General features: G+C 66.4%; 39 protein-coding genes (2 of these 39 running past the window's edge). 17 read left to right on the top strand and 22 right to left on the bottom strand.

Annotated features, from left to right (window positions below; all coding sequences use genetic code 11):
- The 5 genes in view from AC56LW_RS20930 to AC56LW_RS20910 are tightly spaced (at most 55 nt apart) and all read left to right on the top strand, a layout consistent with a single transcriptional unit that may run on beyond the window.
- Positions 1-833, top strand: partial view of an ABC transporter permease gene (locus tag AC56LW_RS20930; protein WP_499637281.1) — the 3' portion only. 478 nt of this gene lie to the left of the window's left edge; only the last 833 of its 1,311 coding nucleotides appear in the window; its start codon lies beyond the left edge, outside the window; the stop codon is at positions 831-833.
- 15 nt (positions 834-848) lie between these two features.
- On the top strand, positions 849-2,078 hold the full coding sequence (locus AC56LW_RS20925; RefSeq protein ID WP_499637279.1) for an ABC transporter permease: 1,230 nt from the start codon (positions 849-851) through the stop codon (positions 2,076-2,078).
- A gap of 29 nt (positions 2,079-2,107) precedes the next feature.
- Positions 2,108-3,451 carry a sigma-54-dependent transcriptional regulator gene (locus tag AC56LW_RS20920; RefSeq protein WP_499637277.1) on the top strand — a complete coding sequence of 448 codons (1,344 nt, stop codon included), beginning with the start codon at positions 2,108-2,110 and terminating at the stop codon, positions 3,449-3,451.
- Positions 3,448-4,797: a sensor histidine kinase gene (locus tag AC56LW_RS20915; RefSeq protein ID WP_499637275.1), complete on the top strand. Its 1,350-nt coding sequence runs from the start codon at positions 3,448-3,450 to the stop codon at positions 4,795-4,797. Before AC56LW_RS20920 ends, AC56LW_RS20915 begins: the two co-directional genes overlap by 4 nt.
- A 55-nt stretch (positions 4,798-4,852) precedes the next feature.
- A complete protein-coding gene (locus AC56LW_RS20910; protein ID WP_183554344.1) occupies positions 4,853-5,635 on the top strand; it encodes a spermine/spermidine synthase domain-containing protein in 783 nt (260 codons plus the stop codon).
- Here AC56LW_RS20910 and AC56LW_RS20905 read toward each other — a convergent pair.
- The gene (locus AC56LW_RS20905) at positions 5,604-6,104 is read right to left on the bottom strand and encodes a hypothetical protein (protein WP_332533285.1); all 501 of its coding nucleotides are present in this window, start codon (positions 6,102-6,104) and stop codon (positions 5,604-5,606) included. The two genes, AC56LW_RS20910 and AC56LW_RS20905, sit on opposite strands and share 32 nt — an antisense overlap.
- 1 nt (position 6,105) lies before the next feature.
- Positions 6,106-6,303, bottom strand: coding sequence for a hypothetical protein (locus tag AC56LW_RS20900; RefSeq protein ID WP_482896984.1), 198 nt, complete (start codon positions 6,301-6,303; stop codon positions 6,106-6,108).
- A gap of 418 nt (positions 6,304-6,721) precedes the next feature.
- Here AC56LW_RS20900 and AC56LW_RS20895 point away from each other — a divergent pair, with 418 nt between their 5' ends.
- Positions 6,722-9,145 (top strand): TonB-dependent receptor plug domain-containing protein, encoded by a 2,424-nt coding sequence (locus AC56LW_RS20895; RefSeq protein ID WP_332533287.1) that lies wholly within the window; start codon positions 6,722-6,724, stop codon positions 9,143-9,145.
- A gap of 235 nt (positions 9,146-9,380) precedes the next feature.
- Here AC56LW_RS20895 and AC56LW_RS20890 read toward each other — a convergent pair whose 3' ends face one another.
- The 10 genes from AC56LW_RS20890 to AC56LW_RS20845 all read right to left on the bottom strand — a co-directional run bounded on the left by AC56LW_RS20890 (position 9,381) and on the right by AC56LW_RS20845 (position 22,557).
- Positions 9,381-10,916 carry a hypothetical protein gene (locus tag AC56LW_RS20890; protein ID WP_499637273.1) on the bottom strand — a complete coding sequence of 512 codons (1,536 nt, stop codon included), beginning with the start codon at positions 10,914-10,916 and terminating at the stop codon, positions 9,381-9,383.
- Positions 10,913-13,000 carry a hypothetical protein gene (locus AC56LW_RS20885; protein WP_499637271.1) on the bottom strand — a complete coding sequence of 696 codons (2,088 nt, stop codon included), beginning with the start codon at positions 12,998-13,000 and terminating at the stop codon, positions 10,913-10,915. Before AC56LW_RS20885 ends, AC56LW_RS20890 begins: the two co-directional genes overlap by 4 nt.
- Entirely contained in the window at positions 12,984-13,967 is a 984-nt protein-coding gene (locus AC56LW_RS20880) for a BatA domain-containing protein (RefSeq protein ID WP_499637270.1), read from the bottom strand. Before AC56LW_RS20880 ends, AC56LW_RS20885 begins: the two co-directional genes overlap by 17 nt.
- A gap of 6 nt (positions 13,968-13,973) precedes the next feature.
- On the bottom strand, positions 13,974-14,858 hold the full coding sequence (locus tag AC56LW_RS20875; protein WP_499637269.1) for a DUF58 domain-containing protein: 885 nt from the start codon (positions 14,856-14,858) through the stop codon (positions 13,974-13,976).
- Positions 14,859-14,872: 14 nt separating this feature from the next.
- Positions 14,873-15,877: an AAA family ATPase gene (locus AC56LW_RS20870; RefSeq protein ID WP_332533292.1), complete on the bottom strand. Its 1,005-nt coding sequence runs from the start codon at positions 15,875-15,877 to the stop codon at positions 14,873-14,875.
- Between the two features lie 3 nt (positions 15,878-15,880).
- Positions 15,881-16,504, bottom strand: a complete 624-nt coding sequence (locus AC56LW_RS20865) for a DUF4159 domain-containing protein (protein WP_183554362.1) — start codon at positions 16,502-16,504, stop codon at positions 15,881-15,883.
- 15 nt (positions 16,505-16,519) lie between these two features.
- Entirely contained in the window at positions 16,520-17,857 is a 1,338-nt protein-coding gene (locus tag AC56LW_RS20860) for a TldD/PmbA family protein (protein WP_332533293.1), read from the bottom strand.
- A gap of 10 nt (positions 17,858-17,867) precedes the next feature.
- Positions 17,868-19,505, bottom strand: a complete 1,638-nt coding sequence (locus tag AC56LW_RS20855) for a TldD/PmbA family protein (protein WP_332533294.1) — start codon at positions 19,503-19,505, stop codon at positions 17,868-17,870.
- A gap of 70 nt (positions 19,506-19,575) precedes the next feature.
- Positions 19,576-20,910 (bottom strand): TldD/PmbA family protein, encoded by a 1,335-nt coding sequence (locus AC56LW_RS20850; RefSeq protein WP_499637267.1) that lies wholly within the window; start codon positions 20,908-20,910, stop codon positions 19,576-19,578.
- 12 nt (positions 20,911-20,922) lie between these two features.
- A complete protein-coding gene (locus AC56LW_RS20845) occupies positions 20,923-22,557 on the bottom strand; it encodes a TldD/PmbA family protein (protein WP_183554370.1) in 1,635 nt (544 codons plus the stop codon).
- A gap of 351 nt (positions 22,558-22,908) precedes the next feature.
- Between AC56LW_RS20845 and AC56LW_RS20840 the strand changes: the two genes are divergently transcribed.
- Both AC56LW_RS20840 and AC56LW_RS20835 read left to right on the top strand, forming a co-directional pair.
- Positions 22,909-23,694: a class I SAM-dependent methyltransferase gene (locus tag AC56LW_RS20840; protein ID WP_332533296.1), complete on the top strand. Its 786-nt coding sequence runs from the start codon at positions 22,909-22,911 to the stop codon at positions 23,692-23,694.
- A 107-nt stretch (positions 23,695-23,801) separates the two neighbouring features.
- Positions 23,802-25,382, top strand: a complete 1,581-nt coding sequence (locus AC56LW_RS20835; RefSeq protein ID WP_499637265.1) for a S1C family serine protease — start codon at positions 23,802-23,804, stop codon at positions 25,380-25,382.
- A 54-nt stretch (positions 25,383-25,436) separates the two neighbouring features.
- Here the strand turns inward: AC56LW_RS20835 and AC56LW_RS20830 are convergent, their stop codons facing one another.
- The 3 genes from AC56LW_RS20830 to AC56LW_RS20820 form a co-directional block, all read right to left on the bottom strand.
- Positions 25,437-27,065, bottom strand: a complete 1,629-nt coding sequence (locus AC56LW_RS20830) for a serine hydrolase (RefSeq protein ID WP_499637263.1) — start codon at positions 27,063-27,065, stop codon at positions 25,437-25,439.
- Positions 27,062-28,918 carry a M1 family metallopeptidase gene (locus tag AC56LW_RS20825; protein ID WP_499637261.1) on the bottom strand — a complete coding sequence of 619 codons (1,857 nt, stop codon included), beginning with the start codon at positions 28,916-28,918 and terminating at the stop codon, positions 27,062-27,064. The genes AC56LW_RS20830 and AC56LW_RS20825 overlap by 4 nt, the downstream gene beginning before the upstream one ends.
- Positions 28,919-29,020: 102 nt before the next feature.
- Entirely contained in the window at positions 29,021-30,637 is a 1,617-nt protein-coding gene (locus tag AC56LW_RS20820) for a CehA/McbA family metallohydrolase (RefSeq protein ID WP_499637259.1), read from the bottom strand.
- Between the two features lie 281 nt (positions 30,638-30,918).
- Between AC56LW_RS20820 and AC56LW_RS20815 the strand changes: the two genes are divergently transcribed.
- The 5 genes from AC56LW_RS20815 to AC56LW_RS20795 all read left to right on the top strand — a co-directional run bounded on the left by AC56LW_RS20815 (position 30,919) and on the right by AC56LW_RS20795 (position 36,745).
- Positions 30,919-31,812 (top strand): LysR family transcriptional regulator, encoded by an 894-nt coding sequence (locus AC56LW_RS20815; RefSeq protein WP_332533301.1) that lies wholly within the window; start codon positions 30,919-30,921, stop codon positions 31,810-31,812.
- Positions 31,813-31,906: 94 nt separating this feature from the next.
- Entirely contained in the window at positions 31,907-32,311 is a 405-nt protein-coding gene (locus tag AC56LW_RS20810; RefSeq protein ID WP_499637256.1) for a RidA family protein, read from the top strand.
- A 202-nt stretch (positions 32,312-32,513) separates the two neighbouring features.
- Entirely contained in the window at positions 32,514-34,850 is a 2,337-nt protein-coding gene (locus tag AC56LW_RS20805) for a GH92 family glycosyl hydrolase (RefSeq protein WP_499637254.1), read from the top strand.
- A 12-nt stretch (positions 34,851-34,862) separates the two neighbouring features.
- Positions 34,863-35,852 carry a LacI family DNA-binding transcriptional regulator gene (locus AC56LW_RS20800; RefSeq protein ID WP_499637253.1) on the top strand — a complete coding sequence of 330 codons (990 nt, stop codon included), beginning with the start codon at positions 34,863-34,865 and terminating at the stop codon, positions 35,850-35,852.
- Positions 35,849-36,745, top strand: a complete 897-nt coding sequence (locus AC56LW_RS20795) for a PfkB family carbohydrate kinase (RefSeq protein WP_499637251.1) — start codon at positions 35,849-35,851, stop codon at positions 36,743-36,745. The genes AC56LW_RS20800 and AC56LW_RS20795 overlap by 4 nt, the downstream gene beginning before the upstream one ends.
- Positions 36,746-36,763: 18 nt before the next feature.
- On the opposite strand, the gene AC56LW_RS20790 is transcribed toward AC56LW_RS20795, so the two are convergent.
- The 3 genes from AC56LW_RS20790 to AC56LW_RS20780 all read right to left on the bottom strand — a co-directional run bounded on the left by AC56LW_RS20790 (position 36,764) and on the right by AC56LW_RS20780 (position 48,084).
- A complete protein-coding gene (locus AC56LW_RS20790) occupies positions 36,764-37,918 on the bottom strand; it encodes a sensor histidine kinase (RefSeq protein WP_499637250.1) in 1,155 nt (384 codons plus the stop codon).
- 185 nt (positions 37,919-38,103) lie between these two features.
- On the bottom strand, positions 38,104-46,368 hold the full coding sequence (locus tag AC56LW_RS20785) for a GH36-type glycosyl hydrolase domain-containing protein (protein ID WP_499637248.1): 8,265 nt from the start codon (positions 46,366-46,368) through the stop codon (positions 38,104-38,106).
- Positions 46,369-46,551: 183 nt separating this feature from the next.
- Positions 46,552-48,084, bottom strand: coding sequence for an aminotransferase class V-fold PLP-dependent enzyme (locus tag AC56LW_RS20780; RefSeq protein WP_499637246.1), 1,533 nt, complete (start codon positions 48,082-48,084; stop codon positions 46,552-46,554).
- Positions 48,085-48,233: 149 nt separating this feature from the next.
- Here AC56LW_RS20780 and AC56LW_RS20775 point away from each other — a divergent pair, with 149 nt between their 5' ends.
- From AC56LW_RS20775 to AC56LW_RS20765, 3 genes are all read left to right on the top strand, one after another.
- Positions 48,234-48,719: an Lrp/AsnC family transcriptional regulator gene (locus AC56LW_RS20775; RefSeq protein WP_183554394.1), complete on the top strand. Its 486-nt coding sequence runs from the start codon at positions 48,234-48,236 to the stop codon at positions 48,717-48,719.
- Positions 48,720-48,803: 84 nt separating this feature from the next.
- Positions 48,804-49,940, top strand: coding sequence for a branched-chain amino acid ABC transporter substrate-binding protein (locus AC56LW_RS20770; protein WP_332533309.1), 1,137 nt, complete (start codon positions 48,804-48,806; stop codon positions 49,938-49,940).
- 25 nt (positions 49,941-49,965) lie between these two features.
- Complete coding sequence (locus tag AC56LW_RS20765) at positions 49,966-51,777, top strand: DUF885 domain-containing protein (RefSeq protein ID WP_499637244.1); 1,812 nt, start codon at positions 49,966-49,968, stop codon at positions 51,775-51,777.
- Positions 51,778-51,828: 51 nt separating this feature from the next.
- Here the strand turns inward: AC56LW_RS20765 and AC56LW_RS20760 are convergent, their stop codons facing one another.
- The 4 genes from AC56LW_RS20760 to AC56LW_RS20745 are packed head-to-tail and all read right to left on the bottom strand — an operon-like array spanning position 51,829 to position 56,717.
- Positions 51,829-53,520 (bottom strand): M14 family zinc carboxypeptidase, encoded by a 1,692-nt coding sequence (locus AC56LW_RS20760; RefSeq protein ID WP_499637243.1) that lies wholly within the window; start codon positions 53,518-53,520, stop codon positions 51,829-51,831.
- A 27-nt stretch (positions 53,521-53,547) separates the two neighbouring features.
- Positions 53,548-55,104, bottom strand: a complete 1,557-nt coding sequence (locus tag AC56LW_RS20755; protein WP_499637241.1) for a sensor histidine kinase — start codon at positions 55,102-55,104, stop codon at positions 53,548-53,550.
- Positions 55,101-56,063 (bottom strand): hypothetical protein, encoded by a 963-nt coding sequence (locus AC56LW_RS20750; RefSeq protein WP_499637239.1) that lies wholly within the window; start codon positions 56,061-56,063, stop codon positions 55,101-55,103. Before AC56LW_RS20750 ends, AC56LW_RS20755 begins: the two co-directional genes overlap by 4 nt.
- Before the next feature lie 3 nt (positions 56,064-56,066).
- Positions 56,067-56,717: a response regulator gene (locus tag AC56LW_RS20745; RefSeq protein ID WP_183554407.1), complete on the bottom strand. Its 651-nt coding sequence runs from the start codon at positions 56,715-56,717 to the stop codon at positions 56,067-56,069.
- Between the two features lie 507 nt (positions 56,718-57,224).
- Here AC56LW_RS20745 and AC56LW_RS20740 point away from each other — a divergent pair.
- Positions 57,225-57,671, top strand: the 5' end (the start) of a protein-coding gene (locus AC56LW_RS20740) for a M28 family peptidase (RefSeq protein WP_499637237.1). 1,806 nt of this gene lie beyond the right edge of the window; only the first 447 of its 2,253 coding nucleotides appear in the window; its start codon is at positions 57,225-57,227; its stop codon lies off the right edge, out of view.

Here is a 57,671-nt window from a genome sequence, read left to right as displayed (position 1 = left end):
TGGCAGAGAAGCTGTTTGGCCAAACCAATCCGGTCGGCCAGCGCCTGGTGCTGACAGGGCATCAATACACCGTGGTGGGGGTCATCGGCCCGTGGGCGCCATTGCCCCGCTATTACAAGCTGATCGGCGCAAGTCGCTTCGGCCAGGGCGAGGATTTCCTGATCCCGTTCGCCAGCGCCATCGGCCACGAAGTACCGCATGCAGGCAGCATGAGTTGCAGCGGCAAGCGCGATAGCGGCTATGCTGCCCTTCTTGCGTCCGAGTGCACCTGGATCCAGTTCTGGTTCGAGACCCGGTCGCAGGCCGAGCGCACCGACCTGCAGGCGTTCATCGATAGCTACGCCAGCGAACAACGCAAGCTGGGTCGCCTGAAGCGGGCCGCGCCGAACATGCTGTACGACGTGATGGCGTGGATGGACAAGCTCAAGGTCGTGGCCAACGACAGCAAGCTGTCGGCGTGGCTGGCATTCGGGTTCCTGGCCCTGTGCCTGGTCAACACGATCGGCCTGCTGCTGGCCAAGTTCTCGGTGCGCGCGAGCGAAGTCGGCATCCGCCGCGCGCTGGGCGCGTCGCGCGGCGACATCTTCCGGCAATTCATGATTGAAACGGGCGTGATCGGACTGGCCGGCGGTGTACTTGGCCTGATCCTGGCGTTCTGCGCGCTGGCGCTGATCGGCATGCAGAGCAAGGGCATGGCGAACATCGCGCACATGGATTGGAAGATGCTGATCGTGACCTTCGTGATCTCGATCGCCTCCGCACTGCTTGCCGGCTTCCTGCCGACCTGGCGCGCCTGCCAGGTCACGCCTGCCATCCAGCTCAAATCACAGTAAACCCGGGAGAACTGCATGGAAATCCGTCCTATCCTGTCGGCCCTGTTGCGCAACAAGACCGGCCCCGTGCTGGTTGCGCTGCAGGTCGCGCTCAGCCTTGCCCTCCTGGCCAACGCGCTGCACATCGTCAGCGAACGACGGGCGGTCGCTGCCCGTCCGTCGGGCCTGCTCGACGAGGCTGCCACCTTCTACTTCGAGGCGCACAACCTGGACAAGGACACACCGGAGCAGATGCTGGCAACCATCAAACGCCAGAGCGAACTGCTGCGCGCGGTGCCCGGCGTGGCGTCGGTGGCGTACGTGTCGCAGATGCCGATGTCGAACAAAGGCAGCACCAGCAGTTTTTCGGTCGACCGCAATCCGCAGGGCCAGAACACATCGCTGGGCATGTATGTATCGGGCGACTCACTGGTAAAGACCTTGGGCCTGCAAGTGGTTGCGGGGCGTGACTTCCTCCCTGGCGAACTGGTTGACATCAATGAGCAGGCGTTGCGTATCCCGCCCGACACCATGATCATTACCAGGGCGGTGGCCGACAAATTGTGGCCGGGCACGTCCGCAGTTGGCAAGATGCTGTATTTCGGTAGCGGCGAAGTGCCGGGCGCCCGCATCGTGGGGGTCGTCGAGCGCCTGCAAACGGCGCATGCCCAGGTCGGCGACCTCGGAGAATACGCGATGATCATGCCGGCCCGCCTGTATGGCGGGGAGAGCGCGCTGTACGCGATACGCGCCGAACCAGGCCAGCGCCACCGCGTGATGAAAGAGGCAGAACAGGCGCTGCGCGCGGCGTCTAGCCGCCCGATGATCCTGAACGCGAGAACGGTCGAGGAAGACCGCAAGAACCGCTACCGCGCCGACCTTGCACTGTCGTGGATGCTGGTGACGGTCAGCGTGCTGCTGCTCCTGGTGACCTGCAGCGGCATTGTCGGCATGGCCAGTCTGTGGGTGACCCAACGCCGCAAGCAGATCGGCGTGCGGCGCGCGCTTGGTGCGCGCAAGATCGACATCCTGCGCTACTTCATCGTCGAGAACGTGATGATCACGAGCGCCGGCGTGGCGGGCGGCGTGCTGCTGGGCGTTGGTCTGAACCAGCTTTTGGTGACGAAGCTCGAGATGGCGCGCCTGCCGGTGGCCTACCTGATCGGCGGCGCGCTGATGTTCTGGGTGATCGGCATCCTGGCGGCGTATGGCCCGGCCTGGCGCGCGGCCAGCACCTCGCCGGCGCTGGCCACCCGCAGCCTGTGAGCACGCGCGCGGATGCTATGCTGGCGGCCATGCCCACAGTTCTCATCATTGACGACAATGCCGCCGTCGCCATGGCGCTCGACGTGCTGTTTTCGCTGCACGATATCGCCACGCTGCGCGCGCTTTCGCCCGCAGAAGGCCTGGATGTGCTGGCGCGCGAACCAATTGACCTGGTGATCCAGGACATGAACTTCACGGCCGACACCACATCGGGCGAAGAAGGCGTGGCGCTGTTTCGCGCAATCCGCGCGCGCCATCCCGACCTGCCGGTAATCCTGCTGACCGCCTGGACGCACCTGGACGCGGCGGTCGACCTGGTCAAGGCCGGCGCCGCCGACTACCTGCCCAAGCCGTGGAACGACGAGCGCCTGCTGGCCAGCGTCAGCAACCTGATCGAACTGGGGCAAGCCAACCGCGCGCTGGGCAGCCGCCTGCAGCACGAACGCAAGGCGCGGCTGGCGCTCGAGCAGAACTTCGACCTGCGCGGCCTGGTCTGGCAAGACCCGGCCACCGAACGCGTGTTGCACCTGGCTTGCCAGGTCGCGCGCGCCGACGTGCCGGTGCTGATTACCGGCCCGAATGGCGCCGGCAAGGAGCGCATCGCCGACATCATCAAGGCCAACTCGCAGGTGGCCGAGGGTCCGTTCGTGGTGCTCAATTGTGGCGCCCTGCCGTCCGAACTGATCGAAGCCGAATTGTTCGGCGCCGACGCCGGCGCCTACACGGGCGCGTCGAAAGCGCGCGAAGGCAAGTTCGAAGCGGCCGACGGCGGCACGCTGTTCCTCGACGAAATTGGCAACCTGCCGCTGGCCGGCCAGATGAAACTGCTGCGGGTGCTGGAAACGGGCCGCTTCGAGCGTCTTGGCTCCAATCGCGAGCGCCAGGTGCGCGTGCGCGTGATCAGCGCCACCAATGCCGACCTGGGCGCGATGATCCGCGCCGGCACCTTTCGCGAAGACCTGTTCTACCGCCTCAACGTGATCGAGCTGCGCCTGCCGCCACTGGGCGCGCGCCCCGGCGACATCCTCCCGCTGGCGCGTTCGTTCCTGGCTGCCGGCAAGGCGCTGCACCCGGCCAGCGAAGCGGCGCTGATGGCCTATCCGTGGCCCGGCAACGTACGTGAGCTGAAAAACGTGATGGCGCGCGCCAGCCTGCTGTCGCATGGCGATACCGTCATGGTGGCTGACCTGGGACTGCCGGCAGCGAGCACGCCGGCATCGGTATCAGGCCAGGAAGCGGAGCCGGACCGCGCCGCGCTGGTGGCGGCCCTGGCGCGTGCCGGCGGCGTGGTGGCGCAGGCGGCGGCCGATCTTGGCCTGTCGCGCCAGGCGCTGTACCGCCGCATGGAGCGGCTGGGCATCGCGCGGCCATGACCGACAGCGCGCGCCAGCCCAGGTTTTCACTGGTCACGCGGCTGTCGGCGCTGGTGGGCACGCTGCTCACACTGGCGGTGCTTGCCGCACTGCTGCTGGATCACCTGCTGCCCGCCCGGCCGCTGCTGGTGCTGGCCATCTGCCTGCTTGGGCTGGTGCCGCTGGCCGTCATCACGCTGCGCGCACAGCTGCAGCCGGTGCTGTCGCTGTTCCGGGCGCTGGAAGGCACGGTCGACAATTATCGCGACGGCGACTTTTCGTGCAGCCTGCACTGGCCGCACAACGATGAACTGCGTGACCTGATCGCGGCCCACAACAACCTGGGCAACGTGCTGCGCGAGCAGCGCCTGGGGCTGGCGCAGCGCGAACTGCTACTCGACTCGATGGTGCAGAACACGCCGGTCGCGATGCTGCTGGTGGCCGATTCGACGACGCCCGGCGGCGCCATCGTGTTCGCCAACATCGCCGCGCGCCAGTTGCTGGCGCAGGGGCGCAAGCTTGAAGGCCACAGCCTGCGGGCGGTGCTCGATGATGCTTCGGCCGCTTTGCGCGACGCGCTGGCGCGCGGTGGCGACGGCCTGTTTACCGCTGGCGAAGGCGAGGCCGAAGAGGTCTATCACCTGGCGCGCAGCACCTTCACGCTCAATGGCCGGCGCCACGAGCTGCTGCTGCTGCGCCACCTGACGGTCGAACTGCGGCGCCAGGAAGTCCAGACCTGGAAAAAAGTCATCCGCGTGATCAGCCACGAATTGAACAACTCGCTGGCGCCACTGGCGTCGCTCGCGCACTCCGGGGCCGAGCTGGTACGGCGCGGCCAGCTCGAACGCCTGCCGCAGATCCTGGAAACGATCGGCGAACGCACGCGCCACCTGGAGAGCTTCATTTCGGGTTACGCACGCTTTGCCAAGCTGCCGACGCCGCGCCTGGAAGCCTGCAGCTGGCCAGCCCTGGTCACGCGTCTGGCTGGCCAGGTACCGTTCGCCGTCGCGGACGAGCTGCCGCAGGATGCGGCCTGGATCGACGCCGCGCAGCTCGAACAGGCGCTGCTCAATCTCCTGAAGAACGCGCACGAATCTGGTTCCCGGCCAGAGGCCGTGCAGTTGCAGATACGGCGCGTGCAGGACCAGGTGCGCATCGATGTGACGGACCGCGGCAGCGGCATGAGCGAAGCGGTGCTCACGCACGCGCTGGTGCCGTTCTATTCGACCAAGCGCGCCGGCACCGGCCTGGGGCTGGCGCTCGCGCGCGAGATCGCCGAGGCGCACGGCGGGCGCATCCTGCTGGCCAACCGCGACGGCGGCGGCCTGGCCGTGACGCTGTTCCTGCCGGCGCTGGCGGCGACCTGAGAGCCTGCAGGGGCGGCTCTGGTAACATCGGCTTTGCCCTCCACCGCTTCGTGCCATGTCTGCCAAGTCACCCACCGTCATCGATCCGCGCTTCGCCCAGCCCGGCCATCCACCTGCCACCATCGACGAATTCGAGGGCGTGCGCTTCCTGCACCTTGGCACCTCGTGGGTACAGGGCGCGATGCGGCTGGCCAAGCCGGATACGATCGAGCTCGAATACGTGCAGATGATGATGATGTGGACGCTGTTCCAGAGCGCGCCGCGCCACGTCGTGCAGCTCGGCCTGGGCAGCGCCGCGCTGACCAAGTTCACGTATGCCCGCTTTCCCGATGCGCGCGTGACGGCCGTCGAACTGAACCCCAACGTGATCGCGATCTGCCGCGCCCTGTTCGGCCTGCCGGAAAACGATGCGCGCCTGGACGTGCGCGAGCAGGACGCGATGGACTTCGTGCTCGATCCGGCCAACCATGGCAAGGCCGACGTGCTGCAGGTGGACTTGTACGACCAGGACGCGCGCGGCCCGGTGCTCGATTCGGAAGCGTTCTACCAGGGCTGCCTGGATTGCCTGGCGCCGGGCGGCGTCATGACCGCCAACGTGTTCGGCGACTTCAGCAACTACGACAAGAATTTCCTGAACATGGAGCAGGTCTTCGACGCCGTCGTCTGGCTGCCCGAGGTGCACGATGCCAATGTGGTGGTGGTGGCGTTCAGGGACGCCCCGCAGCTGGACTTCTCAGTGCTCTACGAGCGCGCCGGCGAAATCAAGCGGCGCCTGAATCTGCCGGCCAAGAACTGGGTGAACGGCCTCAAGGAATGGATGCGCGACCATCAAGGCTGACATGGCGCGCCGTGCCCGCCCGATGCCCCGGCTCGGGCGACGCCACGCCCAGTTCGGACGCCGGCACCGGTGCGCCCAGCACCGCAAAAACGGTGCCGCATGACTCGCGCTCGAGCGCCAGCACGGGGAACACGCGTTCCAGGTTGGCGTACTTGGCCCAGGCCCCGGCGCCGCGCGACTGCGTGGGCGGAATCGACATCGCGGCATAGCCACGCGCGCCTCCCTCCACTGCTTCGATGCTGCGCCCACGCGCTGCCCGCGCGTCGTCCAGCGGCATCGGGATATCCGACGCGTCGAGACAGCGCACGCGCAACTGCGCACCCGGGAGTGGGTGGTCGCTGATCTTCTGATTGGGCGCGTGCCAGAGCTGCATCAGCACGATGCCGGTTGCGCTGTGGGCGTCCCAGGCGCTTTCGAGACTGCCGTAATGCTCGAGGCCATAGCGTTTGCAAAGCTGGGTGATATTCATGCTAATCGTTCCGTTGCCGTTGGCGCCGTTCCCGGACACGCCGGGCGGCGGGATCCTGCATGGCGCGCAGCAGGATCTCTCGTGAGACGTTGCAGCTTTCGAGGTACACCAGCCCTGCGTTGACGCCGCGCGTCTCGGCCAGGAATAACGCATATTCGGTGGCAAGCGCGGTTCGCTCGTCGGTTCGTCGCTGGATCATGGTGTGCTGCCTGAGGTGGTCGGCGGATTTCGCCCGCGCGGCGCACGGGCATGGTGAAATCCAGTCGGCGGAATGAACCGCCTGCCGCCGTGCCTGTTTGGCATGGTTAACGGCTATCGTAGCTTGTCGCGAGCCGCGCACATTTGAAAAACTTGTTAAATAACGTAACAATAAAACAATACTTTTCGAACATTATTTCTTTTGGAAAAGTGCTTAATACTCAAAGCATTACTCGCTACTCATGAAAGTATTGTTTAACGAGTAAACCTGTCTCTTTTGTACGACGTATTTGCTCCCGAGACACGATCGTACTTACTTATTTCACATGCTCGTTCGTCGGCACCCCCACCCCGTTGCTAAGATTAAATAATGCTCTGATAACAGGGCGACATAAAAATCGATGAAAAGGGGACAGAGGATGATGAAGCAAACACTGCCACGCCGCGCTCTGCTGGCGTCAGCCCTGTTGGCGGCGCTCGCACCAGCCAGCGCACAGGAAGCCGACAGCAATATGTCGCAAGTCGTGGTGCTTGGCTCGCGCACCCAGGCCAAGACGGCGCTCGATACCGCCGTGCCCGTGGGCCTGATCAGCACGAAAGACATCCAGTCAGCCGGTACGCTCGAACTGGGCAAGGTGCTGCAAGACCTCGACCCGTCGTTCAACTTCACGTCGACGTTCGTCAGCGACGGCACCGACATCATCCGCCCTGCCACGCTGCGCGGCCTCGGCCCCGACCAGCTGCTCGTGCTGATCAACGGCAAACGCCGCCACCAGCAGGCGCTGGTCAATGTGCAGCAGACGATCGGCCGCGGCTCGGCCGGCACCGACATCAACGCGATCCCGCTGTCGGCGATCCAGTCGATCGAAGTGCTGCGCGACGGCGCCGCCGCCCAGTACGGGTCGGACGCCATTGCGGGCGTCATCAACATCATCCTCAAGAAGGGTGTCGGTAACGGCATCGTCAGCGCCAGCGCCGGCACCACCGACGAAGGCGATGGCGACACCTACTCGGCCAGCGCCAGCCGCGGCTTCGCACTGGGCAGCGATGGCGGCTACCTGAACCTGTCGGTCGAAGCGCGCAAGCGCGACGAAACCAACCGCGCCGGCCTGGACACCGCGCGCGTGAATCCGCCGCGCGTCACGCAGCGCCTGGGCGACAGCAACGCCAAGGATTACTACCTGTGGATGAATTCGGCCCTGCCGATGGGCGGCGGCGAGCTGTATGCGTTCGGCGGCGCCTCGAAACGCAAGGGCGATTCGGGCGGCTTCTTCCGCCCGAAAGAAGATGGGCGCAACGTCCCGGCGGTGTACCCGGAAGGCTTCCTGCCGAACATCGTCACCACTGTGCAGGATGCGTCGCTCGCCGTCGGCTATCGCCACGACCTGGGCAAGGACTGGTCGATGGACGCGAGCGTGAACCATGGCCGCAGCCAGCTCCAGTTCCATGAACGGAACTCGATCAACGTCAGCTACTGGTACGAGAACGGCGAATCGCCGCGCGAAGCCGACACCGGCACGCTCAAGTTCGAGCAGACCACATTCAACCTCGACTTCAAGGGTCCGGTGAATCTAATGGGCGGCGAGCTGTTCGTCGCTGCCGGCGTCGAGTGGCGCCGCGATAACTACGAGATCGAGGCGGGCGACCCGGTCTCGTACCAGTACGGCCGCACCAACAACCCCGCCATCATCATCCGCGACCAGAACGGCGGCATCGCGGCCTCGGGCATCCAGGGCTTCCCGGGCTATACGCCATCGACGGCGGTCGACCAGGGCCGCCACAACACGTCCTTCTACGTCGACCTGGAGCGCAAGTTTGGCCCGGATGTCTCGGTCGGCGCGGCAGTGCGGCACGAGCGCTATTCGGACTTCGGCAACACGACGATCGGCAAGCTCAATGCGCGCTGGGACCCGAGCCGCTCGTTGGGCGTGCGCGGCAGTGTGTCGACGGGCTTCCGGGCGCCAGGCGTGCAGCAGAAGTTCTACAGCTCGGTCTCGACCAACCTGAATTCGGCCGGCGTGCTGACCGAAACGCTGACGGCGCGCGAAGACAGCGCCGTCACGCGCGCCTTCGGCATCGCACCGCTGAAGGAAGAAACGTCGAAGAGCGCCAGCATCGGCGTGATTCTGCGGCCGACCACCACGTTCTCGCTGACCGCCGACGTGTACCGCACCAAGATCGACGACCGCATCGTGTTCTCGAGCACGATCTCGCCAGAGTCGGGCGCCTGCGCGACACCGGCCGCATGCCCGATCCGCGCAATCCTCGATCCGCTGCGCGTGGGCCAGGCGCAGTTCTTCACCAATGCGATCGACACGTCGACGACGGGCCTGGACCTGGTAGCGCAGCAGACCATCCGCGGCCAGGGCTCGACCCTGGTGCTGTCCGGTCAGCTGGGCTTCAACAAGACCGAGGTCAAGGCGCGCAATTCGCAATCGCCCGTGCTGACCGGCGCGCAGCTGTTCGACGATGCGCAGGTGACGCTGATCGAACGCGGCCAGCCGCGCAAGCACCACGTGGTTTCGGCCGACTACACGGCCGGCGCCTGGAACGTGACGGGCCGCGCAAACTACTTCGGCGAAGTGCAGGGCCAGGGCTTCACGGCACCGTTCGTGCAGACGTGGGAAGCCAAATGGATCGTCGACCTGACGGGCCGCTACACATTCAACAAGAGCCTGAGCCTGTCGGCGGGGATCAACAACCTGTTCGACACCTACCCGACCAAATGGGACCCGGTACGCGCAGCCCCCTTCCCGCAACTGGGCTTCACCTACTGCTGGGAAACCTGCCCATTCGGGATGAACGGCCGCACGGCATACGTCAAGGCTGACTACACCTTCTAATGAAAACAGCGGGGGTCAGGTCTGACATTCGGACACGACCTCTGCAGGAACAGCCGGGGTCAGGTCTGACATTCGGACACGACCTCTTCATTAGTAGCTCGATCCGAGTTCAGAAGAGTAAGGAAAGTGCGTCTTTGCGATCAATTTCGGCACAGTTGTTGCATAGCCGTTCTGAATACGCATTGCTACAGCTGGGGCCGTGTCCGAATGTCAGACCTGACCCCGGCTTTTTTTTTCAGCGCCGCTCGCGCCACCATAGCAGCAGCATGGCCGCTGCGAAAGCGAGTGCGAATGGCCAGGATGGTGCCGGTCGTGTTGGTCCGTTCATCGTCTGGATCTGCGAACGGGCGGCGTAGTGCGCCGTTGCATCGCGCCGCTCGGCTGCCTGCCATTCGGGCCAGTCGTTCGTCGCGTACACATAGATTGCATGCGGGCCGGCGTTCTGGTCCTGCAATTGCAACCAGCCTGCTTTTTGCGGCCACAGCGCTGCGCATGATGCATCGGCGCGATCTGCGCGACGTTGCCAGCCAAGCGACTGATTCAGATCGGGAAGTGTCACCTGGCCACTGACGCCGCGCGCGCAGAGTTCCAGGCGCTGGCCTGCCAGCGGCATGTCGCCTGGGGCCAGCCATTCGGTCTTGTGCCGTTCTTCGACACCCACGCGGTCCAGCACGCCTTGCCACCACAGCGCCAGCGCGCGCGGCTCGGCGATCGCGTGGCGGTGCCATTCGGTGACGCCCAGCCAGGCGATGCGGCCCTGTTGCCAGTCGCGGGTCCAGACCATATTGTCAGTGCCGCGCCATGGACCGGCGTCGCGCGATGCGGGAAGCAGCGAGGCCACTGGCATTTCTAACGGCGCGTCGATCTTTGCGCCCAGTGGCTGTGCGCGCAGCGGCAGTTGCAGCGTGCGTGACCAGACGCCGGGATCGTTCGCGTTGCCGCCCAGGACCAGCAGCGGCATGCCCTTGGCCACGCGGTCCAGCAGCGCGCTGCGTTCGCCGGTCGCCATCCGCTCGAAGCGTGCAGCATCGATTACCATCAGGTTGGGCGAAGCCATCTCGGTGCGCGGCGCTTCGGTGCGCGTGATTGCGCGGCCCAGCGTGACTTGCCAGTCGAGCAGCGCGCCGCTAGCGGTCAGCAGGTCGTTCAGCACGCGAAGGTCGAACGATGGCGCGCCGAAGCGGCCGACGACCTGCAGCGGCGCTGGCGCATGCACGATGAACGGGACCGGTCCCTCGGCAATCACCTTGTCTTTGGCGTCAAGCAGCCGCGCCTTGAGCACGACGCGCTCGGCCACCGGCGGCATCCAGTCGACGCGCAGGTCGCCGGTGCCCCGCGCTTCTGCAAGCGGCTGGCCATTCTCGGCCAGCAGCTGCAGCCGCGCGTCGGTCTTGTCTTCGCGCTCCATCGTCAGCGTGAACTGGCGACCCAGCGCTACCTGGCTTGGAAACGCAAGCCGCAGCGTGCCGCCGCGTGGCGCTTCCCAAGCCAACGGCCGTGCCGGCAAATCATTCCATTCGGCGGTGCGCAGGCCATCGCCCTTCAGCGTCAGGCTGTTCACACCTTCGAGTGATGACGGTGGCGCGGCCGGATCGATGGCCAGCGTGCGGCCGCCCTCGCCCGGCATGCGCAAGTCCAGCGCGAACAGGCCCAGGCTCGCGGCGGCGACGATGACCAGCAGCGCATCGAGCCACTGGCGGCGGCGCAGATACAGGCCGGCGCTGACGATGCCTGCGACTACGATGCCGGCGATGAGCCACTGCTGGTTCATGGCCTGGCCGCTCCATCAGCCGACTCGCGCCAGCGGCGCGCGAACGCCGTATCGACACTGGTCTTCGCCTGCAACAGCACCTGCCCCTGCCCCGCGCCGGAGCGCAACCACGCGCGCAGCACCGGGCGGCAGGCGAGGCAGCCGTCGGCCACGTCCTGGATCGCGCGCTGCGCTGCCAGGCGCTGCTCATCCTCGACCAGGCGCGTGCGCACCCAGTCGTTCGCGGTGCGCATCCACAGCGCCGGCAGCGCGGCCTCACCCGATAAGGCCTGCACCAGCTCGCGCAGTTCTTCCGGCAGCGCCGCAGCCTGCTCCGCCTGCGTGCGGCGGTAGCTCGCGGCGCCGTCCATCTCGCCCGTCATGCGCTTTTCTTCCTTGATCGGTGGCGGCGTGAAGGCGGTCTTGTGCAGGTAGATGCGCTCGGCCTGCTGCAATTCCTTGATCGCTTCCAGAGCTTTGTGTTCGGGGGCCAGCGCGCTTTTCGGCGTGATCGCGCGCAGCGATTTTTCGGCTTCCCACATCGCGACCAGCGCACGCCGCAGCACCTTCTTGGTGCCTTCGTCGTACATCGTCGCGTTCTCGGCTTCGTCGTGCGCGTGGCCGTAGGTTGCCAGGATCTGCTGCGTCTCATTGACGATGCCGCCCTTGCGCTGATTCGGCTCGTCGTGATCGTGGTCATGGCCACCGGGTGCATGATCGTGGCCCTCGTGGCCTTCTTCTTCGTCAGGCTTCTCGGCGGCGCGTGGTGCCTTGGCCGCTTCCTCGCCGAACAGCGTCGACTCTTCGCCCAGGAACTGGCCATAACGGCGGCGCAGCTGCGCCTGGTCGTCGCCGATCCGCTCGCTGCGGTCACGCACGTCGGCGGCTGCCAGCTTCGTGCTGCGCATGTCGGCGATCAGCTGTTCGGTGTCGATGATGATCTGGCGCTGGCTGCGCAGCGACGCCGGCTTCACGAGCGACGGCATCGCCGCGCTCTCTTCTTCGGCCTCCTGTTCCGGCGCCGGACGCCGCACGGTGTACGTCGGCGACTGCACGGTCTGCGCGCGGCCCGCGTTGTCGGTCGCGCGGACGAAAAAATACAGCTCGTCGCCCGGCTCCATCGCCAGCTCGCTCAGGGCCCATGTCCTGGACCAGTTGCGCAACTTCGGATTGCTCGACGCCGGCAGCGGCATCTCGCGGTCCGTAAAGCGCACGTTCTCGCCGCTGCCCTGCGCAAGCGTCATGTGCAGCGTCGCACGGGTGATCCGGTAGTCGTCCTTGACCTGGACCGTCATCGTGGTGCCGGTCGCGTTGTCGCGCAGGTCCTGGATCATCTGCGCCGGGGCGCTGATCGTGATCTCGGGCGGCGCATCGGGAATCACGCGCAGCGTGTGGCGCGCGCCGCGCCAGCGCCAGACGACCGATTCGGTCGCCGTCCAGCGCGCGCACTGTTCACCGGGTTCGAGTGTTTCACCGTTACCCAGCTCGATTTTATTGTTGCCGCCCGTGCCACCGGTCAGGCACCACGTCACGACCGTCTGCTCCGGCACCTGCAGATCGCGCGGCGCCGACGTGGATGCCGCCACGCCCGTGTAGGCCGGCGGCGCGAGCTTGAGCGTCAGGCCGGCCAGCGTGGCGGCGGTCGCGCTGCTGACGGGGCTCGGCGGCGAGACTGCGCCCTCCTGCACCGGCCGCGTGGTCGCGTACCACACCATCCCCGCAAGCACCGCGCTGACCAGCAGAATCGGCAGACCGCTCGATACATGCTGGCGCGCGATCTGGCGCAGCTGCTGGCGCGAGACGGCCGCATCGAGCCGCGCGAACAGGCGCTGCTGCTGCAGGCGCGCGATCGGCGTGTCGGCCGCGTCGAGCAGGGCCGCGCTGTCTTCCATCTCGGGCACCGCGCCATCGAGCCACGCCGGCCATTCGTACGCCACGCGGCGGCGCAGCTTGACCCAGTCCAGCGCGCACCAGCCGGCCCAGGCCAGCAAACCCGGACCCGAAGGAATGACCAGCCAGGGCAAGGCCCCGCCGATCCAGAGCGGCATGCGGCGCAGCTGGGCTGCGCGCCATACTCGTTTGGTGATCTCAACGCCTCCGTGCATGCGCGAGACTCCTTTCAAGGACGAACAAGCCGACCAGGATGGCCAGCAGGATGTCGCGCAGTGCGCCGCTCGGCGCCGGTGCGTTGGCGCCTTTCGAGGCGGCGAACGTTTGCGACGGCAAGGTGTAGGGACGCGGCCCGATGTGCAGCTGCTGCCAGGTGTCGAGCAGCCCGCGCGCGGCGTCGACATCCTGCGGCGGCCATGCGGGGTGGTGCCACAGGCGGCCACGCGCGCTGTCGGCGTACTGCAAACCGTTCAGCGTGCGCGCCTTGGCCAGCTCGGGGAACGCCGCCGGGTTGGTCACCCACCACAGCGAGGCACGCAGCGTGGCAGGCGGCGCCTCGGCGCGGTCCCAGATGATCAGGTCCGTCCTGGCGCCCGGCGCATCATCCACGACGATCTTCTCGACACCATCCTGCGCCGCGAACAGGCGGCGCCAGGCTTGTGGGCGCTCGCTGGCAATAACCACGTGCCGCTCGACGTTGGCCGGCACGGTCGGCTGCGTACGCACCGTCACAGCGCGGCCAAACACCGGCTTCGAGGCCGGCATCGGCACGTCACCCAGCACCAGCAGGCGCGCGTCGCCAGTCCATTCGCGTTCATGCGTGTGCAACCAGGGCAATGCCTGCGCCGCCGGTAGCGTCACGCGCTCGGCTTGTGCCAGACCAGCCTGCGCGGCTTCGCGCTCGACCCAGACCTTATCAGCGCCCGCGGTCACGACCACCGTGTCGCCGCGCCACGGGTAGACCGGGTCAGCCAGCCAAGCGATGAGCACCGCGAGTAACAAGCAGCGCACCAACAGCAGCAGCGGATCGCTCCAGCGCCACACGCGCGTCTGTTTCGGCTCGGTGCGCGGCAAGAAACGCGCAGTGGCCATCAGTGCGGCCTGGTTCTGCACGCGCTTGCGCCGGTGCCACCAGACCGGCAGCAGCAACACGGGAAGCGCAAACCACCAGAGTGCATTCATGGGCGATTACCTCGATGGCCGGCGCAGCCAGCGCCGCAGCACGTCGCCCGGCGCCTGCTCGATGGCGGCCAGCGTCAACGGCATGTCATTCCTGCGGCACTGGGCCATCACCCGATCGAAGTGTTCCATGCGGTTGCGGCGGTAGCCTTCTTTCAGGTCGGCGCCGAAGCGGAACACCCCTTCGTCATGCTCGGGGTCGCGGTACGCCTGCGTGTCAGGGAAGCTGGCATCAATTTCGGCCTGCGTCTGCAGGCACAGCACGCGTACGTCGTGGCGCATCTGGCGCAGCCGGGTTAATGCCAGCGACAGCGGCGACGGCCAGTCGAGCAAGTCGCTCGCTGCGTAGATGGCGCTGGGCGAGAGGGCAAAGTGCAGGCTGGCCTTGAGCGTTTCGGCGTCCGGCAACTGGCCGGCGGGTATGGCGCGCTGCAGTTGCGCCAGCACGCGCTGCAGATGGCGCGGGCCGCGATTGGCGGGCGTGAACGTCACCTTGCCGTCGCTCAGGATCACCAGCCCGAACGCATCGCCCTGGCGCTGCGCGATGGCGGCCACACAGGCGAGCAGCGTGCGCGCGCAGGTCAGTTTGTCGATGCCCTCAATGCTGCGGCTTGGTTCGGCCATCGATGCGCTGGCGTCGAGGATCAGCCAGACGGCCACGTGGCTATCGCGCTCCGCCTCGCGCACAAAATAACGGTCGGCGCGCGCGGCCAGCTTCCAGTCGACGCGGCGCCACTCGTCACCCGGCACGTACGAGCGGTACTCGGAAAACTCGACGCCGGCACCGCGCTCGCGGCCCGCGTGGATGCCGTGCCCGAGCCCGGCCAGCACGTGACGGATCACGAGATCAAGCCGGGTCGTATGCGCGATCAGCGCCGAATTCACGGACGACATTCTGCGATCGCCAATTACGCTACCTTGATCTCGCGCTGCAGCGACTGCAACACATCGGCGATGGCGATGCCGTCGGCTTCGGCCTCGAAGTTGCGCAGCACGCGGTGCGCCAGCACCGGCAGCAGCATCGCGCCGATGTCGTCGCGGGTCACGGCCAGCCGGCCCTGCATCAGCGCGCGCGCTTTCGACGCCAGCACCAGTGCCTGGCCGGCGCGCGGCCCGGCGCCCCAGCCGATGTGCTTTTTGACGGCATCCACCGTCGTCTCGCTTGGCCGCGTGGCGCGTACCAGGCGTGTGGCATAGCGCACCAGATGGTCACCAATCTCGATGTCGCGCACCAGCTGTTGCAGGCGCAGCAGCGTGGCGACATCCATCACCGGCTCGGCGTCCTGCAAGCCGGCGTGCGTCGTGCGCGAAACCATCAGCACTTCTTCGTCTTCGGTCGGGTACACGACATCGATGCGCAGCAGGAAGCGGTCCAGCTGCGCTTCCGGAAGCGGATACGTACCGGCCTGCTCGATCGGGTTCTGCGTGGCCAGAACAAAGAATGGCCGTGGCAGTTTATGCGTCTGGCCGGCGAAGGTGACCGAGCGTTCCTGCATCGCTTCGAGCAGCGCCGACTGCGTTTTTGGTGGCGCGCGGTTGATCTCGTCGGCCAGCAGCACTTGCGTAAACACCGGGCCAGGCTGGAAGCGGAACGCGCGCTGGCGCGTGGCCTGGTCTTCTTCGAGGATCTCGGTGCCGACGATATCCGACGGCATCAGGTCGGGCGTGAACTGCACGCGCCTGAACTGCATGTCGGTCGCCTGCGCCAGGGATTTCACGAGCAGCGTCTTGCCCAGCCCCGGCACGCCTTCGACCAGTGCGTGGCCGCCGGCCAGCAGGCACGTAACGAGCAGGTTGACGACGTCTTCCTGGCCAATGATCACGCGCGCCATGCTGGCTTTGAGCTCGCCCACTTTCGCCGTCAGTGCAGCGATTTCCTGTTCGTCCCACGCTATCGAATTACTCTCAGCCACTGGTCATGCTCCCAACGCATATTGAATGATGTTTACTGCAAAGCGGGTGTTGTCCACCGCCAGAAAACGCTTGTTGCGAAAGTCGTAATCCCACTCGCAGCCATAGTCCTTGTTCGAGTACAGCACGCGCACGCGCCCGCCAATCTCGATCGCCTTCAGATACTCGTGCACCAGATCGTCGCCCCAGCCATTGAGCTCCATGCCGGTCGTGGGCGGACCATCCTCGAACTTGAAGAAGCACGAATACAGCGGGTGCTTGTTCGGGATTTTCTTCAGCGCGTTCAGCCCGAAGATCTTGGCCATCTCGGCCTCGAACGACTTGGCGAACAGGCCGTCGATGTCGTGGTTGCAGTCGTCGACAAAAACAAAGCCGCCGCCACGCACGTATTGTTCGAAGTTGCGCCGCTCCGCTGGCGTGAACTGCACCAGCTTGTGGCCAGCCAGGTAGCAGAACGGCGCCTGCAGCATCTTCGGGTCGGACAAGGCCACCATGCGTTCCGTCGTATCGACCCGCAACGTGGTGTACTCCACGAGGGAGTTCAGCACGTTGCTCGGCATGCGGACATCCACATCCCAGTTGCCCGATTCGTACATCAGGCGCGTGAAGTAGAAGTCAAAACTGGCCATGTCTTTGCCCGACCGTCAGACCGCGTCCGACAGCGACGTGAAGTTGAAGTCACGCACCTTCATCGGCGGCAGCACCATCTGGAACGGCACCTCGTCGCCACCGATAATCTGGGGCTTGCCCAGTTCATCGATGTTATTCAGGATCGTGACCGGGCTCTCGTTGAAGCGGAAGTTCTTGAGCGGGTACTTGATCTTGCCGTTTTCGACGTAGAACGTGCCGTCGCGGGTCAGGCCCGTGAGCAGCAGCGACTGCGGATCGACCATGCGGATATACCAGGTGCGCGTGACGACGATGCCCTTCTTGGTGCCTTCGATCAGCTCTTCCAGCGACTTGGTACCGCCCGCCATGATCATGTTGCCGTGTTCCGCGGTGGCGCGCTTGCCGGTCTTTTGCGCCCAGTAGCGCGAGTAGTCCAGCGAGGCGATGCGGCCATCCTTGATCAACTGGGTGCGCTCGCGCGGCAGCAGCGATTCGTTGTCCCATGGCGCAACCGGTACGTCCTTGTCCCACGGATCGGCCCAGACATTGACCTGGCTGTCGAACAGCTTGTCGCCCAGGCGGTTGCCCCCGCCCTTCTTGGCCAGGAAGCTGCGGCCTTCGTCGGCCGAGCGGGCCGAGAACGCGCTGAACATATTGCCGAGGATTTCCGACGTCGCCGCCGGCTCCAGGATCACCGTGTAGCGGCCTGGCTCCAGCGCGCGGGCGTCGACCGACCGCAGCGCCTTTTCGATGGCGACCTCGGATGCTTCACGCGCATCGAAGCGCGCCGCATCGACGGCGGCGCGGGTGACCCAGCCCGAACCGCGGCCGTCTTCGGTACGCGCGGTGAGGCTGAACGACAGGTCGGTGAAGTCCTGGTGGCCGAACACGCCGTTCGAATTGGCGATCGTCGAAAAGCGCGTGCTGTCGGTGAAGAAGCCCGCCGTGACGAGTTTCTTGGCGCGCGCCATCTCGATGCTGGTGGCAGCAACCGACGCCCGGAAATCCGGATCGATCGCTGCGGTGGCCGGCACGAAGGTGCTGGTGGCGCGGTAGGCCTGCTTGGAAATCGCCGGCATGAACTCCGGGTTTTCCGGCGACAGGCGCGCCAGTTCTTCGGCGCGGCGCACGGCCTTTTCCAGCGACTTGTCGTCGAATTCGTTGACGATCGCGGTGCCGCTGCGTTTGCCGAAGGCCACGCGCACGACGAGCTGCATGTCTTCGGTCAGGCCGGCGGTCGAGACGCTGTTGCGCGCGAAGCGCACGTTGCCCACACGGCTGCCTTCGATCGACACGGTGCACTCGTCGGCTTTCGACATGGCGAGCACGCGGTCGGTGATGCGTTTTGCTTGGTCCTGATTGAGCGCTTTCATCTTGGTTTCCTCAGCCGATCTTGCGTGCGGTGTTGATGACATTGATGCCGTTGAAGCGCGTGGTGCTCGACCCGTGCGACACGGCGCTCACCTGGCTTGGCTGGCCCTTGCCATCGAAGAAGGACCCGCCCATGCGCCAATCGCGCTCGTCGCAGATCGCGGTACAGGCATTCCAGAATTCCTGCGTGTTGGCCTGGTAGGCCACGTCTTCCAGCGGGTTCGTGATCTTGCCGTTCTTGATTTCGTAATACAGCGTGCCGCCAAACTGGAAGTTGTAGCGCTGCTGGTCGATCGAGTACGAACCGCGGCCCAGGATGTAGATGCCCTTCTTGACGTCGGCCACCATCTCATCCGGGGTGAGCCGACTCTTGCCCGGCTCGAGCGAGACGTTCGGCATGCGCTGGAATTGCACCGTGCTCCAGCTGTCGGCATACGAGCAGCCATGCGATTCCTTCTCGCCGATGATGTGGGCCTGGTCGCGCGTGGCCTGGTAATTCACCAGCACGCCGTTGCGGATGATGTCCCACTTCTTGGCCGCGACGCCTTCGTCATCAAAGCCGATCAGACCCAGCGAGCCTGGCGTGGTGCGGTCCGCCACAAAATTGACGCGCTCCGCACCGTACTTGAATTTTTTGGTTTCCCACTTGTCGAGGCCCGCGAAGCTGGTGCCCGCGTAGTTGGCTTCGTAACCGAGCACGCGGTCCAGTTCCGTCGGGTGGCCGACGTTTTCGTGGATCGTCAGGAACAGGTGTTCGGGGCTGAGCACCAGGTCGTACTTGCCCGGTTCGACCGACTTGGCCGACAGCTTTTCGCGCGCCTGCTTGCCGGCCATGCGGGCGTCTTCGATGATGTCGTAGGCGTTCTTGTACAGGCTCGTGACGCCGCCGGCGGCGCGCACCTTGTTCTCGGGGCGCGCGTCGAAGTATTCATAACCCATCGACGCCGGGGCGCCCAGGCCACCGCGCGAGCGGAACTTGCCGCTCTTCTTGTCGACGGCGGTGGCATTGATCGGCGCCCACAGACGGTGGATGTCCTGATCGATGTACGAGCCGTCGGTCGAGGCAAAATACTTTTGCTGGTTGATCTGGAAGAGCGACGCGGTCATGAAGTTCGCGCCCGCATCCAGCCCCGCCTTGTTGGCGGCGATCAGCATGTCGGCCTTTTCCTTGACCGGAATCGTGCGCCAGTCCTTCTTGAGCGGCGTGGCCCAAGCCACTTCGCCCACGCCCTTGACGGGCGCCAGGCGCACCGGCTCGGTCTGCAGCCTGGCGTTGGCCTTGGCAATCGCCACGGCCTGGCGCGCGGCGCCGGCCACGCCATCGGTCGTCATGTCGTTGGTCGAGGCGAAGCCGTAGGCGCCGCCGGCGATCACGCGCACGCCGACGCCGCTCGATTCGGTGTTGTTGATGCTTTCGACGTTCAGGTCACGCGTGATGACGAACTGGTTCAGGTAGCGGCCAATGCGCACGTCGCAGTACGACGCACCGGCTTGCGTCGCCGCGTTCATCGCGGTGTCGGCCAGGGCTTTCTTGGCGCTTGCCGCCATCGGGTTGAGCAGGTCTTCGGCCGCGATCGCGTTGCCGAACACCGGAATGAACAGCGCGCCAGCCGTGCCGGCGCCGATATGCAGGAATTGTCGACGTTCCATGTGTGTTATCCGTTTGCGGTTGCGCGTCATTCCCGCGCTGGCGGGAATGACGGTGTTGCAGCGATGGGGCTTAAACCGCGTCCGACAGCGACGTGAAGTTGAAGTCGCGGATCTTCATCGACGGGATCAGCATCGAGTAGCGTGCTTCATCGGCGCCGATGACCACCGGCTTGCCGATTTCCTCGATATTGTTCAGCATCGACACCGGGCTTTCGTTGAAACGGAAGTTCTTGATCGGGTGTTTGATCTTGCCGTTTTCAACGTAGAACGTGCCATCGCGCGTCAGGCCCGTGAGCAGCACCGATTGCGGATCGACCATGCGGATATACCAGGTGCGCGTGACCAGCACACCCTTCTTGGTATTCGCGATCAGCTCCTCGGTGGTCTTGTTGGTGCCGGCCATGATGATGTTGCCGGCCGCGCCCACCGCGCGCTGGTTCTTCTGCTGCGCCCAGAAGCGCGAGTAGTCCAGTGCATTGATCTTGCCATCCTTGACCAGCTCCACGCGCTCGCGCGGCAGCATGTTGTCGTCCCACGGCAGCACCGCGACATCCTTGTCCCACGGGTCGGACCAGATGTTGACCTGCTGGTCGAACAGCTTGTCGCCCAGGCGATTCTTGCCGCCGGCTTTCGACAGGAAGCTGCGGCCCTCATCGGCGCGGCGCGCATCGAAACCACCCAGCATGAAGCTGAGCAGGTCGGACGTGGCAGCCGGTTCCATGATGACCGTATAGCGACCCGGTTCCAGTGCCTTGGCGTCGACCGAGCGCAATGCTTTCTCGATCGCGATTTCGGCCGCTTCGCGCGGATCGAATTTGGCGACGTCGCGCGCCGAGCGCTTGACCCAGCCCGAACCGCGGCCGTCTTCGGTGCGCACGGTCAGCGTGAAGTCCAGCGACGTTACCACCTGGTGGCCGAACAGGCCATTCGAGTTGGCGATGGTTTCAAAGCTGGTGCGGTCGGTGAAGAAGCCGGCCGACACCAGGCCGCGCTTGCGGCAGCCTTCGATCGCATAAGCCGCAGCCTGCGCGCGGTATTCCGGATCGATGTCGGCGGTCTTCTGCACGAACGTGTCCGATGGCTTGTAGGCGGTCTTGGCGATGGCCGGAATGAATTCCGGATTGTCAGGCGCCAGGCGCGCCAGGTCCTCGGCGCGGCGCACCGCGCGCTCGATCGACTTGTCGTCGAATTCGTTGATGGTCGCGGTGCCCTGCTTTTTACCGAAGGCGACCTGCACCTGGATGCGGGTGTCGTCGGCCAGGCCGGCGGTCGAGACAGCGTTGCGCGCAAAGCGGATATTGCCGATGCGGTTGCCCTCGATGTTGACGATGCATTCATCGGCTTTGCTCAGCGACAGCACGCGGTCGGTGATGCGTTTGGTTTGTTCCTGGGTCAAGATACTCATGTGCGCCCCTGCTTAGCCGATCTTGCGAGCGGTGTTGATCACATTGATGCCGTTGAAGCGCGTGGTCGACGAACCATGCGAGACGATGCTGATCTGCGGCGGCTGTCCTTTGCCGTCGAAGAACGAACCGCCCATGCGCCAGTCGCGTTCATCGCAGATGGCGCTGCAGGCGCCCCAGAATTCCTGCGTGTTCGACTGGTAGGCCACGTCTTCCAGCATCTGGCCGATCTTGCCGTCCTTGATTTCGTAGAACAGCTGGCCGCCAAACTGCGAGTTGTAGCGCTGCTGGTCGATCGAGAACGAGCCATCGCCGACGATGTAGATACCCTTCTTGATGCCCTTGACCATCTCGTCCGGCGTCAGCTTGGTCTTGCCCGGTGCGAGCGAGACGTTCGGCATGCGCTGGAACTGGACCGTGTTCCAGCCGTCCGCATACGAGCAGCCATGCGATTCTTTTTCGCCGATGATGTGGGCCTGGTCGCGCGTGGCCTGGAAGTTGACCAGGATGCCGTCCTTGATGATGTCCCAACGCTTGGATTTCACACCCTCGTCGTCGAAGCCGATGGCGCCCAGCGAGCCTGGCGTGGTCTTGTCGGCGAAGATGTTGACGATTGGCGAGCCATACTTGAAGGTCTTCGATTGCAGCTTCTCGAGCGTGGCAAAGCTGGTGCCGGCGTAGTTGGCTTCGAAGCCCAGCACGCGATCGAGCTCCGTCGGGTGGCCGACGTTCTCGTGGATGGTCAGCCACAGGTGTTCGGGCGCCAGCATCAGGTCGTACTTGCCCGGCTGGACCGACTTGGCGGTCAGCTTGCGCTTGGCGTCGCGGCCGGCGGCGCGGGCGTCTTCGATAATGTCATACGATTCGGTGTACAGCGTGGCGATGCCGCCGGCGGCCTTGATCTTGTGCTCGGGCCGCGCGTCGAAGTACTCGTACCCCTTGCCCACCGGGGAGCTGAGGCCGGCGCGCGAGCGGAACTTGCCGCTGGCCTTGTCGACCGCGGTGGCCGAGAACGGCGCCCACAGGCGATGCACGTCCTGGTCGATGTACGAGCCGTCGGTCGAGGCAAAATACTTTTGCTGGTTCACCTGGAACAGCATCGACTGCATGAAGTTCGCGCCGCCTTCCATGCCGGCCTTGTTCGCGGCGATCAGCATGTCGGTCTTCTCGGCGATCGGCACGGTGCGCCAGTCTTTCTTGATCGGGGTGCTCCATGACACGTCGCCCACGCCCTTGACTGGTGCGAGGCGCACCGGTTCGGTCTGCAGCTTGGCGTTTGCCTTGGCGATTGCCACGGCCTGGCGCGCCGCATTCGCGATGCCATCGGTCGACATGTCGGACGTCGCGGCAAAGCCGTAGGCGCCATTCACGATCACGCGCACGCCCACGCCGGCCGACTCGGTGTTGGCCACGTTTTCGACGTTCAGCTCGCGCGTGGTGATGAACTGGTTGAGGTAGCGACCGATGCGCACGTCGGCGTAGCTGGCGCCGGCCTTGGTGGCGGCGTTGAGCGCGACATCGGCCAGCGCCTTCTTGGCGGCCACTGGCATGCTGCTGGTGAGCTCTTCGGCAGCGATGGCGCGTCCGAAAGGCAGCAGCATCGAGGCGGCTGCCCCGCTGCTGAGATTAAGAAAGGTACGGCGTTCCATGAGATCTCCTGAATAACCTTCGTCCGGGCAGCGGTTCCGCGAACAGCTCGGGCCGCTCTTGTAATTACAGCTCTTATGCTTTGGTTTTATGACAGATGAAAACGTGACAAACCGCGCAACCTTAGCAGCAACTTAAGACTTTGAATAGGCAAATGTTGTGCCACCACAATGCACAAATTTGTACGTACCTTGCGCAGCTTCTTTTCTCCCTTCATCCCGTCAATACGGGCCGGAACGCCCGCCACACATGCATATGTGACGAACGCTTGACTGTGCGCCGTGCCTCCCGGATCATCAGCGCAGCGACGACGGCGCACCGCCCGTCGTCAACCATCATGGAGACCTCGCACAATGAAACGACTGATCCTGGCCGCAATGCTGGCAACCGGCATCGCCGGCGCCGCACACGCGGACGACGCCCTGAAATCCGCCATCGCCGGCGAGCACCGCGCTGCCGCCAACAAGGCCCGCGATGCATTCCGCCACCCTTACGAAACCCTGACCTTCTTCGGCATCAAGCCGACCATGACGGTCATCGAACTCTCGCCGGGCGGCGGCTGGTACACCGAGATCCTGGCGCCCTACCTGCGCGAGAACGGCAAGCTGATTGGCGCTGGCGGTTCGCCGGAATCCCGCGGCGGCAAGGCCTATCGCGACAAGCTCGCTGCCGACGCCAAGGTCTACGACAAGGTGATGCCGGTGGTGTTCGAACCGCCGACCCGCTTCGAGCTGGGTGCGCCGAACAGCGCCGACATGGTCGTCACCTTCCGTAACCTGCACAACTGGCTGGGCGCGGGCGACGAAGCCGTGGTCACCACGCTCAAAGAAGTCCACAAGGTCCTCAAGCCGAATGGCGTGCTGGGCGTGGTCGAGCACCGCCTGCCGGTCAAGATGACGCAGGATGCGAAGGCATCGAGCGGCTACATGCACGAAGCGTATGTGATCCGCATGGCCGACCTGGCCGGCTTCAAGCTGGCCGCCAAATCCGAAGTGAACGCCAATCCGAAGGACAAGGCGGACCATGAAAAAGGCGTGTGGACGCTGCCGCCGGTGCTGGCCAACAAGGACAAGGACCGCGAGAAGTACATGGCGATCGGCGAGAGCGATCGCATGACGCTCAAGTTCGTCAAGAAGTAAGCAGCCTGCATGACGTGGGAAGGCCGAAGCCTTCCCACGTATTTTCTTTTGCGGCGCACGTGTATATTCTTCCGGTTGATATCCCCCTCGCGCAACCGAAGGAAACCATGAAGACTTTGCGATTCGCCGTTCTCGCGCTGGCCGTCTCCGGCGCGCTCCATGCCCAGGAAACCACGCCGCCCGAGGCCCAGCCGGCCGCTGCCACCGCGGTTCCCACCCCCGCTGTCCCTGCCGCATCGCGCACCACCACGCCCGCCCCCGCCCTGCCTGCCGTCGAAAACTCGGTCGTCAAGATTTTTGCCACCGTGCGCCGGCCCGACCCGTACAAGCCCTGGACCAAGTCGGCACCAGCGGCCATTACAGGCTCCGGCGTCATCATCGAGGGCAAGCGCATCCTGACCAACGCCCACGTGGTGGGTTACGCCAGCCAGGTCGAGGTGCAGGCCAGCCAGTCGGGAGACAAGGTGTCGGCGAAGGTCATCGCGCTGGCTCGCGGGCTCGATCTAGCGGTGCTGGAGCTCGATGATCCCAGCTTCTTCGACAAGCGCCCGCCGGTGCCACGCGCAGCCGTGCTGCCGGACGTGCGCCAGCAGGTGTTCGCCTACGGCTACCCGGTCGGCGGCAATTCGCTGTCGACCACCACCGGCATCATCTCGCGCGTGGAATTCGTCAACTACGGCGCTTTCAGCTCGGGCCTGCGCATCCAGATCGACGCGCCGATCAACCCGGGCAACAGCGGCGGGCCGGTGATCGCCGGCGAGCGCATGATCGGCCTGGCGTTCGCCAACGTGACCAATGCGCAGAGCATCGGCTACGTGATCCCGAACGAAGAAATCGAACTGTTCCTGCGCGACGTGGCCGATGGGGTCTACGACGGCAAGCCGCTGCTGCACGACAGCGTGCAGACGCTGGAAAGCCCGGCGCTGCGCCAGTACCTCAAGCTCGACAAATCGGTCGAGGGCGCGGTGGTGCACCGGCCGTACCGCACCGACGCCGCCTGGCCGCTGAAGGAGTGGGACGTGATCACCCACATCGGCGAGCATGCGATCGACAACCAGGCGATGGTCAAGCTGGGCTCGAGCCTGCGCGTGCGCTTCCAGTACCGCATCCAGCAGGTGGCGAAGAACGGCAAGGTGCCGATGTCGATCATCCGGGGCGGCAAACCAATGAAGGTCGAGGTACCGGCCACCGGCGCGCGCCCGCTCCTGATCCCGGACCTGGACGGCGGCTATCCGTCGTACTTCATCTATGGCCCGGTGGCGTTCTCGCGCGCCACCAGCGAATTCATGGCCTTTGTCAGCGGCAGCGCGCCGGGGATGAATGCGTATGCGTTCAACGCCAGTCCTCTTGTGACGCAACGCGGCGATTCACCGACACCCGAGCGCGAAGAACTGGTCGTGATCAGCGCGCCGTTCTTCCCGCACAAGCTGGTGAGCGGCTACAGCAACCGCTTCGGATCGGTCGTGGAATCGGTCAATGGCAAGCCGGTACGCAGCCTGGCGCATCTGGTGGCACTGCTGCGCGACCTGAAGGACGAGCAGGTGGTGCTGAAGTTCGATCAGCGCTATGGCGAGACGATGATTCTGCCGCGCCAGGCGACGCTGGATGCGACCGAGGAAATCCTGTCGGACAACGGGGTGCGCTCGCAGGGCTCGGACGACATGATGAAGGTGTGGCAGAAGCGGTAACCCGCACTGCCGCCACCATGACGACGCCCGCACCTGCATGCGGGCGTCATTCGTTTACTTCGCCTTCTTCACGGGCGTGAAGAGCAGGTCCTGGAAGTCGTAGCTGAAGTCCGTCTCGGTCGATACGGGCTTCATGCGCAGGCGCTCGATCGAACCATCCGGCTCCAGCGAGAACGTCGCATACGCATCCGCGTTGAAGTTGCGCTCCTTCCAGCGCACGATGAAGGTGTCGTGCTGGAAGTGTTCCATTTCACCCGTCAGATCCGGCGTGCGCGCGAACGACATCACCAGCTTGCTGCCGGCGCGTTTGATCGTCGCCTTGCCGTACCAGGCGTCTTCGTACTCGCCTTCGTAGCCAGCCAGCGCCAGCGACGGTTTCGACGCTTTCGCACGGGTAGAGCCTTCGCCTTTTATGCGGGCCGCTTCCTTGGCGCTGGCCTCGTTCGCGATGTCGGCGATGCGGCCGATCCAGTCGGTCGGCGCCACGCCCAGATAGCCGTCGAGCAGCCGGTATTGCAGCGCATTGAGCGACGGGCCGCTTTCGGCGTTGGTGAAGATCGCAATCCCCAGCTTCGCTTCCGGCACCAGCAGCACGCGCGAATAAAAGCCCTGCAGCGCGCCGCCGTGCATCGCCACCAGCTTGCCCTGGTAGTCGCGCAGCTGGAAGCCCAGGCCGTAGGCCATGAAGTTGGGCCTGGTCGCCGCGAGCGACGGCTTGGGCTGGCTGACCGTCATCGGCGTTTGCGCCGTCCACATCTCGCGGGCCTGCTTGTCGGACCACAGGCGCACTTCCTTGCCGCCCGCCTCCGTCGGCAGGCGGCCGTTATCGAGCAGCACGTTCATCCAGCGCGCGATGTCTTCGGCATTGGTGTTGATGCCCACCGCGCCGACGGCGTTCGCCACCGGCATCGGCTTGACGACCGCCGCCTTGCCATTGATCTTGCTGTGCGGCGCCGACACGTTCATGCCGGCCGTGTGCGCGGCCAGGCTGGTGGTGGTGGCGGTCATGCCGACCGGATCGAGGATCCATTCGCGCATCGTCGTGCCCCAGTCCTTGCCGGACTTTTGCGCGATGATCTTGCCGGCCACGATGTAGAGCAAGTTGTCGTAGGCGTAGCTGTTGCGAAAGCTCGTTGCCGGCTTGATGTAGCGAAGGTTGTGGATGATTTCGTCGCTGGTGAAGGTGGTGGTCGGCCACCACATCAGGTCACCGGCGCCCAGACCCAGGCCGCTGCGGTGCGTGAGCAGGTCGCGCACCGTCATCTCGGCCGTCACGTAGCTGTCGTACATGCGAAAGTCCGGCAGGTGCTTGATGACCGGGTCGTCCCAGTTCAACTTGCCCTGGTCGACCAGCATCGCCAGGCCGGCGGCAGTGAAAGCCTTGGAGTTCGACGCGATCTCGAACAGCGTCTTGCCGTCGACCGGTGTCGGGTCGCCCAGCTTGCGCACGCCGAAGCCCTGCGTGACGACCACCTTGCCGTCCTTGACCACGGCGATGGCGATGCCCGGCACGTCGAAGGTTTTCAGGACGCGCTGCACATCGGCGTCCAGGTTGTAGGCGGGGACCGCCGCTGTAGTGGGTGCTACAGGCGTCTGCGCGACGGCCAGGCCGGCGCCGCAGAACGCAATCAGCACCGCGCCGGCGATGTGTTTCAACAGTCCGCTGGAAGAGCGCGTCATCATGGCTTGCCCATCGCTTTGTCGACGCTCGATTGCGTCTCGGGGTGATAACGCTCGCGCGCCTTCTTGTAGACGCCTTCGGCCCAAGTGCGGTCCTCGGCCTTTTCGCGCAGTGCGGCGTACAGCGGCACCACGAACTTCTGGCGGCCCACGCTCATCAGGAATGCTTCCATGTCCGGGCGCACGTCGCGGTAGCCGGCGTGCACCGCCGCGCGGTAAAAGCGAAACGCCACTTCATTGTTGGTCGACTTGGCCAGGCCATAGGCGCGGTCGAGTTCCGCCAGCCTGGCGGCGTCGGCCTTCTTGTCGATATCGTTCAGGAATTTCATCCACTCGACGGCGTTCCAGTTTTTGGCGTTCAACTGCGCGGTCGATACCGCGCCCTTCGTCCAGCCGTCGATCGCGGCATTCAGTTTGGCCAGGCGCTGCGACACGGCGCGCTGTCCGCTGGCCGGGATGCCCGGGCCGTGGATCCATTCGTCGAGCTCCGCGTCGCTCATGATCTTGGGGTTCTTCGCCAGCAGCTGCGCGCGCAGGTAGGCGATGAACTGCTCGTTGGTCACGCTCTGGAACGCATGCTGGTCGAACCAGCCGCGCAGGAATTGATCGAACGCGGCGCGGCCCGCACGCTGCTCGAGTGTGTGCAGGAACCAGGCGCCTTTCGGATAGGCCAGCGAGGTGTCCGGGTAGTCGGCCGCGTTGGTGTCAGCCTGGCGCGAGACCAGCGCCTGCTTCGCTGGCGGCAGCTCCTTGAGCATTTCGAGCGCTTCTTCCTGCTCGAGCTGCAGGTTCATCAGCGCGACTTCCTTGCCGTAGATTTCTTCCAGAATGCGGGTGGTGACGTAGGTGGTGAAACCTTCGTTGAGCCACCAGTGCTTCCAGGTTGCGTTGGTCACCAGGTTGCCCGACCAGCTGTGCGCCAGTTCGTGCGCCACCAGGTCGACCAGGCTGCGGTCGCCCGCGATCATGGTCGGGGTCAAAAAGGTCAGGCGCGGATTTTCCATGCCGCCGATCGGGAACGATGGCGGCAGCACCAGCATGTCGTAACGCCCCCAGCGATACGGGCCGTACAGCTTCTCGGCTGCGGCGACCATCTTCTCGGTGTCGGCCAGCTCGTACTCGGCCGCCTTGATGCGTTGCGGCTCGGCGTACACGCCGGTGCGGCCGCCCAGCGTGCGCGCTTCGAGCTCGCCGATGCCGATCGCCAGCAGGTACGACGGAATCGGCTGCGGCATCGTGAATTTCCAGCCGCCCTTGCCGGTTGCCTTCATGTCGTTATCGGCGCTCATCACCACGCGCAGGCCTTCCGGCGCCTCGATGCGCGCGGTGTAGGTAAAGCGCACGGCCGGCGTGTCCTGGATCGGCACCCACGAGCGGGCATTGATCGCCTGCGACTGGCTGAACATGAACGGGTACTTGCCCGACATCGTCTGCACCGGCTGCAGCCATTGCAGTGCGGTGGCCGTCGGCGCGGTGCGGTAATGGATACGCACTTTCGTCTGCCGCGCCGGCAGCTTGATCTGCAGGGGCTGGCCCTTCTCTTCATCGAACTTGCCGAGCGTGTAGTCAGCCTTGCGCCAGGCGCCCTTCGCGTCCTGCGCTTCGATCTTCGAGATCGTCAGCTCGCGCGTGTCCAGGTCGAGCGTGGTCGCTTTCTTGTCGATCCAGTTCAGCGTCAGCTCGGCGTAGCCGCCCAGGCTTTTCTTCGCGAAGTCGGCCTTCAGGTCCAGATGCAGGGCCGTGGTCTTGACCTGGTCGTATTTGGCGTAGCTGAGGGGATCGAGCGCGAACGCGTAAGCGCTCCACGCGCCCAGGAAGGCTGCGGTGGTGGCGCGCAGCAGGGTGCTTTTGTTCATGGTCTCTCGCGGAAAATGACAGCCCGGCCGGGCTGAAGGCGGGAGCAGAATAGCATGGGCGTCAGCCCGGCGAAAGCGCTGGCAGGCCACGCCGATCCACTGTCAATACGCCAACGCTGCCTGCATGATCCACACCGGCGCGGACCACAGCACATTGCCGTCGTCCTGCGTGACCTTCGCATAATAGAAGTGCGCTCCCGGGGCCGGCGTAAACGTGGTCTCGGCCTGCTGCGACAGGCGCGTGACCTCGCCGTTGCGGCCCGGGACGCCCTCCATGATCGCCAGCGCCGCCACCTGCCGGCCAGCGGCGCTGGCGAAATTCGCGATCAAGGTGAGTGGCCCGCGGTTGGTGAACTGCGCGCCCATCACGTGGCCGTTGGCCGTCAACACCAGCTGGGACGCCTTGTCCATTGTCGCGAACACGCGGCGCGCCCTGAACGCGTCGACCAGACTGGCGCGGTTCAGCGCGACGCCCGTTGGCAGCAGCACCCCGGTGCGGTTGCCATACGACGCGCCCCAGTTGGCGCAGTGGTTGTCCTGGTTGGTGCTGAAGGCCAGCCGGTAGCCGGCTTCGAGCAAGCGGTTGCAGGCCCCTTCGAAATTGCTGCGGCGGGTTTCGGTCTCGGTCACGTTGTTCGAAAACGCGCTGGTGTTCATCACTTCGCACAGCACCATCGCGGCGCCGCCATCCTCGGTGTAGGCGAGCGGCACGCCGCCCACCTGGAACTGGCCCGCTGGCGCCGGATGGTTGAACTGGCCCACCCAGCCGCGCTGGCGCATCAGCGTGTACAGCGCCGCGTAATCGCTGCGCGGCGTGATCGTGTCGGCGAATGGCGCCCCATTGGCGTTCGTTTCCCAGCCCAGCAACTCGTCACTGTTGAAGATATTGATATGGCCGCCCTTCTCGATGACGCCCCACTCGAGACCGTACAGCGCCAGGAAGCCCGGATGCTGCGCCGAGAACATGCTGGCGGCGGCCAGGCCCGCGCGGTACAGGGCACGGGCGGCAGCCGGGTCGGCATCGGGTGCGCTGCCTGACGAGCCGTCGAACATGTGGTTGTGTTCCGAGGCGACGAGGATGTCCAGGCCACGGTCACGGGCATAGGCAAAGGCAGCGGCCGGCCCGTATGGCGCCGACTGCGGCCGCTGGGCGCTCCGGCAGCTGGCGACATCGGCGCCGCCGTCGCTGTGGTTGGTCTGGCTGTGAAGGTTGCCCAGCCAGACGGTATAGGGCAGCGCGCCGGGGGCCTGCACTGCCCCCGGCATGAAGGCGCCGGGCAGCGGTGCAAAGGCGGGCGTGGCCAGTACGCGCGGTGTGCCGACTGCGATTTCCCATTCCTGATCGATCGCATCCTGTTCCGCGCGTTGTACCAGCGCGTGCAGGCGCACGCGATAGATGCCGTCCGGCGCCGGCTGCTTGCCCAGGCGGCCTGACCAGGGCACTGTCACCGTGATCTCGTCACCGGTCATCGTCACCTGGCCGCGCCACTGCAACACGGTCTGCCCGCCCGGTGCGCGCAGGTCGACGCGCCAGTGGACATCGGCCGGTTGCGCCAGACTGGGATACGCGAACGTCAGCGTGAACGTGCGTGCAGCCAGCGGACCAGCATGAAATGGCGCATGCAGCGTGGCGTCGAATTCCTCGTGTTCGGCAGGGCCGGCGTTGGCGGGGCTGCAGCACAACGACAGAGCAAGGATGGGTAGACAGGCGGTTTTCATGATGACAAGCTTGCAACTTCCCTGCCCTGTCACCTTGCGCCATGCGTGCTACGGTTGCCATCCTGATCATGTTCATTGATGAGTTTCAAGCTTACACAGCCGGGGTCAGGTCTGACATTCAGACACGACCTCAGCTTTAGCCACTTCTAATGGTGTCTTGCCCAGGATTTCATGGCCCGGCTCTAGCTAGTTCCGACTACTTGACTGTCGAGATCGTGTCCGAATGTCAGACCTGACCCCAGCTTTTCAGACCTGACCCCAGCTTTTCGTTATATTGGCGCATGATCGACCAACTCGATATCTCCCACCTGCGTACGCTCGACGCGCTCGCGCGCTTTCCCACCATCTCGGCGGTGGCCGAGCACCTGGACGTGTCGCAGCAGGCGGTCAGCCTGCAACTGAAGAAAATCCGCACCATCCTGGGCGACCCGCTGTTCGTGCGTACTGGCCAGGGCATGGCGGCCACGCCGTACGCCAGGCTGATCGCGCCGCATATCGCGCAGGTGCTGGCGGGCCTGCATGCGATTCCGCTGCCATCGACTGTGCGGCCGGAAGACGTCGAGCGCACGCTGGTGGTCTCCGGCACCGACTACACGCAGAAGGTGATCGTGGCCGACCTGTTGCGCGACCTGCGCCACGCGGCGCCGAAGGTGAAGATCGCGGTGGTCGACCTCGAAGTCAGTGCCCTGACGCGCAAGCTGCACCAGGGCGAGATCGACGTGATCTTCACGGCCGAGGGTATCGCTGCCCCGGGCCTGGTGTCGATGCCGCTGTTTCTCGAGCAGTACCGCTGCGTGACGGCCGACCGCGCGCTGGCCGATGCAGGAACGATGCCGCTGGCCACCCTGGTGACGCACGACTTCATCGTCACCAATCCGAGCGGCGCCAGTTTCACGGGATCGGCCGACGGCTGGTTCGCGCGCCAGGGTTTGCAGCGGCGCGTGGTGGCGTCGGCGCCGTCGTTCTTCATGGCGCTCGAGTACCTGAAGGAATCGGCGATGGTGGCCTTCATGCCGGCGCGCCTGCTGCCATGCGACGGCATCCATGAGATCGCGCTGCCCAAGTATCCGCCCGGTTATGGCGTGGTCGCGGCGTTTCACCCGACTGCGCAGAACGATCCGTTCATGATGTGGATGCTGGAGCGCATCAGGGCGCGGCTGGCGGCAGCGGCCTAGCGTCACTTGTATCGGCTACAAGCGTCGACCGATTGCCGCGCGGGACGGGCCTGTCTATGCTGGCCGATTCCCTTCACCTGCCCAGGAGCGCCCCATGACCATCGAACGCATCAACCCACCTGCCCTGTATGACGGCGCGCCGCACGGCCTGTCGCACGCCACGATCGACCATGACACTGGCCTGGTGTTCGTGTCCGGCCAGGTCGACTGGGACCGGGGTTACCAGGTCAGGCACACCACCTTGGCCGCGCAGACCGAAGGCGCAGCGCGCAACCTGATCACGGTGCTCGATGCCGCCGGCTCATCGGTCGAACAGATCCTGCAGCTGCGCGTCTATGTGCGCGGCGAGATTGGCGAGCACCTCGAGACCGTGGCCCCAATCCTCGTGCAGCACTTGGGCTTGCCCCGCCCTGCCTTGACCGGCATCGGTGTCGCTTCGCTCGCGTCACCCGATACGCTGGTTGAAATCGAGGCAGTCGCAAAGATCGTTCGGCCTTAACCGGCCAGTTTGTTTAGTAAACTGGCTAAACAGCCCAGTAAAATCCGGTAATGATTGCCGGAAAACCTGACTCCACCTATAACCTGTACACAGGCTCGAGCGTGCGCGTTGATGACATCGCCCGCACGCTGGATGTGCCTCTGGCGCAGCGTATGAAGAACAGGCGGTGGGCTGTGCGCTCCCGCCACGTGTGGAGACACCAATGACAGCTCGTTTCAAGCCCCAACCGCTTTCCCTTTCCTTCGCAGTCCTGCTGTTTAGTGCGGCGCCGTTGCAGGCTGCCGAACCGGGCTCCCCGGCCGCAGCGGTGAACGTCTTCCTCGGGACTGGCGGCGACGGCCACACCTTCCCGGGTGCGAGCCGCCCGTTCGGGATGGTGCAGCTCAGTCCCGACACCCAGCACCGCCACTTCCGCCAGAGTTATCCGTGGGCCGCCGGCTACAACCACGGCGACGGCTCGATCCTCGGCTTCTCGCACACGCACTTCTCGGGCAGCGGCCACTCGGACCTGGGCGACGTGCTCCTGATGCCCTACAGCGGCGAGACCAAGCTTGAGCCGGGGTACCCCGAGCGACCATTCTCGGGCTACCGCTCGCGCTTCTCGCACGACCAGGAACAGGCCGAACCCGGCTACTACGCCGTGCGCCTGAAAGACCATGACGTCGACGTCGAGCTGACCGCGAGCGAGCGTGTCGGCCTGCACCGCTACAAGTTCAAGGCTGGCGAGCCGGCCAAGGTGCTGCTCGACCTGCGCACCAGCATCTACAACTACGACGGCAAGAACCTGTGGTCGCGGCTGCGCATGCGCGACGCCACCACCGTCACCGGCATGCGCGAAACGCGCGGCTGGGCGCCAGGTCGCCAGTTGTATTTCGCGATCCGGTTCTCGCGCCCGATCGATACGCGCCAGCTGCTCAATCGCGAAGAAGCCGTCGAGTACAAGGGCTTTGCCCAGCCGGGCAAGACGCCGGGCGACCGCGCGCTGGTCGAGGGCAAGGCGCTGATGGGCGACTTCAGTTTCGGCGTGCCGGCCGATGGCACCCTGCTGGTAAAGGTCGCGCTCTCGCCCGTCAGCGAAGACAATGCGATTGCCAACCTGGCCGAGATGCCGGGCTGGGACTTCGACGCCGAACGCCGCCGCGCCGGCAAGGCCTGGGACGAGGCGCTGGGCGCCGTCAAGGTCGAGGCGCCGGCACCGATGCGCACGCAGTTCTACACGGCGCTGTACCACACGATGCTCGCGCCCTCGCTGTTCATGGACCTCGACGGCAGCTACCGCGGTCCGGACAACGCGGTGCACAAGGCCAAGGACTTCCGTTTCCACTCGACGTTCTCGCTGTGGGATACCTACCGCGCGCTGCACCCGCTGCTCACGATCGTCGCACCCGAACAGCGCAGCGCCGACTTCGTCAACTCGCTGATCGCCTCGCAGCAGCACAGTCCCTACGGCGTGCTGCCGGTGTGGCAGTTCCACGGCCTGGAAACCTGGACCATGATCGGCTACCACGCGGTGCCCGTGATCGCGGACGCCTACATGAAGGGCATCCGTGGCTTCGACGCCGACAAGGCCCTGGCAGCGATGACCGCCAGTGCCGAATACGGCCCGTACGGCGGGCTGGAACACTATATGAAGCTGGGCTACGTGCCGATCGACCTGGAAAAGGAAGCAGCCTCCAAGACCGTCGAATATGCGTACGACGACTGGACCATCGCGCGCATGGCCGAGAAGATGGGCAAGAAGGATGTCGCCGCCCGCTACTACCGGCGCGCCCAGAACTACCGCAATGTGTTCGACAAGGACACGGGCTTCATCCGCGCCCGTAAATCCACTGGCGAATTCCGCACCCCGTTCGATCCGGCGCAGTCGAACTTCGGCAGCGACTACACCGAGGGCAGCGCATGGCAGTATTCCTGGTACATGCCGCACGATAATGCGGGCCTGATTGGCTTCCTGGGTGGCGACGCGAAGCTCGTGGCCAAGATGGACGAGGTCTTCGACGCCAAGGTCGACGAAAACCTGTACGCGCACATGGAAGACATCTCGGGCCTGATCGGCCACTACGCCCACGGCAACGAGCCATCGCACCACGTCGCCTACCTGTACAACTACGCCGGCGCGCCGTGGCGCACGCAGGAACGCCTGGCCAATATCATGGCCACGCAGTACAGCGACAAGCCCGATGGCCTGTCCGGCAACGACGACCTGGGCCAGATGTCGGCCTGGTTCGCGTTCACGGCGCTGGGCTTTTATCCGGTTGCCCCGGGAAGCAATGAGTACGTGATCGGGCGCCCGTTCCTCGACAAGGCGACGCTGAACCTGCCCAACGGGAAGCGCTTCACCGTGCGCGCCGAGAATCTGTCAGCCACCAATGGCTACGTCGGGCGCGTGACCCTGAACGGCAAGCCGCTCGCGCGCACCTTCCTGCGCCACCAGGACATCATGGCCGGCGGTGAACTCGTCTTCACGATGCAGGCCACGCCGAACAAGGACTGGGGCACGGCGAAAGACGCGCGCCCGTACACGCAGACCGCGTACTGACTGGCGCTCTCCATGGCCGTGACGATCCGCGACATCGCCCGCGCCACCGGCTACTCGATCGGCACGGTCTCGCGCGCGCTGAAAAACCAGGAAGGCCTGGCCGACGAGACGCGCACGCGCATCTGCGCCACGGCGCGCGAGCTGGGGTACGACGTCGGCAATCTGCGCCAGAGCGAGATTCGCCGCGTCGCCTTTCTGCTGCACCGCCAGCACAACACGCAATCGGCCAGCCCGTTCTACCTGCCGGTACTGCACGGCGCCGAGGATGCCTGCCGCAAGCACGGCATCGCGCTCTCGTTCGTCGTGGTCGGTCCGGCCGAGCCGATGCTGGATCTGGTGCGCCTGCACCAGCCGGACGCGTTGCTGTGCGCCGGCTTTTTTGAGCCGGAACTGGTGGCCGCGCTGCGCGACACCGGCAAGCCCCTGGTACTGCTCGACATGCGCCTGCCTGGCTACCGCTCGGTCAATCCCGACCATGCGCAGGGCGGCTACCTGGCCACGCGCCACCTGCTCGCGCTGGGACGGCGCCGCATTGCCATGCTCACCGGCCCGCTGTCGCATCACAGCATCAGCGAGCGCTATCGGGGCTTTCGCAAGGCCCTGTTCGAGGCGCGCATGCTGGCCGATCCCGACCTCGAAATCCAGCTGCCCAGCATCGGCGACACGCACGACAATCTGCATGGGGCGGTCGACACGCTGCTGGCGCGCGAACCGCGGCCCGATGCGCTGTTCTGCTACAACGACAGCGCCGCGCTGGCGGCCATGCGCCACTGCCTGGCGCGCGGCCTGAAGGTCCCGCACGACATCGCGATCGTCGGCTTCGACGACATCAGCGCCGCCGCGGCCGCGGTGCCGCCGCTCTCGAGCATCAATATCGACAAGGATCTGCTGGGCCGGATGGGCGTGAACCTGTTGCTGGACAAGACCGCCACGTCCGGCCCCGAACAGACACTCACGGTACGGCTGGTGGTCCGCGAAAGCAGCACCGGAGAGGCGCGATGACCAGGCCCGCAGCCATCCTCTGCGCGGGCGAGGCGCTGGCCGACCTGCTGTACCAGGACGGCGACACATGGCGCAGCCACGCCGGCGGCTCGACCTGGAACGTGGCGCGGGCATTGGCCGCGCTGGGCGTCGCCAGCGGTTTCGCCGGCGCCATCAGCCGTTCCATGGCCGGCGATGCGCTGTGGCGCGCCAGCGAAGCGGCGGGCCTGGACCTGCGCTACCTGCAGCGGGCCGCCACGCCGCCACACGACATCACCAGCGGCGACGTTGCAGCGAACCTGCATTTTGATGTGACGATCATGCCGCCGGCTTGGCCGCACGAGGTGAAGTGGCTGCACTTTGGCGGCACCAGCATGGCGCGTGGCCCGCTCGACCTCGCGCTGATCGCATTGGCCGAACAGGCGAAAGCACATGGGCTGCGCATCAGTTATGACCCGCACTGGCGCAACCTGATGGGCCCAGCCTACGACGCCACGTTGCGCCGCATGACCGAACTGGCCGACGTCATCAAGGTGGCCGACGACGACCTGCGCGCGCTGTTTCGCAGCCACGACACGCTTGGCTCGCTGGGGCGCCTGCGCGCGCGCAATCCGGCAGCGCTGGTGCTGCTCACGCGCGGTGCCGGCGGTGCGTCGCTGTATCACGGCGCGCAGACGTGGCATGCGCAGACGCCTGTCGTCGACATGGTGGACGTGGCCGACACGCTGGGTGCGGACGATGCGGGGATGGCGGGGCTGATTTATTCGCTGCAGCAGTGGCCCGATGCAGGCATGGCCGCGCACCTGGCGTTTGCGGTGGCGGCGGGCAGCGCCGCAGGCCGGAGGGCGGGGGCGCATGCGCCCGACCTCGGCGCCGTCCGGGCGCTGCTAGACGGCGTCGCCGTTACCGGCTGAACGCGCCCTGCGACGTGATCACGCCGAGGCGGCGCACTGCGCGCTGTCGCCCACGAAAGGACGGCAGTCGACGGGGATGTCGATCAGGAACGTCGTACCCAGCTCGGGCGAGCTGTCGACCGACACGCTGCCGCCGTGGCTTTCGCCCACGGCCTTGACGAACGGCAGACCGATGCCCCAGCCGGTGGCCGAGAACGGCCCCGTTTCGCGACGCAGGTACTCGAAGATCCGGTTGTGCTGCTCTTCAGGAATCGCGTTACCTTCGTTGTGAACGCTCAGCATCATGCGCCCGCGCGTCTGGTGCGCCCTGATGCTGACGGTGCCGCCGTCGCCATACTTGATCGCGTTGTTGACGAGGTTTTCCAGTGCGCGCCAGAGCGAGGCGCGGCACCAGTGGCCCGTGACCGGCTCGCCGGCCACGTCGACGACGACCTGCGTGCCATGCGGGCCGTGCCCGTATTGCTCGCCCAGTTCGCTCGTCAGCCCCAGGATGTCAAAGTGCGACAGGTGCAACGGGATCTTCGCCGCGCCCTGGAACGTCAGGGCGTCGAGCAGCTCGGCCATCATCTCGTTGAGCCGGTCGGCGTTGGTGCCAATCCGGGCGGCGACGTTTTTCACCTGTGCCCAGTCGGCCGTCATCGACATGAGCTGCGCGCCATGCGCGACCACCGACAACGGCGTGCGCATGTCGTGCGACAGCGCGGCCGCCATCTTGTGCCGCAGATCTTCATGGATCTGCGTGAACGAGCGCACTGCCTCGCGCATTGCGGCATTGATCGATGCGTCGATGATGCGCCAGTGGTCGTCGTCCAGGACCACCCTGCCCTTGGCCACGACCGCAATCGACTCGCGCAGGATCTGGTATTCGTGGACCACCTGGTCGGGGCCGAACGGCGTCATGCGGGCGCGCTCGGTCCCGTGGACACTCGCCGAATTGTTGCCGCTCGCAGCCTGCATGCGCGGATGGTCCGGACTCAGGGCTTCGGCAATATTGTCGAAAAACGCCGGCAGCGTGTTGGTCAGCACGGGCCGCAGCAGATTCTGTGCGCCGTCGACGCGCGCGCGCACTTCCCGTTCCCAGCGGTCCATGACGGCGTCGCGGATGGAAATGAATTGCAACCCGGTGGGCGAAATACCGTGGCGGTCAACATTCTGGTCAGTGGCTAGTGTCATGCGGTCGTCAGTGTCAGGGCCGTGCGCAACATGCGCGATCGGTCACGAATAAGGGAAGATCAGCGGCGATCAGGGGCCGTTCCCGAATTATATAGCGCAAGCCAATTCGCACCGCGCGGCCGGCCAGCGCCCCGGCGATTTTCAGCGCCGGCTGTGGCTGGGCCGCCACGCCCAGCGCGCTGGCCCTAGGCGCCGGCCGGCGTCCCCGCGATCCACAGCTCCACCCGGTGATCGCGCCGGTCATCCTGCAGTTCGAATGTCCAGTCAGGACAAGGCTGACCATCGAGCAGCAGGCCTTCCATCCCGTCGCCCGCGTGCACCGTGATCTCGTAGAACGCGCTGTGATAACGATAGCGCAGGATGAATCCTTCCCAGCCCGGCGCCAGGTGCGGCGTCAGGTGCAGGCGCGCGCCGTTGCGCTCCACGCCCAGCAACGCTTCGAGTGCCAGCAGCCAGGTGGCCCCGGCCGAGGGGGTGTGCAAGCCGCCGATGGCGCGGCCGATGTGTGGCGCGACCGTGCGCACGCCGCCCGCGAGGAAGTATGGCGGCGCGCTGATATCCGCCGTGCGGTCCGGTTCCAGGGTCGACGCCAGCGGATCGAGCATGCCGGCCAGTTGCCACGCGCGGCCGGCGTCGCCCAGCCGCGCAAAGCCCGTCGCCGCCAGCGCGACGGCGCCGTGGTCCTGGCCAGGGCTGGCCACCACGCGCTCGCTCCAGTGCCCGTCGACCGCCGGATCGCACAGCAGCGTAACGCCGTGCGCCTCGTCGACCAGGCGCAGCGCCGCGGCGCGTAGCGCAGCCGCACCGTGTTCGGCATCGGCCTGCACCGCCCAGCCCTGGGTCGACAACTCGACGCGGCAGGCGGCGTTGGCGATCGAACCGAGCGCATTGCGGCTGTCCAGCCACGTCCAGCGGTACCAGTCGCCGTCCCAGCCATGTTCTTCGCATTGCGCCCGGAGCGCCAGCGCGGCGCCGCGGCAGGTGGTGGCAAACCCGAAGTCGCCGCGCCGGTCCGCCACGTCGGCGAAGCGTTGCAGCACGGTCGCCATGAAAAAGCCCGTGCGCACGCTTTCGACACGGCCCGTGGCGTCATCGTCGTGCAGGCGCGCCGCTGCCAGCGGCAGGCCGCGCTGGCCGAAGCGCAGGCAGCCGCGCAGGCCGTGCACGCAGTGCTGGTACAGGTCGTCCCCGGCGGCCAGCCGCGTGGCGTCGCCGGGATCGGCGCCGAATGGCAGCACGGCCAGCAGCGCGGAGTCGCCCGTGACGGCCAGGTAGCGCGTCAGCACAAAGGGCAGCCACAGGAAATCGTCGACCGCGGGGGCCGGCAGGTTGGACTGCGCCGTGGCGAAGTCGCGCGCCGCCTGCAGCAACGCGTCGCGCAGCAGCTCGGGCCGGGCATGCACGCTGGCGAGCAGCGACTGCAGGCGCGTGGCGGGACAACGCTCGCCCCACGCGGCGCTGATTGCCTGATACGGCAGCCAGGTGTTCACGCGCAAGTCGAGCGAAGCGTCGGGCGAGTGCAGTTGAACCGCGCCCAGCGTGCCAGCCCACCAGTTGTGCAGGCGCTCCCACGCGGCAGCGGCGGCACGCGCGCCACCGTGCAGTTGCACCTCGCGGCTGGCGTCGAGCGTGCCGGGACCGGCCACGCCCAGCACGAACACCAGTTCGCGCTCTTCGCCCGGCGCGAGCGTGATGGCCGTTTGCAGGGCCGCGCATGGCGTGCGCCCCGCGCCGCTGGCGCCGGACAGGCTGCTGCGACCCAGCGCCGCCGGTTGCGCGATGCTGCCCTGGCGGCCAATGAATTCGTCGCGGTCGCAGGTTGCGGCGACGTCCTCGGCGTCGACATGGAAGAACCCTACCTGGTCACGGAAATCGTCACTGAATGCATTGCGCGCGAACAGCGCGCCGCTGGCCAGGTCAATGCCGGTGACGACCTGCAGGCCAGGCGTGGCGTCGACGCTGTCGAGCTGCCATGCCACGAATCCGGTCACGCTCAGGCGGCGCGGCGCATCGCTGTCGTTGCGCAGCCGGAGCACGCTGTATTTGATGGACACATCCGGCGCCACGAAACAGCGCAGCGCCGAATGGATACCGTGCGCCCCGTGTTCGAACACGGTGTAGCCGACGCCGTGCCGGGTCAGGTAGGGTTCCGGCGATGGCGCCGGCCACGGCGTGGGCGACCAGAAGGCGCCGCTGTCTTCGTCGCGCAGGTAGAACGCTTCGCCATCCTGCGGTGCGACATCGTCGCTGCCAGCGCTCAGGCGCGCAGCACGCGTCCCGCTCCAGGTGACCGCATGGCCCCGTTCCGAGACCACCGATCCAAAGCCGGAATTGGCCAGCAGGTTGGCCCAGGGTGCCTGCGGCACCGGCACCGAGGCGCTGCTGCGCACCTCGTATTCGCGGCCATCGGGCGTGAAGCCGCCGATGCCATTGTCGAACAGGCGCTCGGGCTGCACGGTGGGCAGTGCTTCGGTCATCCACGGCGTCGTTGCACCGGCCACCAGCGGCGACGGCAAGGCGGCGCCGGGCCGTGCGGCGCGGCGCAGCTGGTCGGCCAGGTCGCCCCGGCCGGACAGCAGCAGCACGCTTGCGCTCGAGCGCAGCAGGATGCGGTCTTCCTGCGCGACGTCTTCGCGCAGGAACAGATGCACGCCGCCCGGCGCATCGAAGGTGTCGGGATCGACCAGGGCCATCGCCAGCGTCATTACCCCCTCGCGCACGGCGCGGCTGTCGCACAGCACCAGGAGGTCGACCGCGAAGCCGCGGTTGCGCCAGTAGGTATGAGCCTGCAGCACCTGGCGTGCCAGGCCGGTATCCGGACCGTCCGCCAGCTGCAGCAGCAGCACTGGCCGCACGCCATCGATGCCGTAGGCGAGCAGGTCGGCGCGGCCGCGCACATTGCGCGCGATGACGGCCGGGTCGGCGCGCAGGGCCGGTACCGGCTGCAGCAGGCAGCCGGCCAGGCGGTTGCACAGCTGCGCATCGGCTTCGCTCACGTCCATGCGGCGCAGGAAGGCCTGGGCCTGGGTCCAGGCCGCGTCGATCGCGCGGTCCACCGCATGGCCGGCGCTGTAGCGGGCCGCCAGTTCACGCGCCATCGCCCGGCTGGCGGCAACGCCCAGCACCAGGTCGACGGTGATCTCTTGTTGCGGCGCCAGCGTGACGGTGCGGCGCAAGGCCAGCAACGCGTCATCCGGTTCGGCGACGAGTCCCGGCAGCGCGCCGCCTGCGCCAATGGCCTGCGGCGCGCGCAGGTCGTGGCCACGGCCGATGAAGCGCGCGCGGTCCGTTTCGACTGTCACGGCCGGTGCGATGTCGCGCACTGCCATGCGGTGCATGACGACGGGTGCATCGGCTGCCGTGACGCACAACAGGCTGTCGTGGGGAGCGTCGAATTCGATCATGATGTGACTGCGGCCACCCGGTTCCAGCGCCGGTCCGGCCAGCGCCACGCTGCTGGTCAGCTCCAGCGTCAGCGGCTGCAGGCCCTGATTGACAATGCGGATGCGGCGCAGCTCGACGTCGTCGTCCGGCGCCACCACGATGTCGGTGTGCATGGCCAGTCCGTTATCCAGGCAGCGCACGCTGGCCCGGCCCTCGGAGAACACCGTTTCGCGCTCGCTGTCAGGCAACAGGCCCGGCCAGACCTGGCCGGATGCGACGTCGCGCACATGGCAGATCAAGCCGGTGTCGCCGATGCCGGTGCGGGTGATCTGCTTGTCATCCCAGCGGCTGGCGCCAGTGCCATCGCTGGCCACGACCAGGTGATAGCGGCCATTGGACAGCAGCTGGACTTCTGGGAGCACCGGGGGTTCGCTCCCGATGACGCGGGCATACGGGCGCGCCGTCACGCTCTGGCTGGCGGTCGCCGCGCCGGTGTAGCGACGTTCGGCGGCCGCGCCGGAGACCGGCACCGGCTCTTGCAGCAAGGGCAGCGCGGCCCGGAATTCGGGATCGCGGCAGAAGCGGCGCTGCATCGGCTCGCCCAGGAGATGGCGGGCCAGCGCCAGCAGCAGCATCGCCTGATGGCGCGCGGCGTACGCCCGCACGACAACCTGGCGCTCGCCTTGCGGCAAACGGCCCGGCGCATAGTCGAGCGCTTCATACAATCCGAGTTCGCCCAGCATGCCTTGCGCCGCGAACGCGCGCAGATTGGTGCTGGCCAGGCCCGGCGTCACGCCCAGCGCCAGCGCGGCGGCGTACGGGGCCGCCACCAGGTCGTCATCGCGCTGGCGCTGCAGCGCGGCGGCGGGCAAGCCGAACTGGCCGGAGCGGTAGCGCGCGGCGGCGTCCACGGCATTGCAACGGGATGGCGAAAAGCCCCACAGCACATCCCTGCTTTTGGCATGCGCAGCCTGGGCGCGCACCAGTGCGCGGGCGGCGGCGTCGAGCAGCGTGTCGCGCCAGACCGGCATCCAGAGTTGCGGCGCCAGCAGATCGGCCATGGCGCCACGGCGCGACAGCAGCAGCGTGCTGCCGCCAGCCATGCGCTGCGGGCGGCCGAGCGACCACCAGTGCTGCTGCGGCAACTGGTCCTGGGCCACGGCGGCAAAACTGGCCATGCGCGATTCGGATGCCAGCAAGTCGCAACTGTCGCCGTCCAGGCGCTTGTCGCGCACGTGGTAGCCGGCGGCCAGCTGGCCGGTGGCGGGATCGACCAGCGCGCCGAAGTCCATGCGCGCGGCGTCGCGCGCCGCAGCGGCCAGCGCGGTCAGCCGTTCGATGCGCTCCTGCGCACAAGCGCGGCCCGCACCTACCAGGGCAGCCAGGCCCGTGCCACCTGTTGCCGGCGCGTCGAGCTGCGCCAGTTCGCGCAGTGTCGGGATCCGGGTCAGGCTGGCGCCGAGGACATATTCCTGCACGGCGCGCATCCACGGCGCCAGCGCGTACAGGTCGTCCAGCTGCGCACTGCAGCCGGCATGCAGACGCTCGACCCAGGCGGGCAGCGCCGGCTCTGCCGCCGCATCCTCGGGCAGACTGGCCGTCAAGCGCTCGGCATTGGCCAGCGCCAGGCGCAGGCAATCGGCAAGGCCCGGGAGCGTATCGAGTGCGCGGCAGCGTTCGGGCGTCAGCGCGCCATCCATCTCGTCCAGCGCATCCATGAATGACGCCGGCGCACCCTGTGCGTGCTCGCGCACGACCAGCAGCGTGGCGCGGATGCCGTCCGGCGCAGCGCCGGCGATCGGCTGATCCACGAATTCGTCCATGCCGACGGCAAAGGTGCGCAGCGCCAGTACCAGGCTGCCGCTGGCGGCGGTATCGACATGGTGCGGCTCGAGCGGGGCCAGCGTGGCGCCGTCATACCGGTGCAGCAGATGCCCATTCCACCGTTCGAGCAGCGCCAGCGAGGCGAACGCGCGCTCGCTGCGTTCGAGCATGCCCCCCAGTGGCAGGAAGCCGAAGTCGCGCGCGCTCAGCGTGGCCAGCAGGCCAAGGCCGATCCCGTCGGGCGAGACCCGCGCATCGACCGCCGGCTCGGGATGTTCGAGTACGGCGTGCGGCGCCAGCCCATGGCCATCGGTGCCGTGGCGTTCGAAGAAGCCCCAGGTGCGGCGCGCCAGCGCGCGCAAGAATTGATCCTGCGCCGGCGCAAGGCGCGCGCTGCGGCGGGTTACCTGGCCCGTCCACCAGGCCAGTACCGGCGACAGGAACCACACCAGCAGCATCGGGGCCGTGGCGAACAAGGCGTACGGGTTGGCAAAGCTGACCAGCATGGCAGTGCCCATCGCCAGCAGCGGCGGGAACCACATGGCGCGGCCGCTGATTTCCAGCGAGTGGCCAGGGACCGCCCCCGCCTGCGTATCGAGCAAGCCGCGCTGCGTCACGTGCCGGCGCCACAGGCCCCGCACGAGGGCATGGGCATCGACCAGCGCTGCATGCGGCAGGAAGGCGGCCCACAAGGCGCTGCGCGTGAGCGTCAGGCGCGTGCTGCGCACCCAGCCATCCAGGTGCTGGCGCCATGGTGCGTCAAGCGGCCGGTCTCCCAGCGCCACCAGCATGCCAACCAGCGCCGGCACGAACACGACTGCCAGCACCGCCGCGGTCCAGAACACGGGGGCGGCCAGCAGGCTCCAGCACAAAATCAGCAAGGCGAGGGACGCCGGTGCGACGAGACTCGCGCGCAGCTGGTCGAACAGCATCCAGCGCGCAGGCGCGTACTCGAGGTAATCGGGACCGCGGCCCAGGCGCTGCACCGATTGCCAGGCTGCGCGCACGGCGCCGTGCCGGCGCAGCATGTACTCACCATAGCTGGGCGGGTGCAGTGCGTCCACGCGCAGGTCCGCCACGCGACCGGCGCGCAGGCGATCGCGCTCGACGGCCCCGGGCCAGGCCCGTCCGTCATCGCGCACGACGTCGCCGCAGGCGCGACGCCAGGCATCGACATCATGGATCGCGACCCAGCCGTAGCGCGCATCCAGCGCGGCCCCGCCCATGCGGGCAAAGCGCGGCGCGCGATGGCCCGGTGGCGCGGGCCCACGTGCGGGCAGCAGCATGCCGTGGCCTTCGAGCACACGGCCGCTGTCGTCCTGCACCGGCTGGTGCAGCGGGTGCGCCATCGCGGCCACCAGGCTGCGCGCCGCGTCGCGCGGCAGGCCGGCGTTGGCGTCCAGTGCAATCACGTAGCGCATCGCGGCGCCCGCGCCGGTATTGCCGGCGGTGAGCAAAAAGCGCTCGCGCGCGCCGCACAGCCAGGCATTCAGGTCGGCGATCTGGCCGCGCTGGCGTTCCTGGCCGATCCAGGCTTGCTGGTCATCGCTCCAGGTGCGTGGCCGCACCAGCAGCATGAATGGCCCGTCACCGTCAGGGGCATACCGCGCATTCAAGGTCTCGATGGCGGTTCGTGCCTGCACCAGCATCGCGTCGTCCGCCGGCAGGGTTTCGCTGGCGGCATCGGGCAGGTCGAGCAGCAGGCAAAAGCGCAGGTTCGGGTCGCGGTTGCCAAGGTAGCGCACCTCGAGCTCTTCGCGCAGCCGTTCGGTCGCGGCAGCGTCGCCCGCTTGCGCGCAGATGGCGACGACGGTGCGGCAGGTGTCGGGAATGCCGGCGCTGAAATCCATGCGCGGCGTGGTGACAGGCGGGATGCGCCAGCGTTCCATCATGCGCACGAGGGACAGCGCCAGCGCGCTTGCCCCCGGCAGCGCCAGCAGGCCAATCAGCGCCAGCAACCAGGCGCCGGCATCGCCCTGGCGTGCGTGCACGAGGATGGCAATCGTCAGCAGCAGTGTCAGGACTGCGGTTGCGCCGATGCGCGTGGCAACCGGCGCCTTGTGCGCCAGCGCCGGCAGGTAGTGGCCGACGTGGCGGGTGCGCACGTCCAGGCCACCTTCGCCTGGCGCGCGGTGTGTACCGGCCAGTGTCAGCGCGTCGCGCGCGACCTCGACTTCGTCAGCCTTGGCAGACCGGGCGCGCCGCGCAATGGCATGCCGGTAGCTGTCGCGGGTAGCGCCGTCCATGGCGGCGTAACTGCCATCAGGGTCGGTACGCAGCAGCGCGTCGACCGCGCCATGCGCCTCGGCGAAGGCGCGCCAGTCGATCCCGCCCAGCAGGCGCAGGCTGGCCAGCGTGTTGCCGGCCGAGATGGCATCCTCGGCCTGTTCGCTGTGTTCGCGCTGCGTGTGCTGCGCAATGCTGCTGTCGGCATCGGCCAGGCGCGCGTCGAGCCAGTCCAGTACCTGGCTCACGGCGCCGCCGCGGCCGTGCAGGCGCCGCGCCAGTTCGGCGATGAAGCTGTCGTTGGCCTCGACGCTGCGCATCATGTCGGCCACCAGCAGGATCAGGTCACCGGGTCGCGTCTCGGCCGTGTCCAGCAGTCGCACGGCCCACCCGGCGGCCTGCTCATGCGCGGCGCAGGCACGGGCCGCGCGCGCGGCCAGGCGCCGCAGGTTGTCGATCAGGGCCAGGCGCAGGAGCGCCGGCAGCGCATCCAGTTCGGCAATGCGCAGCGCTGCGCTTTGCGAGCCTTCCTGGTAAGCGGCCACGAACAACGCCAGTTCGCCGGCATCGATGCGGCCATCGCCATGCGCGACCACATCGAGCACCAGGCGCCAGGCGCGCACGGCGCCATCCGGGGCGAGTGTCGGCAAGGCGGCGGCGGGCCGCAAGCCGGCGCGCACCAGGCGCACCTGGGCGTCGAGCAGATGGTGCTGGTCGAGCAGGCGCGCACCGGCAGGCGGCAGCGCGAAGCCGGCGCGGGCTGCCTCGTCGAGCGCGTCGCACGAAGCGGCGATGGCGTCGGCATCCGTACCCAGGAGTTTATGCAGGGCGTGGGCGCCGCCCTTGCCGGCCGTGGTGGGTTGCAGTACGTGGCGCGCCGTCAGCTGGCGTGCGTGTTCCGCGCGCTGGAGCGCGCCGAGAGGTGCTGCGCGCCATGGCGCATCGTCGCCGGTCGCGCGCGCCGCATCATGCGGCGTGCGCTGCCCGGCGGGCAGGTTGTGGTTCTTGACGTTCAACGGGGCCTCGGGACTGAGCGTGCGCAGCAGACCGCTGGAGCACAGTGGCGTCCGGGACGGATCAGGGCAGGAAACGCTGGGCGCGCACGGCTGATCTCATGCTAGGCAAAGACCAGCATCGTTACTGTGCGCTGACGAACACACCCCACCGATGCGCGGGCATGGGGGCCATGCTACCCGAGATCAGATAACGAGCGCGAATCCGCCCACCAGTGACCAGGCGCCCGGATGGCCCATGGCGCGCAAGGCTTGCGCCGCGCGGGCACTGCGTGCGCCGCTGCGGCAGACGAACAGCAACGGCGCCGTCGCGCCCAGCCACTGGGGCGCCTCGTCGGCAACGCACGCCAGCGGCACGTTGCGTACCGTGTGGCCGTGCAGGCGGACCGTACCTGCAACACTGTGCTCGCGCAGGTTGCGCACGTCGATCACGATCGCGTCCGGATGCGCAGCGAGCCAGTCACGGGCAGTATCGGCGGGCACCAGCATTGCGCTGTCGATGGCGCTATCAATCGCCGGCTCGGCGCCTGCCACAGGCATCGGCGTGGCCAGCGCCGCGCCGCAGTGCGCAATGCGCTCGCACGCCAGGTCGAGCGACGCGTCGTCAAGCAGCGCGCCAAACGACAGGCGTACCGCCGCCGCGCTGCGCCAGGCTGGCACGCCCATTGCATCGAGCACGTAACTCGACCCGGCCTTCCCCGCCGAACACGCCGAGCCGGCACTGACGCGCATGCCGGCGGCATCGAACAGGTCGAGCAGCGTGGCGCTGGCGACATCCGGCACCGAAAAATTGATGGTCGTGGGAAGCGACCGCGCCAGGGGCGCATTGAACACGATGCCGGGCAAGGCCGCTTCGAGCGCCGCCACCAGGCGCGCGCGGCATGCCAGCAGCGCGGCGCCGTCGCGGAACGTGTCGCCCCGTTCCAGCGCCGAAAACACGGCGCCCAGCGCCGCGATGCCGGCCATGTTTTCGGTGCCGGAACGCTGGCCATCCTCTTGCCCGCCGCCGCACATCAGCGGCGTGTAGGGCGCACCGCGGCGCACGTACAGCATGCCGATGCCTTTCGGTGCATACAGCTTGTGCCCCGAGAACGGCGCATAGTCGATGCGGCTCGCGGCCAGGTCGAGCGGGAGCTTGCCCAGCGCCTGCACGCAATCGACCAGCCAGAGTGCATCGCTCCCGGCATCGCGCAGCACCGCCTCGATGCCATGCAGGTCGGATACGACGCCTGTTTCATTGTTCGCCGCCATCGTGCACACCAGTGCCGCGCGCGGCGCCAGCGCACGCAGTACATCGAGCCGGTGGCGGCCATCGCCATCGACCGGCAGCATGCGCAGCTCGAGGTCCGTGCCCAGCAGCCGGTTCCAGTGCGCCAGACTTTCGGGTATCGCCTTGTGTTCGGTCGCACCGATCAGGACGATGTCGCCGCAGGCTTCACCACGCGCGCGCCGCTCGCGCACTGCGCACAGGGCCGAGAGCACGGCCGTCTGGATGCCTTCGGTGGCGCCGCTGTTGAACATCAAGCGACCGTCCCCGGCGCCGACGACCCGGCCCGCACTGGCGCGCACGCTCTCGCGCAGTGCCCGGGCGCGCAGGCCCGTTGCATGGCTGCTGCTCGGATTGCCGAAGCCGTCCTGCATGGCGGCCATGGCGGCGGCAGCGGCGGCGGGCAATACCGGGGACGTGGCATTGGTGTCGAGGTAAATTTCGGTCTGCATGAATAGGTGCCAAAAATATAAAAAAGGTGTCGCACAACATGTTATTGTCCAGTAATATGGTACGAGCTAAAGACGGTCAATACGTCCTAAACTTTCTGGTTTTCAATCAAACAGTAGGATAATTATTCTTATAATCAGCAATGCGGAATATGAATTCACTCGACAAGTTTGATTGCGCGATCCTCGCTGCCCTGCAGGCGGATGCCACTTTGTCCATTTCGGGCCTGAGCGAAAAGGTGGGCTTGTCCAGCACGCCTTGCTGGAAACGCGTCAAGCGCCTGGAAGAAGAAGGCTTCATCGAAAGCCGCGTCAGCATCGTCAATCGCGAAAAGGTCGGCTTGCCGGTCACCGTGTTTGTCAGCGTCAAGACCCCCGAGCACGATGAAAAATGGCTGGCGCGCTTTGCCGCCGCCGTGATCGCGCTGCCCGAGGTGCTGGAATTCCATCGCATGAGCGGCGACGTCGATTACCTGCTCAAGGTCGTCACCACCGATATCGCCGGCTACGACCGCTTCTACAAAAAGCTGATCAAGACCGCGCGCCTGACCGGCGTGTCGTCGGCCTTCTCGATGGAACAGATCAAGTCCACCACCGCCCTGCCCCTCGAACTGATCTCGCACGGCACGCCGGCCTGAGTCTTTACAGGCGTCGTGCGCTTTCGCCGCGCGCCCGAATCGTGCGATGATGGCGCCCGTCCACATCAACGGGAGACTGAGTCAATGCCATCGAAAATCACCATGGCGCCGCTGGCGCTGGCCGCACTGATTGCCACCATCGGCGTGCACGCGCACGCTGCCGAGCAGGTCGTCAAGATCGGCGTCAGCGGTCCGCTGTCGGGCGCCAATGCGTTTGCCGGCAAGGACAATGAAAACGGCGTGCGCATGGCCATCGAAGAGCTCAACGCACAGAAGATCCAGGTCGGCGCCAACGTGCTGCGCTTCGTGCTGCAATCCGAAGACGACGCGGGCGACCCGAAACAGGGCGTGACCGTGGCCCAGAAATTTGCCGATGCCGGCGTCAAGTTCGTGCTGGGTCCTTACAACTCGGGCGTGGCGATTCCGGCCTCGCGCGTCTACAACGACAGCGGCATCCTGATGTCGACGGTCGGTACCAATCCCAAGATCACCGCGAGCGGTTACCCCACCGTGTTTCGCATCGTCGCGAGCGACACGCAGGTGGGCGCCTCGGTCGCCGGCTACGCAGCCAAGGAACTCAAGATCAAGAACATCGGCGTGATCGACGATCGCACGGCGTTCGGCCAGGGCATCGCGATGGAGTTCAAGCGCCAGGCGCAGCAAGCCGGCATCAAGGTCGCGGGCCACGAGTTCACCAACGACAAGGCCAGCGACTTCGCCGCGATTCTCACCGCGCTGCGCGCCAAGAAAGTCGACGCCATCTTCTACGGCGGCTACGCGCCGCAGGCCGCGCCGATGGTGCGCCAGATGAAGCAGCTCGGCCTGAACGTGCCGCTGCTGGGCGGTGACACGCTGTGCAGCCCCGAGATGGCAAGGCTCGGCGGCGCCGCGGTCGGCGAGAACGTGCGCTGCGCGCAGGCCGGCGCGATCGTCGCCAGGCAGCCTGGCGGCGCGGCCTTCCTGGCCGGCTACAAGAAACGCTTCGGCCGCGAACCGGACGTGTATGCGCCATCGTTCTACGACCAGACCAAGTTCATCGCGCAGGCGATCCAGTCGGCCAAGACGGTCGATGCCAAGGCGGTCGGCGTCGCAATGCACACGATCAGCTACCAGGGCGTGGTCGGCATGTACGGCTATGACCCCAAGGGCAATCTGAAGAAAACAGCCGTCACGGTCTACACCTTCAAGAACGGCGCCCTCACGCCGCTGGCCAGCTACTGATTTTTTTACCAGGACCTCGATCACGATGAACCCATTCTTCAAAACCGGCGTGCTGGCCACGGCCGCCCTGCTCCTGTGCACCAGTGCCGGCGCCGCGCCGGCCACGGCCACTGCACCAGCATCGGCATCGGCTGCCGACACCCAGGCTGGCAAGGCCATCAACAAGCTGGTCGACGAGTATTACGATGCCTACGCGCGCTTCGAGCCGGTGTGGGCGACCGAGTCCGGTGACGGCCGCTTCGACGGCCAGCTTGGCCTGCCGATCGCGCCGAAAAACCGCGATGCCCAGTTTGCGCTGTACCGCGGCTACCTGAAACGCCTGGGCGCGATCCCGCGCGAGCGCCTCAATCCGCGCGACCAGGCCAGCTACGACATCGTCAAGTTCGAGCTCGAGACCGCGCTGCGCCTTGGTGCCTTCCCCGAGCACCTGCTGCCGGTGGATCAGATGTTCAACATGCCGGTCTTCATGGCCAACTACGCCGGCGGCCAGGGCGCGCAGCCCCTCGCCACGCCGCAGGATTACCGCAATTACCTGAGCCGCCTGGACCAGATGGTCGCCTACATCGATCAGGCGATCGCGAATATGCGCGAAGGCGTCAAGCGCGGCGTCGTGCATCCGCGCGAGCCGATGATGTCGCTGCTGCCGCAACTGAAGGCACTGGTCGCGGCCACGCCAGAGGCCAGCATCTTCTACAGTCCGATCAAGGCGCTGCCGGCCGGCTTCTCAAGCGCCGACAAGACCAGGCTGACGGCGTCGTACCGCAAGACGATCGCTGACAAGCTCAATCCGGCACTGGCGCGCCTGGCCACGTATGTCGAGAAGGACTATATGCCGGCCACCCGCACGACGGCCGGCTGGAGCGCCCTGCCAAACGGCGCCGAGTGGTACAAGGCGCGCGTGGCAGCGATGACCACGACGAGCCTGACGCCCGAGCAGATCCACGAGATCGGCCAGAAGGAAGTGGCGCGCATCCAGGGCGAGTACGGCAAGATCGGCCCGAAGATGGGGTACACCGGTCCTGCGGCCGGCCTGCCGCGCTGGGTGTCGGAGCAGCCGAAGTACAAGCCGTTCACGTCGGATGCGCAGGTGATCGCCGTGTTCGAGAAGATCGACGCCGACGTGCGCACAAAGCTGCCGAAGCTGTTCTCGCTGATGCCGAAGGCGCCGCTCGAAGTGCGCCTGGAACCGGAACTGACGCGCGAGACGGCGTCGGACCATTATTCGTCACCGGCGGCCGATGGTTCGCGCCCCGGCGTGTTCTGGTCGGTGGTGAACGATCCGACCAAGTACGGCAGCACCGGCATGGTCACGCTGTACCTGCATGAAGGCCAGCCGGGCCACCACTTCCATATCGCGCTGACCCAGGAGCTCGGCCTGCCGAACTTCCGCAAGTTCGGCGGCAACACGGCGTTCACCGAAGGCTGGGCGCTGTACGCCGAAACGCTGGGCAAGGAGATGGGCCTGTTCGACAAGCCGGAAGATTATTTCGGCCACCTGAACGACGAGATGCTGCGCGCCGCGCGCCTGGTGGTCGACACCGGGATGCACACCAAGGGCTGGAGCCGCGACCAGTCGATCACGTACTTCCGCGAGACGCTGGGCTACTCGGAACTGGAAGCGCGCGCCCAGATCGAGCGCTACATGGTGATGCCGGGCCAGGCGCTGGCGTACAAGATCGGCGCCCTGAAGATCATGGAACTGCGTCAGCGCGCGCAGGCGGCACTGGGTGACAAGTTCAACCTGCCGGCCTTCCACCGCGTCGTGCTGGATGAAGGCACGCTGCCGCTGGCGGTGCTGGAGGCAAAAGTCGATCGCTGGATTGCAGCGTCGAAGTAACACCGGCACGGTGGACGGCCAGGCCGTCCACCGTATTGTTCAACGCTCTGTTCAACGCTCGATCATGAACACCGGATACCGGCGCCACTCCGGCTCGCGGTAGCGCGCGCAATTGGCGAAGATGAAGTCCAGCACCGCTTCCTGGTTCGTCAGCAAGCCGGGATGTGCGCCCTTCCACTGTTCAAACTTCGCTGCCAATTCTGGCTCCTGTGCCAGCAGCCGCTCGGCCTCGTCCTCGAACACATACTCCGAATACGCTTCCTTCTTTTCCAGCACGCTGTTGAAGAAGCCCCAGCGGAAGAAGCTGTCGTGCGCCAGCGGCTCGAGCGTCTCGACCGCGTAGCGCGCATTGTCCTGGTCCAGCGGCACCAAATAATCCCCCGCGCGCAGCTGCACGCTGCCATGGCGCCGTTCGAGCACCACGTCGTCATGGAACATGTGGCCTTCGTACGCCGTGGGGCGCGAGGTCACGCTGTCGATCTGGTAGTACGCGACCTGCTGCATGCGGTCGGCGTCGACGCGCTCCATGCGCACGCCATTGCATTCCAGGCGCTCGATCGCCTCACGCCACTGCTGCGGCACCACGTATGCCTGCGGCGCCGGCACGCTCGCGTCCACCAGGAAGCGGTTGTAGTAGGCGATGTCGCGTTCCCAGACGCTGCTGCGGTCGTAGTACAGGCGTGTGTAGTCACCCAGCACGCTCTTTTTATACTTGGCCTCGTAGCCCTTGAAGCGGAAGCTCGACGGATTGGCCTCGTCCATCTTCCAGCGCACCGGCCACTCGGCCTGCGTGCGGCCCGCGTCCTTGGCCGCGCGGCGCAGCGCCTGGATGCGCGGTGCGTGCTGCACGGTAAAGGCCAGTGCGACGTCGACCAGCGCGCGCATCGATTCGTAGCGGTCACGGAACGGCTTGAGCATGTGCGTCTCGGGCATGAAGCCGATCGTGTGGTGCAGCGCCGCGTAGCCGGTCGAGAAGCGCGCGGTTTCCAGGAATTCGGCGATGCCGTGGTCGGGGCTGTCCTGCACCGGGTTCACGTACGGGCAGGTCGGCCAGCCGCGCGCATCCATCCCGGCGTACATCGCGGGCAGCATCTCGGCGCGCAGGAACTCGCCCAGGCCACCACCGAGCTTGTCGGCCTGCGTGTGGATCAGCGTCATCGTGTAGCTGTAGTCGGCGCCATTGGACGTGTGGGTGTCGACCATCACGTCCGGGTCCCAGGCCGTGAACAATTCGTTGAACACGCGCGCCGTGAGCGTGTCGCACTTGACGAAGTCGCGGTTCAGGTCGAGGTGGCGGCTGTTGCCACGGAAGCCGAACTGCTCCGGTCCGTCCTGGTTCACGCGCGACGTGTCGGCGCGGTTGAAGGCGCCGTCGACGTTGTACAGCGGGACAAACAGGAACACGGTCGTGCCCAATGCAGCCAGGCGCTCCGGCTCGACGCAAAAGTCGCGCACCAGCGCCATGCAGCCATCGACGCCTTCCGGCTCGCCCGGGTGGATGCCGTTGTTGTTGAAGAAGACCGCGCGCCCGGCGGCCTTGATCGCGGCGCGGTCGAACACACCGTCGCTGCTGACCACGCCGGCATGGATCGGCACGCCGGCATCGGACACGCCCACCTGCTCGAAGCGCAGCACCGCCGGATACTGGCGCGCGAGGTCCTCGTACCAGGCGATGCAGTCGGCCCAGGTGGTGGTCTGGTTCAGGTTGCCTTGTTCGTAGGGCGTGAGGGGTGCAGTAGCCATGGAGTTCTTCGCTAATAAAGGTGATGCTTACAGGATGACGCCGGGGGGTGTGGCAGGCGCAGTCGCGGTTGGCGCAGTGGGCGCGGCCGGCGCCGGCGGCGCCAGTGTCAACGGCAGGGCGATGGCGACATCGGTGCCTTCGCCGGGGCTCGAGCGCACCTCGATCGTGCCGTGCAGCGCGTAGGCGCGCTCGCGCATGCCGATGATGCCGATGCCTTCGGAGGCGCTGGCCGTGTCGAAGCCGGCGCCATCGTCGACCACGCGGATGCGCAGCATGCCCTTGCCTTCGTCGAGCAGCAGGCTGACATGCGCCGAGCGCGCCGCGGCGTGCTTCATGACGTTCGACAGCGCCTCCTGCACGATGCGGTAGGCCGAAATGGCCAGCTCGTTGGACAGGCGCGCGAAGTCGCCTTCGCTGTGCAGGTCGAAGCGGCAGCCGGACGTGGTGTCGTAGTGGCGCACCATCTCTTCGACCGCGCCGTGCAGGCCGAGCATGTCGAGCACCTCGGGCCGCAGGCGACGCACCAGGCGCCGGCCATTGGCGTACAGGTCGAGCGCGAGCTTGGTGATCGCTTCGGACTTGCGCTTGATTTCCACCACCTCGGGGCCGGGGGGGGCTTTGGCCGCCAGCAGGCCGATTGCCTGCGCTTCGAGGCGCGCCGCGATCAGCGACGCATTGAGTTCGTCGTGGATCTCGACCGCGATGCTCTTGCGCTCGTCCTCGATGATCTCGTTGACCTTCTGGATCAGTTTGCGCTTGTCGGCATCGGCGCGCAGCGCTTCGTTGCGCGAGGCGAGCAGGTCGCGCGTGCGCTCGGCCACCTTGTTTTCGAGGTCGCGCTTGGATTCACCCAGCGCCAGCGACATCTCGCCGATCGACGACTGCAGCTCGCCGATCTCGCCGCCGGTGGTGACCGGCGGATGGACGCGGAAGTTACCGCCCCGGATCTGGCGCAGCGTGCCGATCGCCTCGCGCAGCGGCACGATCAGCGAGCGCGCCAGCACCCAGGCCAGGATGCCGCTGGCGGCCAGCGCCAGCGCCGCCATCGACAGCTCGATCTGGAAGCGGTCGGTCTGCTTGGCCATCATGTTCGCCGGCGACATCGTCACCCGCACCCAGCCCACCACTTCGGTGGTGAGCGTGGGCGGGCGCGAATCGCTCGACGCCGATACGTGCGGCGTGCCGTTGTCCGAGAACAGGTTGATCCACACGACCTGCTTGCGGATCGGGGCTTCGTAATAGTGCGACTGGGCGTCGGCGGCCGATTCGGACACCACGCGCACGGCAGCGCGCCCGCTGCCGTCGATGACATCGACGCGGTAGATGCTGCGGTCGGACTGCACCAGGCCATTGATCGTCAGGCGCAGGTCGGACAGGTTGCCCGAGATGACGTTGTACTCGGACGTCTCGGACAGCGCGCGCGCCAGAATACGGCCACGCTCGGCCAGTTCTTCGGCCACCTGCGCGCGGTGCGCGTACCACGAGTACCAGACAAAGGACGTAAACAGCAGGATCACCGGCAGCATCGTGATGACGGCCATGCGGCGCCCGACACCCCAGCCGCGCCAGAAACGCAGGTTCATCGCGCCGCCGGCGCCGGCGCTGGGCGGGCGAAGTTGCGCGCAACATCCGTCACGCGCAGGTCGAGCGAGCTGGCCACGCCTTCGTTGATGATCGTGCGGAAGTAGCGCGGGAACTGCGGCGCAGGCAGTTCGCCCGTGCGCACGAAATCGGCCGTGAGCTCGGCCACCTGGGCGTTGATCTCTTCGACTTCCGAATACGTGGTGGCCAGCGCGCCGACCTTGACCATGTCGGCCGAAAAACCGATCACGCCCTGCTTGCGGCGGTAGGTCGAGAGCAGGATGTTGCGCACGTTTTCGGCGTTGTAGATGTCGCTGTCGGGCAGCGCCAGCAGCGTCTCGGCGCGCGTCATGCTGTTCAGCGTGTGATTCAGGTCGTCGCCCGGCGTGAACATCTGGATCTCGGTGGCGTCGTGCAGCACCGGACGCAGGAAGGCGGTGTCGGGGCCGAGCAGCACGCCCACGCGCACGGGGCGGCCGTACACAAGTTCGGCCAGGCGCATCTGGTCGTTCGGCGCCGGCTCGGCGTACACCGCCGTGATGGCCACGCGGCGGGGCTTGGGCAGGCGCGCCGTCAGGCCGCGCCACACCTGGCTCGACGTATAGGCCGAGATGACGACGCAATCGCAGCGCCGCGACAGCGCATCGCGCAGCGCGGTCGGGCCGATCGCGATATACAGCATGCGGCGCTTTTGCGCTAGCTCGGTGCGAAACGCGGCGAACGTCGGCACCAGGCGCTTGTACAGGTCGTCGACGATGCGGTGCGTGACCGCGCTGTCGTCGCCGGTGATGATCTGGAAGCGGTAGCCCTGCACTTCTTCGCGCTCGCGCTCCGTTTGCGGGGCCTGCGCGGCGTGGACAGCATGGGCGCCGGTGGCGGCCAATGCCAGCGTCATGGCGATCAGCGGGACCAGTGAACGCGTGCGTGAAGCGTTCTGCATCCGGCGCAGGAGCTTGGCCATCGCTTACGGCTCGATCAGACCGTGCTTGACGGCCAGTAGCGTGATGCTGGCCTGGCGGTGCACGCCCAGCTTTTCCTTGATCGACTGGCTGATATTGCTGATGGTCTTGGTCGACAAGTCGAGCCGTTCGGCGATTTCGGCGTTGGTCATGCCCTCGGCCATGAACTTGAAGATTTCCAGGCCACGCTCATCGAGCTGCGACTGCGGCGTGACTTCGCCGCGCACGGCCATGCTGGCCAGGCGCGAGGCGATATGCGGCAGGAAGTACAGCTTGCCCTCGTGCGCGTGACGCACGGCGGTGGCCAGGTCGGCCGGGTCGCAATCCTTGGTGACGAAGGCGTGGGCGCCGAGGCGGTAGGTTTCCTTGATCAGACTATCCTGGTCAAACTGGCTGAGAAAAACGATCTTGGCCGACGGATCGGACTTGAGGATGGCCTGGGCCGCATCCATGCCGGTCAGCTCGGTGCCAAAGCGCATGTCGAGCACGGCGACGTCGGGCTGCTCGGCCGCGTACAGCGCGGTGGCCTCGCTCGGGGTCTTGGCCTGGCCCACCACCTGCATGCCGGCCGCTTCGAGCGACATGGCAAAACCGGTCATGACGATGGGGTGATCGTCGGCCAGCATGACGCGGATGGGTTTGTTCTGATCTGCCAATTTGTTCTCCTGGCGCGGGGGCCTGTGGTGCACATGCGTTGCGCGTGCGGTGCCTGGTGCGGCATGCACGGCCGGGGCAATGGGCCCCGGAATAGAGGGGAATTATTTCACACAACGCGCAGGGAAGCGATGGGTAAAAAGGCGGATACAGCATGCGATGCGCAGTGAGACTGTGCATTGATTGGACGTGCGGGAAACATCGTCGCATCATCAACAACCTGCTAGAAGAACTAAATTTACTTCATTATGGATTTGCAAATTGCTAGGCTCTAGCATATATTGATTCCATCAGCGGCAAATATGCACCCTTCACAACACGCAGGAAGGTCGATATGCATTGTTCTCATATTCAAGATGGCGTCGGTAGCAAGCCGGCAGGTTTGCCCTCATCGCCGGACCTGGCCCATGTCTGGACACTCACGTAGTCAAATCCGCCGTCCTTCGCCCGCCCCTCTTGACCTGGCGGGCTTTTTTTCGCCCTGATGACAGGTGCATGGAGAACAACCGATGGATGCCGTCCGCGCCGTAACACCCGCTTTCCATATCACGGGTTTCAGACATGCCCTTGCCGGCGCTGTCGCTCTGGCCGCCCTCGCCGCCCTGGCCTGGCAGGCGCTGGCCCCGCCCGATGTGCCGGCGCCCGCCGCATCGATCGCTTCCCCCGCGTGGGATGCGCGCGTGACCGGCCATCAACAGGTGCTGGCAGCCAGCCCCCGCTCGATCGGGGGTAGCGACAATGCGCACGCGCGCGCCTATCTGGTGACGCAACTGCGCGCGATGGGACTGGCGTCTGGCGTGCAGCGCGCCACCGTACGCACATCGGTTACCCGGCTGTTCGGCGGCATTCACCACACGATCGGGGTCGTGCACAACATCGTCGCGACGATTCCGGGCACCGCGCCGGATGCTGCGCGGCGCCCCGCCCTGCTGCTGGCAACCCACTACGACAGCGGC

Source organism: Telluria sp. LT2P80, from assembly GCF_059685955.1.
Note: the sequence above shows the minus strand (reverse complement) of the source record. Positions and strands in the feature narration are given on the sequence as shown.

Bases quoted from the DNA above. Each gene is read 5' to 3' on its own strand.
- AC56LW_RS20925 (WP_499637279.1), top strand. From the start codon at position 849: ATGGAAATCCGTCCTATCCTGTCGGCCCTGTTGCGCAACAAGACCGGC.
- AC56LW_RS20920 (WP_499637277.1), top strand. From the start codon at position 2,108: ATGCCCACAGTTCTCATCATTGACGACAATGCCGCCGTCGCCATGGCG.
- AC56LW_RS20915 (WP_499637275.1), top strand. From the start codon at position 3,448: ATGACCGACAGCGCGCGCCAGCCCAGGTTTTCACTGGTCACGCGGCTG.
- AC56LW_RS20910 (WP_183554344.1), top strand. From the start codon at position 4,853: ATGTCTGCCAAGTCACCCACCGTCATCGATCCGCGCTTCGCCCAGCCC.
- AC56LW_RS20905 (WP_332533285.1), bottom strand. From the start codon at position 6,104: ATGAATATCACCCAGCTTTGCAAACGCTATGGCCTCGAGCATTACGGC.
- AC56LW_RS20900 (WP_482896984.1), bottom strand. From the start codon at position 6,303: ATGATCCAGCGACGAACCGACGAGCGAACCGCGCTTGCCACCGAATAT.
- AC56LW_RS20895 (WP_332533287.1), top strand. From the start codon at position 6,722: ATGATGAAGCAAACACTGCCACGCCGCGCTCTGCTGGCGTCAGCCCTG.
- AC56LW_RS20890 (WP_499637273.1), bottom strand. From the start codon at position 10,916: ATGAACCAGCAGTGGCTCATCGCCGGCATCGTAGTCGCAGGCATCGTC.
- AC56LW_RS20885 (WP_499637271.1), bottom strand. From the start codon at position 13,000: ATGCACGGAGGCGTTGAGATCACCAAACGAGTATGGCGCGCAGCCCAG.
- AC56LW_RS20880 (WP_499637270.1), bottom strand. From the start codon at position 13,967: ATGAATGCACTCTGGTGGTTTGCGCTTCCCGTGTTGCTGCTGCCGGTC.
- AC56LW_RS20875 (WP_499637269.1), bottom strand. From the start codon at position 14,858: ATGTCGTCCGTGAATTCGGCGCTGATCGCGCATACGACCCGGCTTGAT.
- AC56LW_RS20865 (WP_183554362.1), bottom strand. From the start codon at position 16,504: ATGGCCAGTTTTGACTTCTACTTCACGCGCCTGATGTACGAATCGGGC.
- AC56LW_RS20860 (WP_332533293.1), bottom strand. From the start codon at position 17,857: ATGAAAGCGCTCAATCAGGACCAAGCAAAACGCATCACCGACCGCGTG.
- AC56LW_RS20855 (WP_332533294.1), bottom strand. From the start codon at position 19,505: ATGGAACGTCGACAATTCCTGCATATCGGCGCCGGCACGGCTGGCGCG.
- AC56LW_RS20850 (WP_499637267.1), bottom strand. From the start codon at position 20,910: ATGAGTATCTTGACCCAGGAACAAACCAAACGCATCACCGACCGCGTG.
- AC56LW_RS20845 (WP_183554370.1), bottom strand. From the start codon at position 22,557: ATGGAACGCCGTACCTTTCTTAATCTCAGCAGCGGGGCAGCCGCCTCG.
- AC56LW_RS20840 (WP_332533296.1), top strand. From the start codon at position 22,909: ATGAAACGACTGATCCTGGCCGCAATGCTGGCAACCGGCATCGCCGGC.
- AC56LW_RS20835 (WP_499637265.1), top strand. From the start codon at position 23,802: ATGAAGACTTTGCGATTCGCCGTTCTCGCGCTGGCCGTCTCCGGCGCG.
- AC56LW_RS20830 (WP_499637263.1), bottom strand. From the start codon at position 27,065: ATGATGACGCGCTCTTCCAGCGGACTGTTGAAACACATCGCCGGCGCG.
- AC56LW_RS20825 (WP_499637261.1), bottom strand. From the start codon at position 28,918: ATGAACAAAAGCACCCTGCTGCGCGCCACCACCGCAGCCTTCCTGGGC.
- AC56LW_RS20820 (WP_499637259.1), bottom strand. From the start codon at position 30,637: ATGAAAACCGCCTGTCTACCCATCCTTGCTCTGTCGTTGTGCTGCAGC.
- AC56LW_RS20815 (WP_332533301.1), top strand. From the start codon at position 30,919: ATGATCGACCAACTCGATATCTCCCACCTGCGTACGCTCGACGCGCTC.
- AC56LW_RS20810 (WP_499637256.1), top strand. From the start codon at position 31,907: ATGACCATCGAACGCATCAACCCACCTGCCCTGTATGACGGCGCGCCG.
- AC56LW_RS20805 (WP_499637254.1), top strand. From the start codon at position 32,514: ATGACAGCTCGTTTCAAGCCCCAACCGCTTTCCCTTTCCTTCGCAGTC.
- AC56LW_RS20800 (WP_499637253.1), top strand. From the start codon at position 34,863: ATGGCCGTGACGATCCGCGACATCGCCCGCGCCACCGGCTACTCGATC.
- AC56LW_RS20795 (WP_499637251.1), top strand. From the start codon at position 35,849: ATGACCAGGCCCGCAGCCATCCTCTGCGCGGGCGAGGCGCTGGCCGAC.
- AC56LW_RS20790 (WP_499637250.1), bottom strand. From the start codon at position 37,918: ATGACACTAGCCACTGACCAGAATGTTGACCGCCACGGTATTTCGCCC.
- AC56LW_RS20780 (WP_499637246.1), bottom strand. From the start codon at position 48,084: ATGCAGACCGAAATTTACCTCGACACCAATGCCACGTCCCCGGTATTG.
- AC56LW_RS20775 (WP_183554394.1), top strand. From the start codon at position 48,234: ATGAATTCACTCGACAAGTTTGATTGCGCGATCCTCGCTGCCCTGCAG.
- AC56LW_RS20770 (WP_332533309.1), top strand. From the start codon at position 48,804: ATGCCATCGAAAATCACCATGGCGCCGCTGGCGCTGGCCGCACTGATT.
- AC56LW_RS20765 (WP_499637244.1), top strand. From the start codon at position 49,966: ATGAACCCATTCTTCAAAACCGGCGTGCTGGCCACGGCCGCCCTGCTC.
- AC56LW_RS20760 (WP_499637243.1), bottom strand. From the start codon at position 53,520: ATGGCTACTGCACCCCTCACGCCCTACGAACAAGGCAACCTGAACCAG.
- AC56LW_RS20755 (WP_499637241.1), bottom strand. From the start codon at position 55,104: ATGAACCTGCGTTTCTGGCGCGGCTGGGGTGTCGGGCGCCGCATGGCC.
- AC56LW_RS20750 (WP_499637239.1), bottom strand. From the start codon at position 56,063: ATGGCCAAGCTCCTGCGCCGGATGCAGAACGCTTCACGCACGCGTTCA.